Genomic DNA, 40,493 nt, shown 5'->3' with positions numbered 1-40,493 from the left:
TCCTGCCAGCTCGCCCGCCGACGTCGCCGCATGCCGACCGGCACCGCGCGTACGTCGACGCAGCCGCGCGCCGCGTCAGCGCGCGCGCGGATACGAACCGAGAATCTTCAGGAACGCAGCCTTCTGGCCCAGCTCCGTCAGCGCGGCCGCCACCGATGCGTCGTCACGGTGCCCTTCGATGTCGATGTAGAAGTAGTACTCCCACGTGCCGACGCGCGCCGGGCGCGATTCGAAACGCGTCATCGACACGCCGTGCCGCGCGAGCGGCTCGAGCAGCTTGAACACCGCGCCCGGCTCGTTCTTTACCGACACGATCAGCGACGTCTGGTCGTGGCCGCTCGGCCCTGCCGGCTGCTTGCCGACGATCACGAAACGGGTGCGGTTGTGCGGATCGTCCTGGATCAGCGCGAACGCGATCTGCAGCCCGTAATGCGCGGCCGCGCGATCGCCGGCGATCGCGGCAACCGTCGGGTCGGTCGCGGCAAGACGCGCTGCCTCGGCATTGCTCGACACCGCCTGCCGCTCGAGCTGCGGCGCGTTCGCCGACAGCCATTGCTGGCACTGCGCGAGCGCCTGCGCGTGTGCGCACACGCGCTTCACGCCGTCCAGCGTGCCGCTCTGCGTGAGCAGGTTGTGATGGATCGGCAGCGCGAGTTCGCCGCTGATCAGCAGTTGCGTCTGCAGCAGCAGATCGAGCGTGCGCGACACCGCGCCCTCGGTCGAGTTCTCGACCGGTGCAACGCCGAACGCCGTGGCGCCCGCCTCGACCGAACGGAATACCTCGTCGATCGACGGACACGGCAGCCCTTCGATCGACTGGCCGAAATACTCGAACATCGCCTGTTCGGTATACGTGCCGACCGGCCCGAGAAACGCGACGTGGATCGTCTGTTCGAGCGCGCGGCTCGCGGCCATGATCTCGCGCCAGATCGCGCCGATGTGCTCGCTCGCGAGCGGGCCGGCGCTCATGTCCTGCAGGCGCGCGATCACCTGCAGCTCGCGCTCCGGCCGGAACACCGGCGCATTGAAATGCTTCTTGACCTCGCCCACTTCCAGCGCCACCGCGGCACGCTGGTTCAGGAGCCCGATCAGCTGCGCGTCGATCGCGTCGATGCGGTCGCGCAGCGGTTTCAAGCGGGAATTCAGTTCGTCGTCCATGCGTATTTGCCGTGCTGTTGAACAGCGCCGCCGCCGTCAGGCGCGTTGCTGTTCGAAGTCCTTCATGTACTCGACGAGCGCCTTCACGCCCGCGAGCGGCACCGCGTTGTAGATCGACGCCCGCATGCCGCCGACGGACTTGTGGCCCTTCAGCTGCAGCAGCCCGCGCGCCTTTGCGCCGGCAAGGAAGTCTTCGTTGCGCGTTTCGTCGGCCAGGAAAAACGGCACGTTCATCCGCGAACGCGCCGCCGGCTCGACCTTGTTCAGATAGAAGCTGCTCGAATCGATCGTGTCGTAGAGCAGCTTCGCCTTCTCGATGTTGCGGGCCTCGATCGCCTGCAGGCCGCCCTGCCGCTTCAGCCACTGGAACACGAGGCCCGCGATGTAGATCGCGTAGGTGGGCGGCGTGTTGTACAGCGAGTTGTTCTCGGCGACCGTCTTCCAGTCGAATGCCGACGGGCAGATCGACAGTGCGCGGTCGAGCAGGTCCTCGCGAACGATCACGAGCGTGACGCCCGCCATCCCGATGTTCTTCTGCGCGCCGCCGAACAGCACGCCGTACTTCGCGACGTCCATCGGGCGCGACAGGATATGCGACGACACGTCCGCGACGAGCGGCACGTCGCCGAGGTCGGGAATCTCGAACGTCTCGACGCCGTCGATCGTCTCGTTCGTGCACAGGTGCACGTAGGCCGGATCGTCCGACAGCTGCCATTCGCCGCGCGCCGGCGCGCGCGTGTAGCCGGCGTCGGTCTTGCCGGTCGCGGCGAGATGCGGCGTGCCGTACTTTTTCGCCTCGTTGAACGACTTCTGCGACCACGAGCCCGTCACGACGAAATCGGCCGTCTTGCGCGCGCCCAGCAGGTTCATCGGCACGATCGCGTTCTCCGCGATGCCGCCGCCCTGCAGGAACAGGATCCGGTGGCTCGCCGGCACGTCGAGCAGCTCGCGCAGGTCGGCCAGCGCCGCCTCGTGGATCGACATGAACTCCTTGCCGCGATGGCTCATCTCCATCACGCTCATGCCGCTGCCGTGCCAGTCGAGCATCTCGTCGGCAGCCTGCCGCAGCACTTCCTCGGGCATCGCCGCGGGACCGGCGGAGAAATTAAAGACGCGCATCGTGAAAACCTCGGGAGGGGCACGGCCGGCTCGCCGCCGGCAAGTCAATGACAAATGAGCCGCGCCAGAAAAGGAATGGCCGTTTGCGCTCGCGCGCAAACGGCCATTATCGCACTGTCGTCAGGCTCCCGCCAAACCCGGCGCGGCCGGGGGCGGGCTGCGACGGCTTACTTGCCCGGCTTGACGGCCGACACTTCCTTGTCAGCCTGCGCGCGCGTCGCCTGGATCGCTTGCGGCATGTACTTCTGCATCAGTCCGTTGACCACGTCGCGGCCAACCTGATCCTGCACCTGGATGAACTTGCGGCCCGTCGGGCTCTTGTAGAACGTCGTCAGATCCTTGATCTCCGACGTGCTGTAATACTTCGCGTACGCGTCGTACTGCGCCGACATCGCGTCGCTGCTGAACGCCGGCGTCGAGAAGACCTTGCCCGCGCCTTCGACCAGCTTCGGCACCGCGTTCTTCTGCAGCGACGGAACCGCAGCCTGCTTCTGCTTGTCGTTCAGCGTCTTGTTTTCCGACAGCGCGTCCGACAGGATCGCCGGAACCAGTTGCTTCGCCTGCATTTCGGCGCTGTTGCCGATTGCCGAGACGAGCTTCGGCGCGTCGATCGCGTCGAGCAGATCCTTGATCGCCGCCTTCTTGTCGGCGTCGATCGGCGCAGCTGCCGCCGGAGCCGGTGCGGAATTCGACAGCGCTTGCGCCATCGCGAACGTCGGCACCAGTGCAGCCAGCAGGACCAGTTGCTTGAATTGCTTTTGCATCATCACTCCCTTTTGGAAATTTGAATGGGTTCTCGCCGCACGCATCGCACCGCGTTCATCGCGGTGCCCGCGGCGGCTCGAGAGTCTCATCCGTTCAGGCTTCGCCGTCCGACGCCTCGTCGGCCTCGCCGTCACCCTCCTCCGCCTCTGCGATCTGCTGCAGGCCAGAGAGCTTCGTACCCTCATCGAGACTGATGAGTGTAACACCTTGCGTGGCCCGTCCCATCTCGCGGATCTCGGATACGCGCGTGCGGATCAGCACCCCGGCCGTCGTGATCAGCATGATCTGATCTTCCGCGTCGACGAGCGTCGCGGCGACCACCTTGCCGTTGCGCTCGGACGTCTGGATCGCGATCATGCCCTTCGTGCCGCGGCCGTGACGCGTGTACTCGGTGATCGGCGTGCGCTTGCCGTAGCCGTTCTCGGTCGCGGTGAGCACCGACTGCTCCTCGCTGCCCGCGACCAGCATCGCGATGACCTGCTGGCCGTCCTCGAGCTGCATCCCGCGCACGCCGCGCGCCTCGCGGCCCATCGGACGCACGTCGTTCTCGTCGAAACGCACGGCCTTGCCGGCGTCGGAGAACAGCATCACGTCGTGCGCGCCGTCGGTGATCGACGCACCGATCAGGTAATCACCTTCGTCGAGGCCGACCGCGATGATGCCTTTCTTCATCGGACGGCTGAACGCCTCGAGCGGCGTCTTCTTCACGGTGCCGAGCGACGTCGACATGAACACGAACTTGTCGGCCGAGAATTCCTTGACCGGCAGCACGACGTTGATCTTCTCGCCTTCCTGCAGCGGGAACATGTTGACGATCGGCCGGCCGCGCGAGTTGCGCGAGCCCTGCGGCACCTCGTAGACCTTGATCCAGTACACGCGGCCGCGGTTCGAGAAGCACAGCATGTAGTCGTGCGTGTTCGCGATGAAGAGCGTCTCGATCCAGTCGTCTTCCTTCATCTGCGTCGCCTGCTTGCCTCGGCCGCCGCGCTTCTGCGCGCGGTACTCGGACAGCGGCTGCGACTTCACGTAGCCCGAGTGCGACATCGTGACGACCATGTCCTGCGGCGTGATCAGGTCTTCGGTGTTCAGCTCGGTCGCGTTCAGCTCGATCTTCGAGCGGCGCGCGTCGCCGAACTCGGCCTTCACCGACGTCAGCTCTTCGCCGATCATCTGCGTGATCCGCTCGGGGCGAGACAGGATATCCAGCAGGTCTGCGATCTGCGCCATCACGTCGCGGTATTCGCCGATGATCTTGTCCTGCTCGAGGCCCGTCAGGCGCTGCAGGCGCATCTGCAGGATTTCCTGGGCCTGCGTGTCGGACAGCTTGTACAGGCCATCGCCCTGCATGCCGAACGCGGGGTTCAGCCCTTCCGGACGGTACGCGTCGCGGCCGCCCATCGTGGCGTTGTCGGTTTCGGCGCGCGTCAGCATCTCGCGCACGAGCGACGAATCCCACGCCTTCGCCATCAGTTCCTGCTTCGCGATCGGCGGAGTCGGCGCGGCCTTGATGATCGCGATGAACTCGTCGATGTTCGCGAGCGCGACCGCGAGACCTTCCAGCACGTGGCCGCGTTCGCGCGCCTTGCGCAGTTCGTAGACGGTCCGGCGCGTGAGCACTTCGCGGCGGTGTGACAGGAAGCACTGAAGGATTTCCTTCAGGTTCAGCAGCTTCGGCTGGCCGTCGACGAGCGCGACCATGTTCATGCCGAAGGTGTCCTGCAGCTGGGTCGCCTTGTACAGGTTGTTCAGCACCACTTCCGGCACTTCGCCGCGCTTCAGCTCGATCACGACGCGCATGCCGCTCTTGTCGGACTCGTCGCGGATGTCGGAGATGCCCTCGAGCTTCTTCTCGTTGACGAGCTCGGCGATGCGCTCGAGCAGCGAGCGCTTGTTCACCTGGTACGGCAGCTCGTCGACGATGATCGCCATCCGCTGGCCGCGATCGATTTCCTCGAAGTGCGTGGCCGCGCGCATCACGACGCGGCCGCGACCCGTGCGATAGCCGTCGCGCACGCCGGCGACGCCGTAGATGATGCCGGCCGTCGGGAAGTCCGGCGCCGGGATGATCTCGATCAGCTCGTCGATCGTCGCTTCAGGGTTGTGCAGCAGGTGCTGGCACGCGTCGACGACTTCGTTCAGGTTGTGCGGCGGAATGTTGGTCGCCATGCCGACCGCGATGCCCGACGAGCCGTTGATCAGCAGGTTCGGGATCCGCGACGGCAGGATCAGCGGCTGCATCTCGCTGCCGTCGTAGTTCGGGCCGAAGTCGACGGTTTCCTTGTCGATGTCCGCAAGCAATTCGTGACCGATCTTCGCCATGCGAATTTCGGTGTAACGCATCGCGGCAGCATTGTCGCCGTCGATCGAGCCGAAGTTGCCTTGCCCGTCGACCAGCATGTAGCGCAGCGAGAAATCCTGCGCCATCCGCACGATCGTTTCATAGACCGCGCTGTCGCCGTGAGGGTGGTATTTACCGATCACGTCGCCGACGATACGCGCCGACTTCTTGTAAGCCCGGTTCCAGTCGTTGTTCAGTTCGTGCATCGCGAACAGGACGCGCCGGTGCACGGGCTTCAGGCCATCGCGGACATCCGGGAGGGCACGTCCGACGATCACGCTCATCGCGTAATCGAGATACGAACGGCGCATTTCCTCCTCGAGGGAGGTGGGCAGGGTCTCTTTGGCGAATTGATCCATGTATCCGTATCTTTTCCGGAGCGAAGACGGGAACGCCTTTCGCATGAGCGCTGCATGCGCAACGCAACGCGAGATTCTAACATGCGCCCTTCTCAGGCCAATTCGCGCCCCCCCTCTATATAAGAAAGGCAAAAATTCGCGCGACACGGCAATCGGTGCCGGATCACGCAAACATCTCGTCACACTCTTGACAATTTCTAAAAGTTACGGCAGGCCGGTGTTGCGCATGCACCACAAACGCGGAGGCGATCTTGGGGTGGGGAGGATTTTTTTTCGTAGGAAGGGAACGATATGGCAAAATGCCAACGCACTGAAAGTTAGACGCTGCTCGAAGTCTACACAGAGCGGCGCCGCGTTTTTTGTGCCGCACCAATGTTATACTTCGAGCAATGTATGACTTGTCATCGTCAACAGGCTCGCAGTAAACCTGCGGTAATCTCAATTTCGAGAGGAGAAATATGAATAAACTTTCAAAGCTCGCGTTCATTGCAGCTACCGCAGTTATCGCTGCATCCGCTTCGGCACAGTCGGTGCCGGCGTCGCGACAAGCCGTGAATGACAACTGGGTGAATGGTACCGGCGAATACGTGTGGATGAACGGCACGAACGAGCTTTGCTGGCGCGATGCGTTCTGGACGCCGGCCACCGCCAACGCAAAGTGCGATGGCGCGCTGGTCGCCCAGGCACCGGCACCGCAGCCGGTCGCACCGGTTGCTCCGGCAATCACGAGCCAGAAGATCACGTATCAAGCTGACGCGCTGTTCGACTTCGACAAGGCAACGCTCAAGCCGCTGGGCAAGCAGAAGCTGGACGACCTGGCTGGCAAGATCCAGGGCATGAACACGGAAGTGGTCGTTGCAACGGGCTACACCGACCGCATCGGTTCGGACAAGTACAACGACCGTCTGTCGCTGCGCCGTGCGCAAGCTGTGAAGTCGTACCTGGTCAGCAAGGGCATCCCGGCCAACAAGATCTACACGGAAGGCAAGGGCAAGCGCAACCCGGTCACGACCGGCTGCAACCAGAAGAACCGCAAGCAGCTGATCTCCTGCCTCGCACCGGACCGCCGCGTGGAAGTCGAAGTGGTCGGTACGCAAGAAGTGCAGAAGACGACCGTTCCGGCGCAGTAAGCCGCGGTCTCCGACTGCTTCAAAGCCCCGCCTCGGCGGGGCTTTTTCATTGACGCCCGCCCAGGCGCTCGCTGGCCTCACAGTCCGCCCGCTTATATACTCGGGGCTTGATGCAGCGAAGCACTGCCCTCCTTCCGTAGCCCGTTTGCCGACATGACCAACGCCGATCCGCACGAACTCCAGAAATTCAGCGACCTCGCCCATCGGTGGTGGGATCCGAATGCCGAATTCAAGCCGCTGCACGACCTGAACCCGGTCCGGCTCGGCTGGATCGACGCGCATGCGCATCTGGCCGGCAAGCGCGCGCTCGACATCGGCTGCGGCGGCGGCATCCTGTCCGAATCGATGGCGGGGCTCGGCGCGCAGGTCAAGGGGATCGACCTGTCGACCGAAGCGCTCGGCGTCGCCGACCTGCACAGTCTCGAAAGCGGCGTGACGGTCGACTACGAGGCGATCGCCGCGGAGGACATCGCGGCGCGCGAACCCGGCACCTACGACGTGGTCACGTGCATGGAGATGCTCGAGCACGTGCCGTCGCCGGGCAACGTCGTTGCGGCGTGCGCGACGCTCGTCAAGCCGGGCGGCTGGGTGTTCTTCTCGACGCTGAACCGCAACCTGAAGTCCTATCTGTTTGCGGTGATCGGCGCGGAATACATCGCGCAGATGCTGCCGAAGGGGACGCACGATTACGCGCGCTTCATCCGCCCGTCCGAGCTGGCCGGCTACATTCGCGCGACGGACCTGCACATCGTCGAGATCAAGGGCATCACGTATCATCCGCTCGGCAAGCGCTTTGCGCTGTCGAACGACACCGACATCAACTACCTTGTCGCGTGCCGCCGCGGCGCGTGACATCGACTCGACCGGCGTGACGACCTCCGCATGACGACCTCCCTTTCGCCCGCCCGGGCCACGCTCGACGAACCGCGCCTGCAACGCTGCAACGCGGTGCTGTTCGATCTCGACGGCACGCTCGCCGACACGGCGCCCGATCTCGCCGCCGCCGTCAACAAGATGCAGCGCGTGCGCGGCCTGCCCGAGACGCCGCTCGACGTGCTGCGGCCGCTCGCGTCCGCGGGCGCACGCGGCCTGCTCGGCGGCGCGTTCGGCATCGACCCGCAGTCGGGCGGCTACGACGCGATGCGCGACGAGTTCCTGACCAACTACGCAACCGATATCTGCGTGCACACGACGCTGTTTCCCGGCATCGACACGCTGCTCGACGAACTCGACGCGCGCGGCGTGCGCTGGGGCATCGTCACGAACAAGGCAATGCGACTCACCGAACCGCTCGTCGGTTTGCTCGGCCTTGGCGCGCGCGCCGCGTGCGTCGTCGGGGGCGACACAACGCCGCACCCGAAGCCCCACCCTGCCCCGCTGCTGCACGCGGCCGGACAGCTGACGCTCGCGCCCGGGCGTATCGTGTATGTCGGCGACGACCTGCGCGACATCCAGGCCGGCAGCGCCGCGGGCATGGCGACCGTCGCGGCCGCCTACGGCTATTGCGGCGACGGCGCCGCGCCGACGGACTGGCAGGCGCAGCATCTTGTCGCAACGACGCAGGAATTGCGCGAGCTGCTGCGCGATGTTGGGCTATAATGATTGATCTTATCCGCGGGGGCGACCTGGTTTCGACAGGGGTTGTGAAGCGGCTAGGGCATGTCGAGGACCCGTCACCTCGTTAATCAATGGGAAAAACGTAACTGCAAACGACGATACGTTCGCACTGGCAGCCTAAGGGCCGCCGTCCTCTGCCTAGTTCACTGACGGGCTAGCGTCGCAAGACCGGTAGCAATACCGCCAGAGGTCATATACGTCAGTTAAGCCTTGGTGGCGTCGCGACGCCCGGGTCGAAAATCTAGCGAATCGCCGTAGTGCAGCGTGTTCGTCCGCGTCGCTGCGGTTAAATCAAATGACAGAACTAAACATGTAGAACTGGTCGTGGAGCGCTTCTGGACGCGGGTTCGATTCCCGCCGCCTCCACCAAATACCCGCCAAAGCTTCACCAGCAACAGCAAGAAACCCGCGACAGCACAAGGCTTCGCGGGTTTTTTACTTCCAGCGACGCCAAAGTTTCCCCATCGACAGCCGGGGGTATTTGGGGGTATTTTCAGGGGTATACGACATACCCCCGTGTACAGATACCCCCATGCCGCTCACCGACACGACCATTCGCAACACGAAGCCGGCCGAAAAACCCGTCAAGCTGTTCGACGGTGGCGGCCTTTTTTTGCTCGTCACGCCGGTAGGGCAGCGCTACTGGCGACTCAAGTACCGCGTCTCCGGCAAAGAGAAGTTGCTCGCGCTAGGCGTATACCCCGAGATGACGCTCGCGGTAGCGCGCCGGAAGCGAGACGAGGCACGGGAAAAGCTGGCGGCCGGTATCGACCCGGGGGAAGCGAAAAAAGCCGAGAAGCGCACGGCCAGGCTGAATGCCGAAAACTCGCTCGAGGCGATCGCGCGTGAATGGCATGCCAAATACGCGCCGACCTGGTCGGAAAGTCACGCGGCCCGCATCCTCCGCCGGCTGGAGGTCGACGCATTTCCGTGGCTAGGAGGCAAGCCAATTGCTGATCTTGCCCCGCCCGACGTGCTCGATGCTCTACACCGGGTCGAGAAGCGTGGCGCACTTGAAACGGCCCATCGACTGCGCGCGAACATCAGCCAAGTCTGCCGCTATGCGGTGGCGACCGGCCGCGCCCAGCGCGACGTTACGGCCGATCTGCGTGGCGCGCTTCCGCCGGTACAGCAGGAGCATATGGCAGCCATCACCGAGCCGAAGCGGGTTGCCGAGTTATTGCGAGCGATCGACGGCTATCAGGGCACGTTTCCGGTACTGTGCGCCCTGCGCCTCGCCCCCCTCCTCTTCCAACGCCCGGGCGAGCTGCGCGCCGCAGAGTGGACTGAGTTTGACCTCGATACCGGGATCTGGGAGATTCCGAGCGAACGGATGAAGCGCACGAAGCAGGGCAAAGCGTCCGGCGGCGCGCACATTGTCCCGTTGCCGTCCCAAGCAGTCGCCATCTTGCGAGAACTGCACACTCTGACGGGCAATAGTCGATTCCTATTCCCGAGCGTCAGAACGAAGGACCGCCCGATGTCGGACAACACCGTCAATTCGGCACTGCGTCGCCTCGGCTACGACGGCGACACGATGACGGGCCACGGCTTCAGAGCGATGGCTCGCACGATTCTCGACGAAGTGCACGGTGTGCCGGTTGCGATTGTTGAAGCGCAGCTCGCGCACGCCGTGAAGGATCCGCTCGGGCGTGCGTATAACCGGACGGCGCATTTGGCACAGCGCCGGGAGATGATGCAAAAGTGGGCGGACTATCTTGATGAACTGAAAATCGGCGCGAAGATCTTACCCTTCGCGTCGTCTGACGTTTAATGCCCGGAACGGCGGGGATAGCCCCGCGCAGCAGGGCTGTGAGTCCCCGCGGATAAGCTCATGCCGGTGACAACGGGAACGCAAGTTCGGTGCCGCCCATGCACGCCGATGCCAGACATCGCACCGCCGCTACCGGCATGGCAACTCCAGTTGCACAAACCCGCGTCAGTTGTCCTGCGCCGTTACGTCGCCGGTTTGTGCAATCTTCGTGAGTACGCGCTTCTGGTACGCATACCAAGACACAAGGCACTCCTTGTCGTGGCAGTTCTTCTCGCGGAAGTTCCATTGTTTGCGCGCTCGCTCGGTGAACGCGGATTTGTCCACAACCGCGTCCTTCGCCTGCTGATACACGGCGGCAAGATCACGATCCGAGGCTGCCAGGTCTGCATCGTGGCAAACGAGGTACTCGGGGATGGACTTCGCCTTGCCGCAATCGAAGCTCGTCTGTTGTAACGCACCGGCTCCGGACGGCGATGTCGATGCCGATGCTTGAACGGGCGCAGCTTGCGGTGTGGTATCCGGCGCCGGCGGAGTCGATGGCACATTAGCCGGCACCTGATTGTTCGCATACTGCGGCATGGTCGGCACCTGCTGCCCGTATGGAGTCAACTGGCCAGCCATCGCATCTTCCACCATGGCGCCAACCAACGAGTTCGGCACGACTCGGAGCGTTTCCGTTTTTACTACCGAGTCACCCGCCATGACTTCTGATTTCGCGAAGTTACACGGCGCCTGGCATGTGATGCGGCTTGTCACGTTCGGATTATCGTCGTTCAGAACCAGCAGGACGTACGTTCCGTTGCGAAGCCCTACGTAGCGCATCATCACAAGGGATTTGACGGCCTTGCCACTCCGAATGTCATCCTCACTCAACGCAGGCTCATACCCATAGGTGCCATCTTGGTTGAGCGCATAGTTGTGCCTCGGAGGAGCAGGAACCGTTTGCGCAGCCGGCGCAGTCGAAGTTGGCGAAACATTTGGGGCGGAACTAGCTTGAGGCGCCGACGGATTTGAGCTCGCTACCGCCCCTCCGGACCCCTTGCCGCAGCCAGAAAGGACGGCCGCAGCCATTGCGGCAACGCTTGCCGCGAGAACGATCTTCTTCATTGGTCTCTCTCTACGTTTGGAAACTAAATTCTTCTAATAAAACCCCGCTATCCAGCTCTTCTGAAATCTAGCCGCTGGCACGTCGCAATCATACCCAAGGGTCCGCGTCGGTAGTGCGGATGGGCATTGCCATTGACCCACGATAAGCGACGTAGAAAGCCCAATTCGCCCCCGCCGTTACCACAACCAGAAAATCCAAAACGGACTTTATCGTGTCACTTTCTTAAAAAATATTTTCACCGATTGTAAGTCACTGATTTCTAAGGGCTCACATTCTTGATTTATGAGCGCATGGATAAATATCCTTCAAAATCATAGACTTATGCGCGATCACCTTGTGGCAAGATGCAACCGTTCGCTGCGTTCGCCAAACCTCTGCCAATGAACGAGCGACGAAATGAGAGGAATTCGCACATGCCGATGAAGACTGCCGTGGCTGGGAATGACATCCCGAAGGTTTTGCCACGAGATGGATTTTCCCGCTGGAACGACTTACGGCCATTCGTGCCATTGAGTCGCGAGACAGTTCGAAAGCGTGAGATTGAGGGCCGATTCCCGCGTCGCGTGCATCTTGGATCGCAGCGATCAGTCGCCTGGCCGAATCGCGAAATTTACCGTTGGATCCAAGATCCAGCAAATTACCGCGTGGAAGGCTAAGCCGTGGCGATGACCCAAAGTAATAAGGGCCGTGGCGCTGACACGCTCACGACCCCGACGACCCGCGTTGATGATACCGGATCGGCGGGCCTCATTCACTTCCGAGATGGCATGCCGGTAACGGACTCACTGACAATCGCCCGCGAGTTTGGACGCTCTCATAAGCATGTATTGCGGACGCTCGATAGCCTGATCGAGGAAGGCTCAATAGATCGGCCCAATTTTGAGCCGATCTCGTACACGGACGGCCAGAACCGCAAGCAGCGCATGATCGAGCTTGACGAACGTGGTGCGTTGATTGCAATGCCGTTCGTCGGCGGTCGCAACTCCCGTGCGGGACAGGTCCGCCTCGTCGACGCGTTTCTCAAACTGCGCTCCGCTGCGCGCAGTCACGCTGCCGCGATCGACGCGACCAACGAGCCCAGCTCGGTACTGGATCGTCGCTCGCTCTATCGTCACGCGGCCGACATGGTGGCATTGCGCCGATTGTCTTTCGCAAACGCCTATCGGGCATTGAACAACTACGCCGGTACGACGTGCTTTCGCGACATGTCCAAGCGTGACGTGGTAGCCGCGGACGGATTCGCCGATCGTTTGCTTGCGGGCGATGCGTCGCGGCACGACTTCGATCGAATCGATAGCAACCGCGCCGAGCTCAACGGTGATACGCCGCAACTCTCCCTGCTGGAGGATATTCGATGACTACGGATCGCAGACGGCAGGAACCGGCCGCCGACGAACCGCTGCAATATGAGGCGCTGGTGCTCGAGTTGCAACGTGGCTCGCGCGAGCGACTGCGCATCATGCGCAGGACGTTCCGTGGCCGACCACTCATCGACATCAGAGTCTGGTTCGTGAGTGCGTCGGGCGACTATCAACCGTCGCGGAGCGGCGTGAGCATTCGCCCGGACCAAATCGGCGAAATCATGCAGGGGCTGCGCCTCGCTGCACTGACCGCTGATCCGAAAGAGGTGAGCTGATGCAACTCATCACAGTAGGGATGCCCAGATTCGGGGCGCCCGTGGGCACTTCGGCATATGCAGATTTCGCAGGTCGTGTACTCAAGAGCGCATCTGGTGTTGCGAGCTCGGCAGCCCAATCAACCCGCCTGCACATTTCATTTCCGATGTGCGCGCCCCCGTTGAACAATGGTCGTCGCTCGCAGCACAACCAAGCCGGCACGACATTCCTCAAGCGGGATGGCGCAATATCAGGAGCGATGATGCAGCCCTACAAAAAATCCTTGCAGCTCGTAAACCGAGGTGCGTATACTTTCCCTGTGGCTGAGACAACAGCCGCCGAGCTTGGCCGCTCGATGACACGTAAGCGCACGGCCGCGCAGAGCGGCTTTTTTGTGCGCAACGCCTTCGCGCGCCTCTTTCAATGGCGGGCCTTGGTGGATAGTGGGACGCCTTCGGGCGTGCCGGGTGCTTACGTGACCGGTCGGCCAACCTGCTTGAAGCCTTGCGCCCGCCACCTCCATCTTGGCCGATGGACGGCGGGTTTCATTACCGCTCACGTAAGAGGTCGCACCATGCGCCATATTCCCGCTCGTCCCGAGCAAGCAAAGATCCCGAATCACCTCACCGTCGCTGCAATCGTGCGCGACGCCCTGCGTGATGCCGCACTTTCCGATCGTCCGAACGACGCAATCGACACGCTCGCAGGCGCCCTCCTTCGCCTGGCCGTCCTCGTCCGTGCAGGGGGCAGCTATGCGTAACCCGACCGCTCAGCGTTCCTACGTGGAATCGGCCGCGTCTATCCTCGATGGCTTGCACGTCACTCTCGAGCACGCCACTGATGGCGAGCATATCGACGCCTTCTTCGCAGCCTGCCGCGCGGCGCTACCAGCCGTCCGTGCAATTCTTGAGCAAGCGGGCGGCGCGGATGTTGCAGACGCGGCCGACGCTCTCTCCGGCCTGGGCATGATGGCTGATATTTGCGCACCCTTAAGTGACTTAGACCGGCTGCTGCCGCTGTCGCACACGCTTCTTGAACGTGCTGCCGACTCACTGGAACGCGAACTGGCAAGGCTCGATCAGCTGCATTTGGAGCGCCTCAATTTTAGTGCGGCTGCTAATGAGGATTCCTCACGGCAGGTAGGCGAGCGCGCCGCAGCATAAGTTTCATAAAGGTAACTATTGACCGGCCGCCCCGTGCGGCCGGCAGTGGACACGCACGCCCTGCGAAAGAGCAATTGGATGATCACGACGACATCAACAGTCTATGAGCAATTCGCTCGAGCCATTCAGGAACACGGGTTCAAGCCGCCTGAAGTGATTCCGGACGGCAAGCTGCATCGATTTGACGGGCCCGACGAGAAGCGCGGCAAGCGGTCGGCGTGGTACGTCCTGCATGGCGATGGAGTGCCGGCTGGCGCGTTCGGTGACTGGCGCACTGGCCTCTCCAAAACCTGGTGTGCGAAGTCCGATCGCGAGATGACCGCTGCGGAGCGCACAGAGCATCGCGAGCGCATTCGGCAGGTAAAGGCGGAGCGCGAGGCCGAGGAATCGCGCTTGGCGGCCGAGGCGGCGCGCATTGTCTCCGAACACTGGGAACAAGCGGCACCGGTGCGCGCCGACCATGGTTACGTTAAGCGAAAGAATATTCGGCCGGTGGGCGCCAAACAACTGGGCGAGCAGTTGCTCGTTCCGCTGCGCGACATCGATAGCGCGATGCACTCCGCTCAGTACATCACGCCGGATGGCACCAAGCGCTTCAAGACGGGTGGCCGCGTGGCGGGTTGCTTCTGCCTCATCGGTGCCGAGCCGAGCAACGACGACACGATCGTGATTTGCGAAGGCTGGGGGACGGGCTGCGCGATCCACCAGGCGACCAGAGGCGCAGTGCTCGCCGCGATGAATGCCGCGAATCTGCTGTCGGTAGCGAAGGCGGCTCGCGCGAAGTGGCCGGGCGCACGGATCACCATTGCAGCCGATGATGATTGGCGGACGGAGGGCAATCCCGGCCTTTCAAAAGCGCGGGAAGCTGCCACAGCGATCGGCGGCGCGGTTGTGATACCGGAGTTTGGTGACGGCCGGCCTGATGGTGCGACCGACTTCAACGACCTGTTCTGCCTCGATGGGCCGGAAGCAGTGAAGCGCTGTATTTCAGTTGATACCAAGGCCTGCGCCACAGACAAACAAATGCCCCCTCGACCTTCCGCACTCTTGACTCGGGCATCAAGCATAAAACCTGAGGCTATCCGATGGCTTTGGCCGGGATGGTTGCCAGAGGGGAAACTCACGCTATTGGCCGGGTCACCCGGTACAGGGAAGACGACGCTGGCCATTGCCCTGGCGGCAACGATCTCGACCGGCGAGAAGTGGCCGGACGGAACCTCCTGTAACGAGCCAGGCGACGTCTTGATCTGGTCCGGTGAGGACGACCCAAGCGACACGCTGATTCCGCGCCTTATGGCCTCCGGCGCCAATCTTGATCGCGTCTACTTCATCCGTAGCGTGACCGACGAAAACGGTGAGCTGCAGCCGTTTGACCCGTCTCGCGATATCCCCCTTCTCTGCGAGCGCCTCGCTGAGATGGGAGGCGCGCGCCTCATCGTCATCGACCCGATTGTGTCGGCGGTGTCGGGCGATGCTCACCGCGTTAATGACGTCCGTCGCAACCTGCAGGCACTCGTCGACATGGCATCGGCCTACCGCTGCTCAGTTCTCGGAATCTCGCACTTCGCCAAGGGCACCAAAGGCAGTTCGCCAGCCGAGCGCGTAATTGGCTCACAGGCGTTCGTGGCGCTCGCTCGGATGGTATTGGTCGCCGGAAAGGACGAGGCGGCGGAGCGCCGTATCTTGGCCCGTGCCAAATCGAATATCGCAGCCGACGACGGCGGTGTGAGCTATACGCTGGAGTTGACGCAAGCGGACGGCATCGAGACGACTAGGGTCGTATGGGGTGATCTGATCGACGGGACAGCTCGCGAGATCCTCGGCGACGTTGAGCAAACCCCGGACGACGACGAACGATCGGAACGCGATGAGGCCGCAGACTTCCTTAGGGACTTGTTATCGGGCGGACCGATGCCCGTCAAATTGATCAAAAGCGATGCTGCGGGAGCCGGCTACTCCTGGCGAACAATCGAGCGAGCCAAGCGTGAACTCGGTATCGAGGCGCGCAAAGGTGGAATGAAAGAGGGATGGTTCTGGGCTCTTCCAAATGAAGGCCGCCAAGACCGCCACGAAGAATCCAAAGGGCGCCACTCTCATAGCAGTGGCGGTCTTCGCGACGATTGGCGGCCTTCAGCAACGGCAAGGGTTTCGGGAGACATTGAGGATGTGAATTTTCGCGAACATCTCGAAGACCGCCAAGGCGAATCGTCTGGCGCACTTCTGGATATTGATACCGATGGAGCGGAGGATGCGGTATGAAGGCCCCAGATATTGCCCGCAAGGCCCATGCGATGGGAGTACGACTCCGGATCGATGGCGACATGGTCAAGCTGCGCGGTCCCGCCGACGCTGTAGCTGCAATCAAACCGGAAGTCGCAGCGCACAAGCGGGAGGTAATGGCGTACCTACGGCAGTCCCCGGATGACTCAATGCCAGTACCACCCGATTGTGATGGGGCCCTCCGTAGCGTGGACGGCGGGTTGTTTTTGCCGTGGGGCGCCTACTTATCGCCGGACGATGTGCGCCGGACGTTAGCAGAGCTTGCTGGCACGATCGAGCAGTTAGCAGCGCTCGAGCGTTGGCCGCAAGAGCAGCGTGACGACGTGTTGACGCGTGCGCTGCGCGGGCCGCTTGGCGACATGCTGCCAAACCACCGGCATTTCAGCGAGATGCTTGCGGCGGCATGCGCCGAGGCAGAAGCGCGGGAAATCGCAGCCCGGCGCGCGTGGCGAGCTAATGCGGACCTTAGCCGTCGGGGGTATCGATGAGCGCGCGAAGGATCGCCACGTGTCTGGCTCTCGCATGTTCGGCTACTGGCGTAGCCATTTCGATCAGCGCAGGTTGGCAGCGCGGCGGCCAGTTGGAGGAGCGGGTGATATGGATCGCCATCGGGGCACTCCTGACGCTCTCCTGTCATTTGTTGCCGATGCTCTGCCGCGGAACGTCGAGCGCCGTTAGGTTGGCCGGCGGCGCGCTCTGGATCGGATGCGCGCTCGCTGTTTGTTTCGGTCACTGCCAATTCCTCCTGACGAGCGCGCGTCATGCTGGCGATGCACGAGCAGCAGGGGTGAACGTTTCGTTCACCCTCCTATCGCGAGGTAGTGAGGGTCGGCCTCTTAGCGTCATCGCGGCTGATCGGGCGGCGGTCATCGGGCGCCTGGCACGCACAACGGACCCGGCCGCACACACGGCGCTCGAGGCACGGCGCGAGGCGTTCGACGTCGAGCTATCAGAAGCGCGTCGACGGGAAGCTGCTGACGATCGTCTCGACGCACAACGGGAGCGGGAGGCGGCGGCGCGTGACGCTCTGCGTGCAGATCCAGTATCGGGCCGTTTGGCGATGCTACTCGGCGTCGGGTCCGGGTCGATCGACATGCTACTTAGTCTGCTATTCGCCGCGACGCTTGAGGCAGTCGCGTGCCTCTCATGGACAATCGCACTGGGAGCAAGACCCATGTCCGGTGCGGCTTCGCAGGGAGTCGCGCCCATGCCGGCCGTCAGTCGCGAAGTCGATTCAACGGCGTCACCATGCGTTACTCCCCCGCCTCAGCGTGACGCTGCCGCAGAGTCGCCAGCCGCGTCGGAATCTGACGTTACCGCGCTTGCTCGTGAAGTCAAGAACGGCACCCTGAAACCGACCGTCGCTGACATCAGGCGGCGACTCAAATGTGGTCAATCGCGCGCGGTCGAGATGCGCCGACTGCTTCTGGAGGAAAGTGCAGCATGATCAATCGGCATCTGGCCTACGAAGGCCTGAAATTCGCAGACTGGGCCGGCACGCCGGAGGAAGCTCGGGCCGAGGCACTGCGGATCTGGCGCGCGAGCGGCGCCCCGGTAAACCTAGAGAATTCGTGCGCGAGCTTGCGCCTGATGCGCGTCGGGCCACATGGTCTGCGCCAATCCGGTCGAGATCTCATCGCCGCGGTGTTCCGTGGAGATGAGGTTTTCGGGATCGAGCTAATCGAGCCTAGCGGCTGGCGAACCTTCCTGGGTGATTTCACCCAGCACGGAGCGCACGGCGTCATCCTCGCTGCGGACGATATCGGAGACGGTGCGCCCCTGCTCATTACCTCGACTTGGGGGAGTGCCGCTGCGTTGCATGAAGCGACCGGATACGCGATCTGGTTTGCCATGACCGAGCGAAACATGCCGGCAGTACTCCGTCGTGCGCGCGAACAGTTCCGCGACCGCCAGCTCTTCGTCTGCGACCGCCCCTCATCCGACGCCTCATCGGATCTCCACGAGACAATCGGCAGGACGGCGGCGCGCTTGATTACGCCGACGATCCGTACTGAGGACGCGACCGACAGCTTCGAGGCGGCGTCAATGCGATGGGGAGTCTCCGCGGTACGGGAGTTGGTGGACCGGGCGCTTCCCCCGGTGCCGGCGACTTCAGAGTGCGCCGCCCAAGGTGAAGGCAAGGGCACGCGCTACCCACCCAAGCTTTGGGAGGCAATCCGCAGGGAGTGGGAAGCCGACCCGAAGTTGAGCTACGCGGCTGCAGTGAAAATCGTCGGCGAGCGTCTGGGCGTCCCTGTGCCATCAAAGGGTGCGTGCGCAACCTATGCCACGCGCAACAATTGGGCCAAGGCAGGCGAGCAAGTGCGGAGCCCGCACCCAGCGTGAAAGAGGCGATCGAACATGTTCAGCCGGAGAAAGGCCACCCGGCTTGAACATGTTCAAACAGCCCATATGAACATGTTCGTGTGACCGGCGGACGCGCTTGAACATGTTCTCCTCACTGCCGGCGAACGATCGAAACTATCGCACTCCCCTTGCAGCATAAGGCTTTGCGGCGCTATTCACGCATACGGCGGACGCGCGGACGAACATGTTCCATGCTGAGGGAGATTGAGGGTGGTTAAGGACAGTTAAGGTCGACCGTCACTTGGACATGTTCATCGTGGGAAAACATGTCCAAAGCGGGAGAAAAGCCGCTCAGAAATGCTCAGGTGCGAGGCGCCGGCCTACTACAGAAAACTACAGGTGCCGGTCGCAGAGATCGGCCGCCCATCGCTGGCGCCCTACTCACCAGATCCCTCGCCACGCTGGCATAGCGGTTTGTTGCGAGGCCAGCCGACGACTGTCGGGCGAACATGTTCGCCCTTGTAAACCCTGATGTTGAAACCGCCTTCTGAACATGTTCACGCATCTGTCGAACATGTCCATGATGGGGTCAACGGCAACTGGTGAACATGTGCGGTCGACATATCCGACCGCGCCCAGAGAACGCGATCGCATCCCACTGCAAGGGTGCCCTGAAACGGGGTACCCCCACGACGAGCCGTGGTTCGTCGCGCGTGACGTCATGGACGTGCTCGGATATTCGAACGGCCGAAAGGCCATCGGCGATCACTGCAAGGGGTAACGAAACGTGACATCCCCACTGCGAGCGGTGTGCAGGCAATGTCAGTCATCCCCGAGCGCGACGTCTATCGCCCCTTCGACGGATGCCCCTACAAGGGGGTGAATCCGATTCGCCCCCCTTCGTCCGTACTGGGGGAGATGGCTGCGACCGCGCCGCATCCAGATGGCCGGCTGACATGACACCGCCAATCGGCAAAACGCGAAATTCGAGAAAATCGCGCATTTCACGCATCGGCCGCCCGCTCACGATGGAGCCTCATCACGTGAGGACTCTATCGATGAGCAGCATTGAATTCCCGGAATTCACCGCGGGCCAGCAAGACCCCGACCCTGAGCATGTACAGCGCATTTGTGACCTGACATGCGATCCGGACATCCTGGGCAAGCTTCGGCAGGTGCGCGAATCGTTATCAGCGTTCATACAGGTCAGTGCCTTGGCGCTTCTTGAGCAGGCTGCAGCGGACGCGGAATATAGGAGCACGGCGGTCCTCAGTGTGCTCACGGAAAGCATCCGCGACCTCAATGCGCGGGCAGAGCAAGCAAAGGAATCGATCGCGCGATTTGGGCGGCGCGAACGGGATATCGGTTGCGAGCGAATGGCAATTGCTTGTGCAGCGGCGGATCTTCGGTCCGAGCTCACGCTGCGGGCGGCACGGCTCCGTAGCGATATCAGCACAAGCCAGGAGCGCCGTAGAGATAACCAGACAGCCGCTCGGAAGATGGGTATTGGCAATGCGGCCCTCGATCAAGTCGAGCCAACAGACGCTACCGTAAAACTGTTGGGCGCCCAACTCCGCGTGATCGATGAACAGTTGCGCAAGCTCGATGAATATTTCGAGCGGCCGGCGCACGCGCGAGACACGTCCACGATTGCCGATATCGACCCGTCGATGGCCCGACGTATGAATGAGCATTTGGCGCGCCTAACGGCGCCGCTTCCGGCCTGGCCCGGTCCGCATGAGTTCCGCCGCCCCGCCTTCGACCCCTCCCAGGACGTGCGTGAAATGGGCCTCGCATCTGTCCCGAAGGGTTGAGGCCATGGCTCGGAGGCTAACCCGTTATGAATGGAGCGAGATTAAGCGTCGATACGTGCAGCGCGGCGAGACCTTGAGGCAGCTAGCCGAGCATTTCCGGTGTCATCCGGACACCATTACCCGGCGGTGTAGGCGCGATGGGTGGTTGGAGGAGCACGACCTTACTTCGCGCGCTGATGATGGGACGCCCCGAGAATGATCATCAAGCCCACTCTCGGCACACCTCAATCGCCCGGGCCTGCGAACGACGATCCTCGCGTGTCATCAATATTGCGCGAACGGCTGGTTGCAGCCCGCCTCCGACACCAGCTCGAGCAACAAGACGCAGCGAAGCTCTTGGGATACCAGAATTCGTCGGCCCTCTCCAAGATCGAGGGGGGCCAAGCGAATATGCCCCGTGGGCTGCTTGTCCGTGCGGCCGTCGCGTATAGCGTCAGTACCGATTTTCTACTCGGCTTGACTGACGATCCGGAGCGAGACCTACATCTGCGCATGTGGGAGATGGTCGAGGGTGACTTCCGAAACGACGTGTGCGGGTTCATTGCCTGGTTGCGTCGGCGCGCCGAACTCGAAACCCAATCGCAGCCGCTGCTGCGGCTCTTGCTGTTTCACGGATCCAAACTGATCGACGCGCACAACATCGCGGAAGGCCGCGATTCCCGAAGAGCCGCACGTGCCCGTCGCGAAGTTGAAGACGAGTTGCAGCGCATCGACGAGCTACTTGCCGATGTGCGCACCTTCCTAGCGCGGATAGACCGTCAGATGCCGCCGATCACCGATATAGAGGAATGACACCATGACGTCAAAAGCAACTCTCCAGCGTGACCCCAACCGTTTCTATGGTCCGTGCGTAGCGGGTCAGGAAGAGGCTCCGCGTGACTACACCGAACTTGTCGTGGCGACGATGCAGAATCCGCTTGTATCCCCTGCCCTTGGTCGCGTGGTGCAGAAACACTCACGATTGACCAGCATGGCGTTTAGGCTCCATGTTCTCGAGGCAGTTTTGCACTACGTCACGGACCCAACGGACCCGGGAGCTGTCGTCGAAGGGCTTGTGACCATAGAGGGCCGGCTCGATCGCGAAATTGCTGAGACCGAGCGCGAGCTGGCGGCCTTTTACGCGGCCGCCGAGGGGGCGCTCCTTGGCCGCTCCTAATGGCAGCACAGGTGCCCCGCCCGGGACACTATTGCCGGATCCGTCGATCACATGGACGGGGCTCAACCCGAACCTGATCGCGCATTTCTTCGCAGTCGATCGCAATGGGACACCGCTTCAGCCGCAGATCGAAGTGTGTGCGCCTCTCACCGATGTTCACATGGATGCGGTCTTCAACTGGCAAAGCCCGTTTGAGTCTGCATCTCCGGATACGAAGGCTCCGGCGTTGATGGCGATGGTCCAGAGCGGAATGTTGTCGCAGGTGATGACAGATACGCGGGGCTTGGTAGGGAGACTCGTCGACAAGGTATTCGGCACCGGTGAGAGTAGCCTCAAGAGCTCCGTCTCAACCTTCGTTAGCCAGCGCGGCGCCCAAGCACAAGAGACTGTCGACGCGCTGCAGGGGCGGACTGGCATCACGAAGCTCAACAGCGTCCAGGTCTTCACGGGGATGCCTCCACTGAAGATCCAGTGCACGGCACTCTTCAGGGCATTTTCGGATCCTCAGTCCGAGGTCGAGGAACCGTTCGTCCAGCTCATGCAATGGGCGCTTCCGCAAAAGCTGGCAGCTGATTCGATCGTGGCGCGATTGTCCGGGCAAACGGACGATTCGCTCGGCCCGCTGGCGGCGTTGCTGCCGAGCCGCGCGCCGACGCTCATCGGCTTCCAATACAAGCGCCGGCTGTACTTCCCCCTGGTGATCGAGTCCATTAGCGAACCGATGTCGTCGCCCATTGATTCGAAAGGCTTCTATACCGAGCTGGCGGTCCCGATGGTTATCTCGACGCTCACGGCGCTCGACAAAGACGATTACGCGAAGATTTCGCAGAACGCGCCGACGGGTGCCACGAATTCATCAGGGAACAGCGTTCGCTAAATAACGGCAACACCTACGTTGTTCTGACGAGTGCCATGCTGGTCGATGGCATCCATGAAAACGCAACCGGCAAAGCCAATACCGCTGCATTGGTGCAGGCCGCAATCAACTCCAAGGGGTATTAAGTTATGTCCTGTCTCGACATCATTCTGCCAGGGTCGCTCAACAACGCCGGCAGTCTCCCGCTAGCCTATGACGATCAGTTGATCTCCGCTGGCACGCTGATGCTGTGGGAGCCCGCTCACCCGATGAATCCGTTTTCTGGACTCCCGGCAGCACCAGCGTTTTCATCCGGCAAATATGCCGATACGCAGATGCCGAACATCGCGAAGGTCTCGGCGCGCAATCTGCTCGGCAACCAGTCGGCCAACGTGATGCCGATCTTCCATCGAAATGATGGTGCGAATACTGTGGCCCCGAACACGTCGATGCTCCTCGAACGAAGCGGCTTGGGTGGCTTGCATGTGATCACCTCGCAGGCCACGATGGCCAACTCTCAGCAGGCATCCTTGCAATTGCCGGCGACAATCCAGAGTTACATTCTGGCCAATCCGACGCACTCGTACTATCTGTCGGTTTGGTACGCGATCACGCGCGCTGCGCTCTCGTCGATGTCGATGCCATATGCGTATATTGGCTCGACGTCTGGCGTGGGGTCCATCATCTGCGACGAAGGCATCACCGGCCATTTGGGAGGTGCGCCGATGCAGGGAAGTTCTACTTCCCCATCGAAAAACACGGTCGGGAACACTATCGAGCAGTGGGCAAACACGTTCCAAGGTACCCCGCCGACCAGCACATCGAATCTGATCGCAACGCCATTCGGCTTCGGCCAGATCGCGAGTCAATACGGCGACGGCGCAAGAAACGTTGATTTCAGCGCAATCATGTATCGCGTGTTTTTCGAGGATCTGACGGCGGCCGGCCGAACTTTCGCCCAGGTCAAGGCGATCGACGATTCGCTGTATGCGGCCGCGTTCGCGGCGGGTGGACGTTACTACGGTGACACCTACACCAATCCGTCGGCATTGCCGTGATCGCAGTGAAGCCTTCATCGAGCCGCCTTTGGGCGGCTTTTTCATGTCCGTCGCGAACGAGGCTCAGGATGCAGTAAATCGCCGCCCCTTGTCTCCGCTAGCAACACGCCGGCCAAGCGGGCACGAGCCCGCTGGCGGCCGCCGGGGCAGATCGGTGACATCACCTCGACGTCACCGGCTCCTTCTCCACGACAGATCTGATCCACGCCTGCACTTCCGACTCGACCCACAGAGAGGCGTGGCGCACTTTTCTCGGCTTCGGGAATTCTCCAGCCCTCACCATCGCATACACTTTCGCCCTGCTCAGTCCAACCATATCGAGCACCTGCGGCAGGCGGAGCAGTCGTTCGATTATTTCGCTCATCTCACCCCCATCCTAGTCACTCACTTCCAATATCGGTTTCATGCATGTGGCCGTTAACCCTGATCAGGTTTAGGGACAAGCAGGCTCACAACCGTGCCGAAATTGGCGCTCAGAGATTGGGAAGGAGGCGTCATCGCGAAAGATCAGGGTTTCGGGGCAATTCAGACGGGTCGGTGTAGACTCGTAAATGACCAGTCCCCATCAAAAAGCGGCGGTATGCCTCAATGACGACGCTCCATACCGCATTCGCGACGTCCGGACCGGCCTCAATCACTTTTCCGTTCGAGTCGACGACGGCCAGTGTCGCCGGCATGCCGTCTGGCGTCGTGATGCTGATGCCTTCGTAGCTGACTGCGCTAATGGTGCTGGAAACTGATGCGTCGACGTAGATGTGAGGTGAGACCTCACCGGCTTTCGCGTCTCGTTGCTTAGCCATCGATTTTTCCTCGATCGTGCGACATGGTTGTCGAGCGGACCAACTCCGCGCGAGGTCATCCAGCCGATCCATTGGCCGGCCACGAGATGCCGCATCCCCGTAGTGCGCTGACCACTGGGGGAAGTTACTCGCCTTTGCGGTTATGCGCATAAGCAATCAATATGCATACACGGCACACTGGGCTTGTGGATAACTTCGGCGCGCATCGCTGCACAAAATTTAGGCAAATTCCCCATATCGCCGCGTGCCTTTACTGGCGCACGAATCCCGGAATGCGGACAAAAACTGTCCACACGTCCGCAAATTGATAAGCAGCGTTATGTAAAATTGCGTACGTTTTTCGCCAATCTGTACGCATATCGGGAGACGAGCTATCATCAGCGCATCGTTCTCACGCGCGCGAGGCGCTACATGACCCCTGACGAATTCACCGCATCGCTGGGCCGGCTCGGCTGGAAGCAAGCCGACTTTGCCCGCATGGCCGACGTCGACAAAAACACGCCGAGTCGGTGGGTGAATGGCCAATCACCGATTCCCGGCTGGGCGGCTCGATTCCTCGATATGGCCGAGCAGATCAAACGACTGGCTGTGCTCATCGAGCCGCCGAAGGCATAAGAACCAGGAGAAAGGAGGCGGCGCGGCACCGCTACCTCGCCCTGTTATTTGCATGAATCGAGACCAGCACCGCGAGTCTGGGGGTATTTCCGGGGGTACATTTCAAAGCCGAAATTCCAACACCCTTTACTGACGTGGCCTATACGCCACAATTCGAGTGACGCCGCCCCACCAAATGCGTGCATTCTTCGGTTGACGAGGAATGCGAAGAAACCCCGGTCGTCGCCCGACGCCGGGGTTTTTGTTTTCTTCATCGCCGATGCGCGTGCATGAGGTCACGCACCGCTCGCGCGCCGCCTCACACCCCACCTCACGCCCCGTCTTCGCCCTGCTTTACGGCAGGCGCGCCCGTCACGTAAATGACTGTAACAACCGACATGTCGGAATGCGCGCTGGCCCACTATGCTGATTCTGATGGCGGACGTCTCGCTCGCCGCCTTCCACTTCCACCGCACCGCTCGAATCCCGTAAGGAGCCCGTCGATGCGATTGCCTGAATGGATGCTGTTCCTGCGGACCTGGCTGCGCAACCCGCGCCGGGTCGGCGCACTCGCGCCGTCGAGCCCGGCGCTCGCCGCACTGATCACCGCGCAGATCCCGCACGACAACGCGTCCGTGATCGAGCTCGGCGCCGGCACCGGCGTATTCACCCGCGCGCTGCTGGCACGCGGGGTGAACAGCGACCGGCTGGTGCTGGTCGAGGCCGATCCTGCGTTCGCCACCGCGCTGCGGCACCAGTTCCCCGCGCTGCGCGTGATGCAGATGGATGCAACCGGGCTCGGGATAACGGACGGCTTCTTCGGCACCGAGCGCGCGCACGCGATCGTCAGTGGATTGCCGCTCGTCGCAATGCCGGTCGAACAGGCGGTCGCGATCGTGCAAGGCGCATTCGCGCACCATCTGGCCGCCGGCGGCGCGTTCTATCAATTCACGTATGCGCCGCGCTGCCCGATCCCCGCGCGTCATCTCGAAGCGATCGGGATTCGTGCCGCACGAGTCGGCATCGCATGGATGAACTTTCCGCCTGCCGTCGTGTACCGCTTCGAACGCCGGATCGACGGGGCCGCCCATTCGCGGCCGGGCGCATGGCAACCGACCGCATCGTCGCAAGGTGGCCCGCTGTCCGCCGGCGCTGCGCGTGTCCGTACGGAACGACGCGAATTGCCCGGCTCGCCAACGGCAGACGGCGCCACGGCGGCCCGGGGCCGCTGACGCCTGTCCTGCCGGAACCTGCCGATTAGCTGCCGCTTAACTGCCGCTTAACTGCCACGATAAAGCGACTTCATTTCCTCGGCAGTTGCCGGGCGCACGCCGGCCGCACGCGAACCAGCAGCCGATGCGCCTTGCGCTTGCACGCCATAGCCGCTGACGTCGACACCTTGTGCCTGCGCGACGGCGTTTTGCTGCTGTTCGGCGATACGCGCAGTCGCGGCCTGGATCGCCTCCGGATAATGCGGATCTTCACCGCGTGCGGTGTTGTAGCCAGCCTGCTGGAGCTGAACCAGTTCGGCACGCACTTGCGCGCGAGTGATCTGCGAACCCGGCTGCGCGAACGACACGACCGGGGCGACGAGTGCGGCTGCAACGACAACGGCTTGAACGAGCGACTTCATGATGACCTACCTCCAGATTTGTCCGTCTTTCGCGATGAACGCCTCGTTCATCGCTGACACCTGAAGTTTATGTAGGCAGTTGCTTAAGAATAAGGCAGGTTTCGGGAACACATACTTCCTGAATGCGGGTTAACCACTAGGTCACCCCAAGCCTCAAGAATCCGCCCCGCTCGACCATACCCGCCGGGTTTTGTGGACCGTCGGCTCGCCCATGTGCCGCGCCGATCGAAATCGTCGCCGGAAATGCGCAAGCCCCGCGAAGCGGCATGCTTCGCGGGGCTTGCAGTCGATGCGCTCTTATCCAGTCAGTCCGGCCGGAATGCTGCGTTACCCGTGTATCACTCGCCATCCATCGGACATTTCAGGTTGCAGCCGTTCGGATCGCCCAGGTCGCCCTTGCGGCGCAGCGCGGACTTCTTGCTGGGCTGATATTTCTTCGACGGCGCCGACGCCGCGAACGGCATTTGCGGATGTTCGTTCAGCCGAAACTGGTCGCTCAGGATCCCGCCGGGCACACCCGGCGAATTCTGCGCGAACGCGAACGGCGAAACGGCGACGAGCAGGCCCGCGGTCAACGCTGCCGCGGCGAGGGGAACGGAAAATTTCATGGCGGGACGACGCCTGAGCGGCGTGCTTGTTGGAACGTTGATCAAGCGGCAAGCGTAGCGCAAATCCCCCGCCGCTGCAGCGCGGTTCGATCGCGCACCCGTTACCTTGCGTTGCCGTCGCGCGCGGCGCCGGCGTCGTCGCCGGCGAGCCCTGCCGCGACGCTCGTCAGCGTGCCGCACGCAGCCGGATCGTAGCCGTCGAGATGCGCGACCCGCTCGATGAAGCGCGCGTCGCGCAGCAATGCGAGCACGCCCGCGAGCGGCCGTTCGTCGAGCCGCGCGCGCTCGCACGCGAAGTAGTAATCCTCGTCGACAACCGGGATGAAATCGAGCCCGAAATGATGCGCGGCCGGCTCGACGCCGAAGCCGAGATCGGCCATCCCGCTCGCGACGAACGCCGCGATCGCCGAATGGGTCAGCTCCGCCGACGCGTAGCCGTTGATGCGCTCCGGATCGACGCCGATCCCGCGCAGTGCGAGATCCAGCAGCATGCGCGTGCCCGAGCCCGGCTGCCGGTTGACGAACCGGATATCGTCGCGCGCGAGGTCGGACAGCCCGCTGACCCGTTTCGGGTTGCCGCGCGGCAAGAACAAGCCTTGCTTGCGGCGCGTCAGGTGAATCAGCACGTGACGCGTATCGTCGAGCCACGGCTGGTAGATCTGTGCGCACTGTTCACGAAACGCGCCGCGCGGCAGATGAAACCCCGCCAGTTCGCACTCGCCGCGCGCAAGCGCCTGCACGGCCTCGACGCTCTCGCGATACTTGATGTCGACCGACGCGTGCGCTTCGACGAGCGCCGACACGAGCGCCGCGACTGCGTAGCCGTGCGACGCATGGATGCGCACCGCGCCATCTCGCTGCGCGAGCCGCCGGTTCAGGTCGCTCGCAACTTCGGCCGCCAGCGCGCGCAGGTTCCCGTCGAGACGGCTGCGCGCGAGGCGCTGCGCATCGACGACCGCCTGCCCGAGTTCGGACAGCGTCGAGCCCTTGCCCCGGGCGGTCTCGATCAGCGCACCGCCGACGCAGGCCTCCAGCGCGCGCAGCAGTCCCCACGCATGCCGGTAAGACAGTCCCTTCACCTGCGCGGCCTGCGCGATGCTGCCCGTGCGGGCGACGAGTTCGAGCAGCGGCGCCACGTCCGACAGGCTCGCCGTCGCGCCGTTGCTGTCGCGTACGAGCAGATACGCGTCGCATTCGATCCGAATCATTTATGCACTCCGTTTTCCTATTGCGACCATCCTGCGTTCCGCTTATCGTTGGCCAAAATCCATCAAAACGAAGTCGGCATGCGTGAAATATGAAACATCAGCGCATATGAGACTTTGGAGGAGCATAGCAGATGTCCCCGAATTCCGAAGCGCCCGAAGCGCCTGACGCGCTCGTCGAGCGGCACGCGCACGCGGGCCGGTCGCTCGTCGCGATCCTGCACGCGATCCAGGACGATGCCGGCTACGTGCCGCCGGGCTGCGTCGCGCCGCTCGCGAAGGCGCTGAACCTGTCGCGCGCCGAAGTGCACGGCGTCCTCACCTATTACCACCACTTCCGTACCGCGCCGCCCGCGCGCGTGACGATCCAGATGTGCCGCGCGGAAGCCTGCCGCAGCATGGGCTGCGAGTCACTCGCGGCCCACGCGGAAGCACGCACCGGCTGCCGGTTCGACGCCGCGCACGATGCTGCGGTGCACACGGGCGCAACGAACCACGTGCCACCGGGCGACGTCGCGCTCGAATCGGTCTACTGCCTCGGACTCTGCGCGCAGTCGCCGTCGCTGACGATCAATGGCGTGCTGCACGCGAAGGTCACGGCGGAGAAATTCGACGCGCTGCTCGCTGACGCGGTCGCGCACGCGAAGGAGGAAGCATGACGACCCGCATCTACGTCCCGCGCGATTCATCCGCGCTGGCGCTCGGCGCCGACGCGCTCGCTGCCGCGATCGTCGCCGAGGCCGAACGGCGCGGCGTTGCGATCGAGCTCGTCCGCAACGGCTCGCGCGGCCTGCTGTGGCTCGAGCCGCTCGTCGAGGTCGGCACCGCGGCGGGCCGCGTCGGCTATGCGAATCTGTCGGCCACCGACGTGCCCGCGCTGTTCGACGCCGGCTGGCTCGACGGCGGCGCGCACCCGAGCAGCGTCGGCCTCGTCGACGCGTTGCCGTATCTCGCGCGCCAGCAGCGGCTCACGTTCGCGCGCATCGGCCTGACCGACCCGCTGTCGATCGACGACTACCTGCGGCACGACGGCCTCGCCGGCCTGAAGAACGCGCTCGCGCTCGACGGCGATGCCGCGTGCGAAGCGCTGATCGAATCGGGCCTGCGCGGCCGCGGCGGCGCGGCATTTCCGGCCGGCATCAAATGGCGCACGGTCCGGCACGCGAGCGCGAAGCAGAAGTACATCGTCTGCAATGCAGACGAAGGCGACTCGGGTACGTTCTCCGATCGGCTGATCATGGAAAGCGACCCGTACTGCCTGATCGAAGGGATGATCATCGCGGGCATCGTGACCGGCGCGACGATCGGCTACATCTACGTGCGCAGCGAATATCCGCACGCGATCGCGACGCTCGAGGCGGCCATCGCGCGGGCGCGCGACGCCGGCTGGCTCGGCGCGAGCGTGCTCGGTTCCGCGCACGCGTTCGAGCTGCATGTCGCGAAAGGCGCGGGCTCGTACGTGTGCGGCGAGGAAACGGCGCTGCTCGAATCGCTCGAAGGCAAGCGCGGCGTCGTGCGCGCGAAGCCGCCGTTGCCCGCGCTTGCAGGCCTGTACGGCCAACCGACCGTCATCAACAACGTGATCACGCTGGCGACCGCGCCGGTGATCTTCTCGCGCGGCGCCGCGTTCTATCGAGATTACGGGATGGGCCGCTCGCGCGGCACGCTGCCGTTCCAGCTCGCCGGCAACATCCGGCACGGCGGCCTCGTCGAGCTCGCGTTCGGCGTCACGCTGCGCGAACTGCTGTTCGACTTCGGCGGCGGCACCGCAAGCGGCCGGCCCGCACGCGCGGCGCAGGTCGGCGGCCCGCTCGGCACCTACCTGCCCGAACCTCAGTGGGACGTGCCGCTCGATTACGAGGCCTACACGGCGATCGGCGCGGTGGTCGGCCACGGCGGGATCGTGCTGCACGACGACACGTCGAACCTCGCCGAGCTCGCCGAATACGCAATGAAGTTCTGCGCGATCGAATCGTGCGGCAAGTGCACGCCGTGCCGGATCGGCTCGACGCGCGGCGTCGAGACGATCGCGCGGATCCGCCAGGGCGACACGTCGGAACGCCAGGTCACGCTGCTGCGCGACCTGTGCGACACGATGCTCGCCGGCTCGCTGTGCGCGATGGGCGGGATGACGCCATACCCGGTGCTGTCCGCGCTCGATCACTTTCCCGAAGATTTCGGACTCGCCGCCGGCCAGGATGCCGCGCCGGGTCCGGCCCAGGCCGCGGCCTGACCACGAAGGAGCCTCGCATGTCCCTCGACACGACCAACGCCCGCCAGGGCGGCTGCGGCTCGGGCCAGTGCGCGTGCAAGAGCGCCGCGCAGGCGCGCGCACGCGACCCGTTCGACGACACCGACTACGGCACGCCGCTGCGCCACGCCGACACCGACGTCACGCTCGAGATCGACGGCCAGCCGGTGACGGTGCCGGCCGGCACGTCGGTGATGCGCGCCGCCATCGAAGCCGGCGTCAACGTCCCGAAACTGTGTGCGACCGATTCGCTCGAGCCGTTCGGCTCGTGCCGCCTGTGCCTCGTCGAGATCGAAGGCCGGCGCGGCTATCCCGCGTCGTGCACGACGCCCGCCGAAGCGGGCATGAAGGTGCGCACGCAATCCGACCGGCTGCAGGGGCTGCGCCGCAACGTGATGGAGCTGTACATCTCCGATCACCCGCTCGACTGCCTGACCTGCCCCGCCAACGGCGACTGCGAGCTGCAGGACATGGCCGGCGTCGTCGGGCTGCGCGAGGTGCGCTACGGCTTCGAAGGCGCGAACCATCTGCATGACCGGAAAGACGAATCGAATCCGTACTTCACGTACGATCCGTCGAAGTGCATCGTCTGCAACCGCTGCGTGCGCGCGTGCGAGGAAACGCAAGGCACGTTCGCTCTGACGATCGCCGCGCGGGGCTTCGAATCGCGCGTCGCGGCCGGCGAAAGCGAATCGTTCATGGCATCCGAGTGCGTGTCGTGCGGCGCATGCGTGGCCGCCTGTCCGACCGCGACGCTGCAGGAAAAATCGGTTGTGCAGCTCGGCCAGCCGGAGCACGCGGTCGTGACGACCTGCGCATACTGCGGCGTCGGCTGCTCGTTCAAGGCGGAAATGAAGGGCACGCAGGTCGTGCGCATGACACCGCACAAGAACGGGCAGGCAAACGAAGGCCACGCGTGCGTGAAGGGCCGCTTCGCGTGGGGCTATGCGACGCACAAGGACCGCATCACGAAGCCGATGATCCGCGAAAGGATCACCGATCCGTGGCGCGAAGTGAGCTGGGAAGAAGCGCTCACTTACGCGGCAACGCAGTTCCGCCGGCTCCAGGCGACGTACGGCCGCGACTCGATCGGCGGCATCACGTCGTCGCGCTGCACGAACGAGGAAACCTATCTCGTGCAGAAGCTCGTGCGCGCCGCGTTCGGCAACAACAACGTCGACACCTGCGCGCGTGTCTGCCATTCGCCGACCGGCTATGGCCTGAAGACGACGCTCGGCGAATCGGCCGGCACGCAGACTTTCGCGTCGGTCGGCGAGGCCGACGTCATCGTCGTGATGGGCGCGAACCCGACCGACGGGCACCCGGTGTTCGGCTCACGGCTCAAGCGCCGCGTGCGCGAAGGCGCGAAGCTGATCGTCATCGACCCGCGCCGCATCGACGTGGTCGACGGCCCGCACGTGAAGGCCACGCATCACCTGCAGCTGCGCCCCGGTACCAACGTCGCGATCGTCAATGCGCTCGCGCACGTGATCGTCACTGAAGGGCTCGTTGCCGACACATTCGTTGCCGAACGCTGCGAGACGCGTGCATTCGAGCAATGGCGCGATTTCGTGTCGCGCGCCGACAACTCGCCCGAGGCGACCGCGGACGTGACGGGCGTGCCCGCCGAGCAGGTGCGCGCCGCTGCGCGCCTCTACGCGACGGGCGGCAACGCCGCGATCTACTACGGCCTCGGCGTGACCGAACACGCGCAAGGCTCGACGACGGTGATGGGCATCGCGAACCTCGCGATGGCGACCGGCAACATCGGCCGCGAAGGCGTCGGCGTCAATCCGCTGCGCGGCCAGAACAACGTGCAGGGCTCGTGCGACATGGGTTCGTTCCCGCACGAGTTGCCCGGCTACCGCCACATCGGCGACACGAGCGTGCGCACGCTGTTCGAGCAGGCGTGGTCGGCGAAGCTGCAGCCGGAACCGGGACTGCGCATTCCGAACATGTTCGATGCGGCGCTCGACGGCAGCTTCAAGGGGCTGTACTGCCAGGGCGAGGACATCGTGCAGTCGGACCCGAACACGCAGCACGTCGCGGCCGCGCTGTCGTCGATGGAATGCATCGTCGTGCAGGACATCTTCCTGAACGAGACGGCGAAGTACGCACACGTGTTCCTGCCCGGCTCGTCGTTCCTCGAGAAGGACGGCACGTTCACGAACGCGGAGCGCCGCATCTCGCGCGTGCGCAAGGTGATGCCGCCGCTCGCGGGCTACGCGGACTGGGAAGTGACGCTGATGCTGTCCCGCGCACTCGGCTACGACATGGATTACGCGCATCCGTCGCAGATCATGGACGAGATCGCGCGGCTCACGCCGACCTTCACGGGCGTGTCGTACGCGAAGCTCGACGCGCTCGGCAGCATCCAGTGGCCTTGCAACGAGGACGCACCGGAGGGTACGCCGACGATGCACATCGATGCGTTCGTGCGCGGCAAGGGCCGGTTCGTGATCACGCAGTTCATTCCGACGCCGGAAAAGGTCACGCAACGCTATCCGCTGATCCTGACGACGGGCCGCATCCTGTCGCAATACAACGTCGGCGCGCAGACGCGCCGCACCGACAACGTGCAGTGGCACGAGGAGGATCGGCTCGAGATCCATCCGCACGATGCGCAGGACCGCGGAATCCGCAGCGGCGACTGGGTCGGCATCGAGTCGCGCGCGGGTCAGACCGTGCTGCGCGCGCTCGTGACCGAACGGATGCAGCCTGGCGTCGTGTACACGACGTTCCACTTCCCCGAATCGGGCGCGAACGTGATCACGACCGACAGCTCGGACTGGGCGACGAACTGCCCCGAGTACAAGGTGACGGCCGTGCAGGTGATGCCGGTCGCGCAACCGTCCGACTGGCAGCGCGCGTACGCGCGCTTCAACGCCGAGCAGCTCGACCTGCTCGAACGCCGAGCGGCCAAATCGGCCGCGCCCTCGGCTGTGACGACCGGCAAGTGAGGACGCAATGGACACCGGACACCTGATCGACATGGCCAACCGGATCGGCGAGTTCTTCGCGTCGATGCCCGATCGCGACGAAGCGCTGGCCGGCATCGCCGACCATATCCGGCGCTTCTGGGAACCGCGGATGCGCCGCGCGCTGCTGGCGGCGTTCGACGACCCGGCCGGCGCTGCCGCACAGCACGCCGCGGCGATCGTGCGGGACGCGATCGCCGCCTATCGCGACACGCTTGCGCCCGCCGCCACGCCAGCCTGATCGCGCCTGGGGCCTGTTCTCGCTATCTCGCTAATAACGGGCCCTAGGCAGACGCCGACACGCCGGCGAACCAGCTTTCGCAGTGCCGCAGCAACGCGTTCGCGTCGGATGCCGGCCGCCCGCGCGCCGCGATATAGCCGTCGGGCCGCAGCAGATAGAACGCCGGCCGCGACCGGCCGTAGGCTTCCGCAAGCCCCGCCGCGCCGTCGCCTTCCGTATCGGTGATGCGCCACACGCGCACCGCGCCCGGCATGATCCGCTCGATCGATTGCACGAGCGCCTGCACTTCGGCCGGGGCGGGTGGCGTGTCGACCGCGTCGTCGGGCGGCGGATCCTCGAGCAGCAACAGCGTAAAGCCGGCCGGCTCGTGCAGGTCGAAGAGCCTCGCAATGCCCGGCGCCTGCCCGAGCGGCCCGTCGACCACATGCACGAGCGCATCGGGCGCCCGCTCGCCCGCGCGCGGGCCGCCGTCGAGCACGCGCTCGAGCGTGAGCGGGCTCTTCCGGTATTGCACCCCCAGTTCGCTGACCGTTCGCCGCACCGCGTCGCGCATCGGCCCGAACGACGACAGCAGCGGCACGACGTGATCGCGTAGCAGCTTCATCGGCCCGCGATCGGCCTCGACGATTTGCGTCAGGAAGCTCGTCTGCCGGAGCACGTCGCGCTCGATCGGATGACGTTCCGCGTGATACGTGTCGAGCAGGCGCTCCGGCGCGCCCGCGCCCAGCACCCGGGCGAGCTTCCAGCCGAGATTGAAGGCTTCCTGGATGCCCGTGTTCATCCCCTGCGCGCCCGCCGGGCTGTGCACGTGCGCGGCGTCGCCCGCGAAGAACACGCGGCCGTGCCGCAACCGCTCGACCATTCGGCTGTGCAGCCGGAAGTAGGACGACCACGTGAGATCGCTCAGCACGATCGACGTTCCGACGCGCGCACGCACGAGCTCCTGGCATTGGGCCAGCGACGGACCACGCTCGTCGGGTGGCGCCCCGCTCTCGGGCGGCCGGTCCGCCACCAGCCGGAAGCGCCCGTCGCCCATCGGGAACAGGCCCGCGATCCCGTCCGCCCTCGTGAACAGATGAATCTCGTCATCCGGCCAGTCGGGGATCGCGGCAAGATCGGCGAGCAGGAACGTCTGCTCGAACGGCCGGCCGACGAAGCCGACGCCGAGCAGGTGGCGCACCGTGCTGTGCGCGCCGTCCGCGGCGATCAGGTACGACGGCGCGAACCGCTCGTCGTTGCCCCGCGCGTCGCGGATCGTGACGTCGAGCGACGTGTTGCCCGCGTTGCCCGTCTCGCCGGTGTTGCCCGTATTGCATGCGGTCAGCGTCCGGCCGCGTTCGACCGTCACGCCGAGGCCGGCGAGATGTTCGGCGAGCAGCCGCTCGGTAACGCTCTGGTCGAGAAACAGCAGATACGGATAGCGCGTCTGCAGCGGATCGAAATCGAGCCGGGCGATCACGCGGCCGTCCGCGTGCAACGCCGCCGCGTGCGCGCGATGGCCGCTTGCGAGGAACGGTTCGACCGCGCGATGCTGCTCCAGCAATTCGAGCGTGCGCGCCTGGATGCCGATCGCGCGCGAATACGGCGCAGGCGCCTCGGCCTTGTCGATGATGCGCACCGGCACACGCGCCCGCGCAAGGCTCATCGCGGCGGCAAGGCCGGTCGGCCCCGCTCCGACGATCAGCACGGGCGGGATATCGAGCAGTTCGTCGACCATGAGAACCTCGATGACTTGCGACCCTGCCAAGTCTACGCCGCTCCGCCTGACGGGACCATATGCCGGACGGCCGACTGGGGCCGCGGCGGCGACTATGGGAAAATGCGTGTTTTCCGCTAGTTTTCGCGTCATGGATTCCGCCTTCGACCGAGCATACGCCGCGCACCGCGCGGGCCGGCTCGCCGACGCCGAGCACGGCTATCGCGCCGCGCTCGCCGCCAATCCCGCCGACGCCGACGCGCTGCATCTGTTCGGCGTGTTGCGGCATCAGCAGGGCCAACACGCTGAAGCGGCCGATCTCGTCGGCCGCGCGGTCGCGTTGCGTCCGGACGATGCCGCGCTGCAGCTGAATCTCGGCAATGCGCTGAAGGCGCTCGGCCGCATGGACGAAGCGATCGACCGCTTCCGCAACGCGCTGACGCTCGCGCCCGAATTTCCGCTCGCACACTACAACCTCGGCAACGCGTATGCGGCACTGCAGCGTCACGAGGATGCGATCGATGCATTCGAGCGCGCGCTGCGGCTCACGCCGGACGACGCGTCGATCCACAACAATCTCGGCAACGCACTGAACGCGCTCGGCCGCCACGACGACGCGCTCGCCGCGTTCCATCGTGCGCTCGAACTGCGTCCGGGCCACGCGGGCGCACACAACAACCTCGCGATGGCGCTGTCCGCGATGGACCGCGCCGACGACGCAGTCACGCATTTCCGCGCGGCCATCGACGCGCAGCCGCGCTTCGTCGCCGCGCATTTCAACCTCGGCAATACGCTCGACGCGATCGGCCGCCACGCGGAAGCCGCCGCCGCGTTCGAGGCCGCGCTCGCGCTGCATCCACCGTTCCCGCTCGCGCTGTTCGGCCTCGCGAACGCACTGTGCGCGCAGGCACGCCATCGCGATGCGCTGCCCTACTACGAGCGCGCGGTCGGCCTCGATCCGTCGTTCAGCCTCGCGTGGCTGAACCTCGGCAACGCACATCACGCGCTCGGCGCGCACGAGATGGCATTGCGCGCGTTCGACCAGGCGCTGCGCGTCACGCCCGATCTCACGCTCGCGAAATTGCATCGCGCGGTCACGCTGCTGACGCTCGGCGATTTCACGCGCGGCCTGCCCGCGTACGAAGCGCGCCACGACACACCCGGCGCGACGCCGCTCGGCGCGCTGCCGCGCTGGCAAGGCGAGCCGATCGCGTCGCGCACGCTGCTGATCCGCGCGGAACAGGGGTTCGGCGACACGCTGCAGTTCGTCCGTTTCGTGCCGCTCGCCCGCGCGCGCTGCGCGCACGTCGTACTCGAGGTGCAGCCGGAGCTCGTCACGCTGCTCGCGCCGATCGCCGCACACTGGCGCGTGACGCTCGTCGCGCAAGGCGCCGCGAAGGCGCCCGTAGCGGACATTGCGTGCACGCTGCTGAGCCTGCCGTTCGCGCTCGGGCTGCAGCCTGCCGACATCCTGTCGGGAACGCGCTATCTCGGCGCGCCCGACCTCGCCCGCCGGCGCTTCCGCGGCTCGCTAGGCGGACAGTCGAAACGCAAGTTCGGGATCGCGTGGTCGGGACGCCGGCTGGCGCAGGACAACCGCTCGATGCCGCTCACCGCGCTCGCGCCGCTGTTCGAGCTGCCCGACATCGACTGGATCGTGCTGCAGCCTGCGGTGGACGACGCGGAGCGCGCCTGCATCGATGCGCATCCGCGTGTCCATCACCTCGGCGGCCGGCTGACCGACTTCGCCGACACGGCGGCGGTGATCGAACGGCTCGATGGCGTCGTCTCGATCGATACCTCGGTCGCACACCTCACCGGCGCGCTCGGCAAGCCGCTGTGGCTGATGCTGCCGTTCGCGGCGGACTGGCGCTGGTTCGCCGGCGCCGACTGTCCGTGGTATTCCCACGCGCGGCTCGTGCGGCAGCCGGCCCCCGGACAATGGGACACCGTCGTGCGCGTCGTGGCCGACGCACTGCGCGACGCCTGACCATCCGATCAAAAAGGGAGCGCAATCCGGGTCGTGCCGCATGCGGCGGCGCGGCACGACCGTCTCGGCCCTTTCAAAAATAGCCGTCAAAAATCGGACTTATCTGATCGACGGTCCGCCCCCGATTGACCACAATACTGAGTTTTGTGTCGACGTCCGCTCCGCATCGGGCTTTCCGCCCGTGCCACGCGGCGCCTCTCCGCCATGAACCGATCGCCACTCGTTCCCGTCGAAGGCGAACTCGCCAAGCCTCGTTTTGCGCCGCTCGACGGCGTGCCGCCATTCGGTCGCGAGTGGGCAATCCGAGGCTCATTCGACAAGCAGCCCGGCAGCGCCGGCCGCGCAGTCATCACTACGTCGTGTATCGACGTCACCGCACCCCATCGCGGCTGTCAATGGCAGCCGTCGATTTCGGCCGTGCCGCAGCCGATCATCGTTGCGTTGCAGCCGGTCGCCGGCGCGGCCCGCGCACGCGACCGGCGCGCAATGTTCGCGACGTGCTGGAGCATCGGCGCGCTCGGTCTCATCGGCTGGCTGATCGTCGCGCACGAGCCGCCACCCGGTATCGGACCGTTGACGCCGTCAGTGCACACGGGCTCCATCGTGGTCCAGCACGAAAGCCGGCCACCGGATTCGTCATTGGCACGCACGAGACCGGCGGCCAGCCCAACAGTCAGACCGACAGCCAGCCCGGCCGATACCCGCGATGCAGCCGCCGCCGGGCCATCGATCGCGACACGCGCGCAATCGCCAACCGTCGCGGCCCAGCCCCCCAGCACAACGGCCGACGCAGAACGGCTCGCGGCCGCGCCCCCGCCAGCGCCCTCGTTAGCGCCCTCGTTAGCGCCCTCGTTAGCGCACACGTCAGCGCCCCCGCCAGCGCGTACAACCGGCGCTCGCCCGACGCTTGCCCCGCATGCCACCGCGCCGGTCGTACAAAGTGCCGCCAACCGTATCCAGCCTGCACTGCAGCCGACACGCGCCGCGCATCGACGCGCCCCGTTGCCGACCAAACCGCCGCTCGACGCGATCGACGATCCGCGCACGCTGATCGCGATGGCGAACGCGCTGCGCACCGCCCAACCTGCGGCTGCTCCGGCGGCGCGCACGCCTGAGCCCGATTTCGACTGGACCTCCCGGCTGTCCCACCGGCGCGTGACCGACGCACCTGACGCATTCACGCGCTGACCGGCACCGGCAAGCCGCAGCAAAAAAGAAAGCCCGGCGAAGGTCGCTTCGCCGGGCTTCGTGTTTCGTCGATCCGAACGTCGTGCGCGCGTTACTTGTGCACCGGCAATCCCGACTCGGTCTGGCGCTCGAGCTGCTGCACCTGCTGCTGCAGTTCACGCAACTGCACCTGTGCCGCACGCTTCTCGACCTGCAGTGCGCGCGCCTGTTCTTCCGTCGTCTTCTGCCGCTGCGCAACCTCGGCCTGCTGGCTGCGCGCGACGTTCAGGTCGGCCTGCAACTGCTGCGCACGATTCGTCGACAGCGCGATCACGCGCTCGAGAAACGCCTTCTGCGCCTGCAGTTCCGTCCGGCGAATCTCGACGTCCGACAACTGCACGGTCTGCTGGACGAAGTTCGCATACACCATCTCCGCACGGCTCTTGTCCTGCGACCGGATCACGCGCCACAGATGCTTGTCCTGGAACAGCGCGACGTAGTACGTCATTTCCTGCGGATCGAACATCAGGCTGGCGCCGTAGCTGCCGTTGTACGTCGTGCGCATTTCGACGATCCTGGCGTCACGCAGCATCTGCGTCAGCTCGGCGACGTTGCCTTGTACGGTGCCGTTTGCGGCAGGCGCCGCGTCGCCGCTCAGGCTCGTCACGGCCGGGCGGGTGCCGGCAACGGGTGCCGACGCATCGGCGGACCATGCCGCGCCCGCATGCGCGCACAAGGCGATCGCAACGGTCCACGCTGCAGGTCGTGCAGGGAAGAGATTTCGGAAGACCAACTTCAGACTCCGGCGAACGAATCGGGAACGCGTGATTATCGTTGAAAACGCCGGAGCCGCATCTCGAAATAATTCGGGATGCGGCACGTGGTCACAAAGCCCGACAGTCTTACAGTCGCGTCTCGCGCGCGGCGCGCAGGAACGAGTCGAGCAGCGGCGTGCAGTCGAGCAGTTCGGCCCCGCCCGCGCGATGGAACTCGGGGTGCCATTGCACGCCGACGACGAACGGCGCGCGCCGGTAGCGGATGCCCTCGATGATCCCGTCGCCAGCCGACACGGCCTCGATGTTCAGGTCGCGGCCGAGATCGCGGATCGCCTGGTGGTGGATCGAGTTGACGATCGCCTCGCGGCGCCCCGGGAACATGCTCGCGAGCGTCGAGCTGTCGGGAAACCGGATCGCGTGGCGGTGCTGGTCGTAATGCTCGCTCACGTGCGGGTTCGCGGTCGGCACGTCGGTCGCGATGTCCTGATAGAGCGATCCGCCGAACGCGACGTTGATCAGCTGGCAGCCGCGGCACACGCCGAGCACCGGCTTGCCGGACTCGACGAACTCGTGCAGCAGCTCGAGCTCGTACATGTCGCGCACGCGGTCGCCCGGCCATTCGGGATGCGCGTCCGACGCCGCATAAGTCTGCGGCGACACGTCGGCGCCGCCTTGCAGCAGCAGGCCGGCGAGACACTTCGCGTAGTCGCGCAGGCGGATGTTGCTCGGATGCAGCATACCCTGATGAACCACGGTAGGAACTATGAAAACCAGCACGTCGCGCGACCTCACCCCGTGCTGGATCGATCGATCAGCTGGCAGCCGCGGCACACGCCGAGCACCGGCTTGCCGGACTCGACGAACTCGTGCAGCAGCTCGAGCTCGTACATGTCGCGCACGCGGTCGCCCGGCCATTCGGGATGCGCGTCCGACGCC

General features: G+C 64.4%; 38 protein-coding genes and 1 other RNA gene. 26 read left to right on the top strand and 13 right to left on the bottom strand.

Going from position 1 to position 40,493, the window contains the following annotated elements:
* Nucleotides 1–75: 75 nt before the first annotated feature.
* The 4 genes from pheA to gyrA form a co-directional block, all read right to left on the bottom strand.
* Nucleotides 76–1,158, bottom strand: a complete 1,083-nt coding sequence (gene pheA / locus G3N94_RS20915) for a prephenate dehydratase (protein WP_205794479.1) — start codon at nucleotides 1,156–1,158, stop codon at nucleotides 76–78.
* 36 nt (nucleotides 1,159–1,194) lie between these two features.
* Entirely contained in the window at nucleotides 1,195–2,277 is a 1,083-nt protein-coding gene (gene serC / locus G3N94_RS20910; RefSeq protein WP_205794478.1) for a 3-phosphoserine/phosphohydroxythreonine transaminase, read from the bottom strand.
* A 167-nt stretch (nucleotides 2,278–2,444) separates the two neighbouring features.
* Nucleotides 2,445–3,041, bottom strand: coding sequence for a DUF2059 domain-containing protein (locus tag G3N94_RS20905; protein WP_205794477.1), 597 nt, complete (start codon nucleotides 3,039–3,041; stop codon nucleotides 2,445–2,447).
* A 94-nt stretch (nucleotides 3,042–3,135) separates the two neighbouring features.
* A complete protein-coding gene (gene gyrA / locus G3N94_RS20900; RefSeq protein WP_205794476.1) occupies nucleotides 3,136–5,739 on the bottom strand; it encodes a DNA gyrase subunit A in 2,604 nt (867 codons plus the stop codon).
* 458 nt (nucleotides 5,740–6,197) lie between these two features.
* On the opposite strand from gyrA, the gene ompA reads away from it, so the two are divergent.
* From ompA to G3N94_RS20875, 5 genes are all read left to right on the top strand, one after another.
* Complete coding sequence (gene ompA, locus G3N94_RS20895; RefSeq protein ID WP_124600404.1) at nucleotides 6,198–6,869, top strand: outer membrane protein OmpA; 672 nt, start codon at nucleotides 6,198–6,200, stop codon at nucleotides 6,867–6,869.
* A gap of 153 nt (nucleotides 6,870–7,022) precedes the next feature.
* Nucleotides 7,023–7,721, top strand: a complete 699-nt coding sequence (ubiG, locus tag G3N94_RS20890; protein ID WP_205794475.1) for a bifunctional 2-polyprenyl-6-hydroxyphenol methylase/3-demethylubiquinol 3-O-methyltransferase UbiG — start codon at nucleotides 7,023–7,025, stop codon at nucleotides 7,719–7,721.
* Nucleotides 7,722–7,751: 30 nt separating this feature from the next.
* The gene (locus G3N94_RS20885; RefSeq protein ID WP_205794474.1) at nucleotides 7,752–8,468 is read left to right on the top strand and encodes an HAD-IA family hydrolase; all 717 of its coding nucleotides are present in this window, start codon (nucleotides 7,752–7,754) and stop codon (nucleotides 8,466–8,468) included.
* Between the two features lie 17 nt (nucleotides 8,469–8,485).
* Nucleotides 8,486–8,855: a transfer-messenger RNA gene (ssrA, locus tag G3N94_RS20880) on the top strand.
* A 163-nt stretch (nucleotides 8,856–9,018) separates the two neighbouring features.
* Nucleotides 9,019–10,260: an integrase arm-type DNA-binding domain-containing protein gene (locus G3N94_RS20875; protein ID WP_205794473.1), complete on the top strand. Its 1,242-nt coding sequence runs from the start codon at nucleotides 9,019–9,021 to the stop codon at nucleotides 10,258–10,260.
* A gap of 165 nt (nucleotides 10,261–10,425) precedes the next feature.
* On the opposite strand, the gene G3N94_RS20870 is transcribed toward G3N94_RS20875, so the two are convergent.
* Nucleotides 10,426–11,367: a hypothetical protein gene (locus tag G3N94_RS20870; RefSeq protein WP_241021983.1), complete on the bottom strand. Its 942-nt coding sequence runs from the start codon at nucleotides 11,365–11,367 to the stop codon at nucleotides 10,426–10,428.
* Nucleotides 11,368–11,781: 414 nt separating this feature from the next.
* On the opposite strand from G3N94_RS20870, the gene G3N94_RS20865 reads away from it, so the two are divergent.
* The 13 genes from G3N94_RS20865 (at nucleotide 11,782) to G3N94_RS20800 (ending at nucleotide 23,618) form a co-directional block, all read left to right on the top strand.
* Nucleotides 11,782–12,024 (top strand): AlpA family phage regulatory protein, encoded by a 243-nt coding sequence (locus G3N94_RS20865; RefSeq protein WP_205794472.1) that lies wholly within the window; start codon nucleotides 11,782–11,784, stop codon nucleotides 12,022–12,024.
* A 9-nt stretch (nucleotides 12,025–12,033) separates the two neighbouring features.
* Entirely contained in the window at nucleotides 12,034–12,726 is a 693-nt protein-coding gene (locus G3N94_RS20860; protein ID WP_241021984.1) for a Rha family transcriptional regulator, read from the top strand.
* Nucleotides 12,723–13,004: a transcriptional coactivator p15/PC4 family protein gene (locus G3N94_RS20855; protein ID WP_205794470.1), complete on the top strand. Its 282-nt coding sequence runs from the start codon at nucleotides 12,723–12,725 to the stop codon at nucleotides 13,002–13,004. Before G3N94_RS20860 ends, G3N94_RS20855 begins: the two co-directional genes overlap by 4 nt.
* Nucleotides 13,004–13,744, top strand: coding sequence for a hypothetical protein (locus tag G3N94_RS42520; protein WP_241021982.1), 741 nt, complete (start codon nucleotides 13,004–13,006; stop codon nucleotides 13,742–13,744). The genes G3N94_RS20855 and G3N94_RS42520 overlap by 1 nt, the downstream gene beginning before the upstream one ends.
* Nucleotides 13,737–14,147, top strand: coding sequence for a hypothetical protein (locus G3N94_RS20845; RefSeq protein ID WP_205794469.1), 411 nt, complete (start codon nucleotides 13,737–13,739; stop codon nucleotides 14,145–14,147). Before G3N94_RS42520 ends, G3N94_RS20845 begins: the two co-directional genes overlap by 8 nt.
* Before the next feature lie 78 nt (nucleotides 14,148–14,225).
* Nucleotides 14,226–16,406: an AAA family ATPase gene (locus G3N94_RS20840; RefSeq protein ID WP_205794468.1), complete on the top strand. Its 2,181-nt coding sequence runs from the start codon at nucleotides 14,226–14,228 to the stop codon at nucleotides 16,404–16,406.
* Entirely contained in the window at nucleotides 16,403–16,915 is a 513-nt protein-coding gene (locus tag G3N94_RS20835) for a hypothetical protein (RefSeq protein ID WP_205794467.1), read from the top strand. The genes G3N94_RS20840 and G3N94_RS20835 overlap by 4 nt, the downstream gene beginning before the upstream one ends.
* A 955-nt stretch (nucleotides 16,916–17,870) precedes the next feature.
* Nucleotides 17,871–18,773: a hypothetical protein gene (locus G3N94_RS20830; RefSeq protein WP_205794466.1), complete on the top strand. Its 903-nt coding sequence runs from the start codon at nucleotides 17,871–17,873 to the stop codon at nucleotides 18,771–18,773.
* Nucleotides 18,774–19,792: 1,019 nt separating this feature from the next.
* Entirely contained in the window at nucleotides 19,793–20,548 is a 756-nt protein-coding gene (locus tag G3N94_RS20820; RefSeq protein WP_205794464.1) for a hypothetical protein, read from the top strand.
* Between the two features lie 195 nt (nucleotides 20,549–20,743).
* On the top strand, nucleotides 20,744–21,340 hold the full coding sequence (locus G3N94_RS20815) for a helix-turn-helix transcriptional regulator (RefSeq protein ID WP_205794463.1): 597 nt from the start codon (nucleotides 20,744–20,746) through the stop codon (nucleotides 21,338–21,340).
* A gap of 4 nt (nucleotides 21,341–21,344) precedes the next feature.
* Complete coding sequence (locus G3N94_RS20810; RefSeq protein WP_205794462.1) at nucleotides 21,345–21,704, top strand: hypothetical protein; 360 nt, start codon at nucleotides 21,345–21,347, stop codon at nucleotides 21,702–21,704.
* Nucleotides 21,691–22,581 carry a hypothetical protein gene (locus G3N94_RS20805; protein ID WP_205794461.1) on the top strand — a complete coding sequence of 297 codons (891 nt, stop codon included), beginning with the start codon at nucleotides 21,691–21,693 and terminating at the stop codon, nucleotides 22,579–22,581. Before G3N94_RS20810 ends, G3N94_RS20805 begins: the two co-directional genes overlap by 14 nt.
* 128 nt (nucleotides 22,582–22,709) lie before the next feature.
* Nucleotides 22,710–23,618, top strand: a complete 909-nt coding sequence (locus tag G3N94_RS20800) for a hypothetical protein (RefSeq protein ID WP_205794460.1) — start codon at nucleotides 22,710–22,712, stop codon at nucleotides 23,616–23,618.
* A gap of 160 nt (nucleotides 23,619–23,778) precedes the next feature.
* Here G3N94_RS20800 and G3N94_RS20795 read toward each other — a convergent pair whose 3' ends face one another.
* Nucleotides 23,779–23,982, bottom strand: a complete 204-nt coding sequence (locus tag G3N94_RS20795) for an AlpA family phage regulatory protein (RefSeq protein WP_241021981.1) — start codon at nucleotides 23,980–23,982, stop codon at nucleotides 23,779–23,781.
* 130 nt (nucleotides 23,983–24,112) lie between these two features.
* Nucleotides 24,113–24,418 (bottom strand): hypothetical protein, encoded by a 306-nt coding sequence (locus tag G3N94_RS20790; RefSeq protein ID WP_205794459.1) that lies wholly within the window; start codon nucleotides 24,416–24,418, stop codon nucleotides 24,113–24,115.
* A 183-nt stretch (nucleotides 24,419–24,601) separates the two neighbouring features.
* Between G3N94_RS20790 and G3N94_RS20785 the strand changes: the two genes are divergently transcribed.
* Together G3N94_RS20785 and G3N94_RS20780 are read left to right on the top strand one after the other, a co-directional pair.
* Nucleotides 24,602–25,033 carry a hypothetical protein gene (locus tag G3N94_RS20785; RefSeq protein ID WP_205794458.1) on the top strand — a complete coding sequence of 144 codons (432 nt, stop codon included), beginning with the start codon at nucleotides 24,602–24,604 and terminating at the stop codon, nucleotides 25,031–25,033.
* Nucleotides 25,034–25,515: 482 nt separating this feature from the next.
* The gene (locus G3N94_RS20780) at nucleotides 25,516–26,244 is read left to right on the top strand and encodes an rRNA adenine N-6-methyltransferase family protein (RefSeq protein ID WP_205794457.1); all 729 of its coding nucleotides are present in this window, start codon (nucleotides 25,516–25,518) and stop codon (nucleotides 26,242–26,244) included.
* 47 nt (nucleotides 26,245–26,291) lie between these two features.
* On the opposite strand, the gene G3N94_RS20775 is transcribed toward G3N94_RS20780, so the two are convergent.
* From G3N94_RS20775 to G3N94_RS20765, 3 genes are all read right to left on the bottom strand, one after another.
* A complete protein-coding gene (locus G3N94_RS20775; protein WP_205794456.1) occupies nucleotides 26,292–26,645 on the bottom strand; it encodes a DUF4148 domain-containing protein in 354 nt (117 codons plus the stop codon).
* Between the two features lie 338 nt (nucleotides 26,646–26,983).
* Nucleotides 26,984–27,253, bottom strand: coding sequence for a hypothetical protein (locus tag G3N94_RS20770; protein WP_205794455.1), 270 nt, complete (start codon nucleotides 27,251–27,253; stop codon nucleotides 26,984–26,986).
* A gap of 101 nt (nucleotides 27,254–27,354) precedes the next feature.
* Nucleotides 27,355–28,461, bottom strand: a complete 1,107-nt coding sequence (locus G3N94_RS20765; RefSeq protein ID WP_205794454.1) for a substrate-binding domain-containing protein — start codon at nucleotides 28,459–28,461, stop codon at nucleotides 27,355–27,357.
* Between the two features lie 131 nt (nucleotides 28,462–28,592).
* On the opposite strand from G3N94_RS20765, the gene G3N94_RS20760 reads away from it, so the two are divergent.
* The 4 genes from G3N94_RS20760 to G3N94_RS20745 are packed head-to-tail and all read left to right on the top strand — an operon-like array spanning nucleotide 28,593 to nucleotide 33,928.
* The gene (locus tag G3N94_RS20760) at nucleotides 28,593–29,117 is read left to right on the top strand and encodes an NAD(P)H-dependent oxidoreductase subunit E (RefSeq protein WP_205794453.1); all 525 of its coding nucleotides are present in this window, start codon (nucleotides 28,593–28,595) and stop codon (nucleotides 29,115–29,117) included.
* Complete coding sequence (locus tag G3N94_RS20755; protein WP_205794452.1) at nucleotides 29,114–30,691, top strand: formate dehydrogenase beta subunit; 1,578 nt, start codon at nucleotides 29,114–29,116, stop codon at nucleotides 30,689–30,691. Before G3N94_RS20760 ends, G3N94_RS20755 begins: the two co-directional genes overlap by 4 nt.
* Nucleotides 30,692–30,708: 17 nt before the next feature.
* Nucleotides 30,709–33,669 (top strand): formate dehydrogenase subunit alpha, encoded by a 2,961-nt coding sequence (gene fdhF / locus G3N94_RS20750; RefSeq protein ID WP_205794451.1) that lies wholly within the window; start codon nucleotides 30,709–30,711, stop codon nucleotides 33,667–33,669.
* A gap of 7 nt (nucleotides 33,670–33,676) precedes the next feature.
* A complete protein-coding gene (locus tag G3N94_RS20745) occupies nucleotides 33,677–33,928 on the top strand; it encodes a formate dehydrogenase subunit delta (protein WP_205794450.1) in 252 nt (83 codons plus the stop codon).
* A 43-nt stretch (nucleotides 33,929–33,971) separates the two neighbouring features.
* On the opposite strand, the gene G3N94_RS20740 is transcribed toward G3N94_RS20745, so the two are convergent.
* Entirely contained in the window at nucleotides 33,972–35,645 is a 1,674-nt protein-coding gene (locus G3N94_RS20740) for an FAD-dependent monooxygenase (protein WP_205794449.1), read from the bottom strand.
* A 130-nt stretch (nucleotides 35,646–35,775) separates the two neighbouring features.
* On the opposite strand from G3N94_RS20740, the gene G3N94_RS20735 reads away from it, so the two are divergent.
* Together G3N94_RS20735 and G3N94_RS20730 are read left to right on the top strand one after the other, a co-directional pair.
* Nucleotides 35,776–37,614: a tetratricopeptide repeat protein gene (locus tag G3N94_RS20735; RefSeq protein ID WP_241021980.1), complete on the top strand. Its 1,839-nt coding sequence runs from the start codon at nucleotides 35,776–35,778 to the stop codon at nucleotides 37,612–37,614.
* 204 nt (nucleotides 37,615–37,818) lie between these two features.
* The gene (locus tag G3N94_RS20730; RefSeq protein WP_205794447.1) at nucleotides 37,819–38,802 is read left to right on the top strand and encodes a hypothetical protein; all 984 of its coding nucleotides are present in this window, start codon (nucleotides 37,819–37,821) and stop codon (nucleotides 38,800–38,802) included.
* A 91-nt stretch (nucleotides 38,803–38,893) separates the two neighbouring features.
* Here the strand turns inward: G3N94_RS20730 and G3N94_RS20725 are convergent, their stop codons facing one another.
* Together G3N94_RS20725 and G3N94_RS20720 are read right to left on the bottom strand one after the other, a co-directional pair.
* Nucleotides 38,894–39,574, bottom strand: a complete 681-nt coding sequence (locus G3N94_RS20725; protein ID WP_205794446.1) for a DUF2968 domain-containing protein — start codon at nucleotides 39,572–39,574, stop codon at nucleotides 38,894–38,896.
* A gap of 109 nt (nucleotides 39,575–39,683) precedes the next feature.
* A partial coding sequence (locus G3N94_RS20720) for a type 1 glutamine amidotransferase (protein WP_241021979.1) occupies nucleotides 39,684–40,493 on the bottom strand: 810 nt, incomplete at its 5' end.

This window comes from Burkholderia sp. Ac-20353, from assembly GCF_017104785.1.
GTDB lineage: Bacteria > Pseudomonadota > Gammaproteobacteria > Burkholderiales > Burkholderiaceae > Burkholderia.
The sequence above is the reverse complement of the archived record's forward strand: the minus strand, read 5'-3'. Positions and strand labels throughout refer to the sequence as shown.

Bases quoted from the DNA above. Each gene is read 5' to 3' on its own strand.
- pheA (WP_205794479.1), bottom strand. From the start codon at position 1,158: ATGGACGACGAACTGAATTCCCGCTTGAAACCGCTGCGCGACCGCATC.
- serC (WP_205794478.1), bottom strand. From the start codon at position 2,277: ATGCGCGTCTTTAATTTCTCCGCCGGTCCCGCGGCGATGCCCGAGGAA.
- G3N94_RS20905 (WP_205794477.1), bottom strand. From the start codon at position 3,041: ATGCAAAAGCAATTCAAGCAACTGGTCCTGCTGGCTGCACTGGTGCCG.
- gyrA (WP_205794476.1), bottom strand. From the start codon at position 5,739: ATGGATCAATTCGCCAAAGAGACCCTGCCCACCTCCCTCGAGGAGGAA.
- ompA (WP_124600404.1), top strand. From the start codon at position 6,198: ATGAATAAACTTTCAAAGCTCGCGTTCATTGCAGCTACCGCAGTTATC.
- ubiG (WP_205794475.1), top strand. From the start codon at position 7,023: ATGACCAACGCCGATCCGCACGAACTCCAGAAATTCAGCGACCTCGCC.
- G3N94_RS20885 (WP_205794474.1), top strand. From the start codon at position 7,752: ATGACGACCTCCCTTTCGCCCGCCCGGGCCACGCTCGACGAACCGCGC.
- G3N94_RS20875 (WP_205794473.1), top strand. From the start codon at position 9,019: ATGCCGCTCACCGACACGACCATTCGCAACACGAAGCCGGCCGAAAAA.
- G3N94_RS20870 (WP_241021983.1), bottom strand. From the start codon at position 11,367: ATGAAGAAGATCGTTCTCGCGGCAAGCGTTGCCGCAATGGCTGCGGCC.
- G3N94_RS20865 (WP_205794472.1), top strand. From the start codon at position 11,782: ATGCCGATGAAGACTGCCGTGGCTGGGAATGACATCCCGAAGGTTTTG.
- G3N94_RS20860 (WP_241021984.1), top strand. From the start codon at position 12,034: ATGACCCAAAGTAATAAGGGCCGTGGCGCTGACACGCTCACGACCCCG.
- G3N94_RS20855 (WP_205794470.1), top strand. From the start codon at position 12,723: ATGACTACGGATCGCAGACGGCAGGAACCGGCCGCCGACGAACCGCTG.
- G3N94_RS42520 (WP_241021982.1), top strand. From the start codon at position 13,004: ATGCAACTCATCACAGTAGGGATGCCCAGATTCGGGGCGCCCGTGGGC.
- G3N94_RS20845 (WP_205794469.1), top strand. From the start codon at position 13,737: ATGCGTAACCCGACCGCTCAGCGTTCCTACGTGGAATCGGCCGCGTCT.
- G3N94_RS20840 (WP_205794468.1), top strand. From the start codon at position 14,226: ATGATCACGACGACATCAACAGTCTATGAGCAATTCGCTCGAGCCATT.
- G3N94_RS20835 (WP_205794467.1), top strand. From the start codon at position 16,403: ATGAAGGCCCCAGATATTGCCCGCAAGGCCCATGCGATGGGAGTACGA.
- G3N94_RS20830 (WP_205794466.1), top strand. From the start codon at position 17,871: ATGATCAATCGGCATCTGGCCTACGAAGGCCTGAAATTCGCAGACTGG.
- G3N94_RS20820 (WP_205794464.1), top strand. From the start codon at position 19,793: ATGAGCAGCATTGAATTCCCGGAATTCACCGCGGGCCAGCAAGACCCC.
- G3N94_RS20815 (WP_205794463.1), top strand. From the start codon at position 20,744: ATGATCATCAAGCCCACTCTCGGCACACCTCAATCGCCCGGGCCTGCG.
- G3N94_RS20810 (WP_205794462.1), top strand. From the start codon at position 21,345: ATGACGTCAAAAGCAACTCTCCAGCGTGACCCCAACCGTTTCTATGGT.
- G3N94_RS20800 (WP_205794460.1), top strand. From the start codon at position 22,710: ATGTCCTGTCTCGACATCATTCTGCCAGGGTCGCTCAACAACGCCGGC.
- G3N94_RS20795 (WP_241021981.1), bottom strand. From the start codon at position 23,982: ATGAGCGAAATAATCGAACGACTGCTCCGCCTGCCGCAGGTGCTCGAT.
- G3N94_RS20790 (WP_205794459.1), bottom strand. From the start codon at position 24,418: ATGGCTAAGCAACGAGACGCGAAAGCCGGTGAGGTCTCACCTCACATC.
- G3N94_RS20780 (WP_205794457.1), top strand. From the start codon at position 25,516: ATGCGATTGCCTGAATGGATGCTGTTCCTGCGGACCTGGCTGCGCAAC.
- G3N94_RS20775 (WP_205794456.1), bottom strand. From the start codon at position 26,645: ATGAAGTCGCTCGTTCAAGCCGTTGTCGTTGCAGCCGCACTCGTCGCC.
- G3N94_RS20770 (WP_205794455.1), bottom strand. From the start codon at position 27,253: ATGAAATTTTCCGTTCCCCTCGCCGCGGCAGCGTTGACCGCGGGCCTG.
- G3N94_RS20765 (WP_205794454.1), bottom strand. From the start codon at position 28,461: ATGATTCGGATCGAATGCGACGCGTATCTGCTCGTACGCGACAGCAAC.
- G3N94_RS20760 (WP_205794453.1), top strand. From the start codon at position 28,593: ATGTCCCCGAATTCCGAAGCGCCCGAAGCGCCTGACGCGCTCGTCGAG.
- G3N94_RS20755 (WP_205794452.1), top strand. From the start codon at position 29,114: ATGACGACCCGCATCTACGTCCCGCGCGATTCATCCGCGCTGGCGCTC.
- fdhF (WP_205794451.1), top strand. From the start codon at position 30,709: ATGTCCCTCGACACGACCAACGCCCGCCAGGGCGGCTGCGGCTCGGGC.
- G3N94_RS20745 (WP_205794450.1), top strand. From the start codon at position 33,677: ATGGACACCGGACACCTGATCGACATGGCCAACCGGATCGGCGAGTTC.
- G3N94_RS20740 (WP_205794449.1), bottom strand. From the start codon at position 35,645: ATGGTCGACGAACTGCTCGATATCCCGCCCGTGCTGATCGTCGGAGCG.
- G3N94_RS20735 (WP_241021980.1), top strand. From the start codon at position 35,776: ATGGATTCCGCCTTCGACCGAGCATACGCCGCGCACCGCGCGGGCCGG.
- G3N94_RS20730 (WP_205794447.1), top strand. From the start codon at position 37,819: ATGAACCGATCGCCACTCGTTCCCGTCGAAGGCGAACTCGCCAAGCCT.